At 42.0% G+C, this 53592-nt stretch carries 44 protein-coding genes; 26 read left to right on the top strand and 18 right to left on the bottom strand.

All coding sequences use genetic code 11. The annotated features are described in order from the left end of the window. Positions 1-344: 344 nt before the first annotated feature. A complete protein-coding gene (locus tag LCM11_RS12295) occupies positions 345-521 on the top strand; it encodes a hypothetical protein (RefSeq protein WP_224894579.1) in 177 nt (58 codons plus the stop codon). A 165-nt stretch (positions 522-686) separates the two neighbouring features. Continuing rightward, entirely contained in the window at positions 687-923 is a 237-nt protein-coding gene (locus LCM11_RS12290; RefSeq protein WP_224894578.1) for a hypothetical protein, read from the top strand. Between the two features lie 541 nt (positions 924-1464). On the opposite strand, the gene LCM11_RS12285 is transcribed toward LCM11_RS12290, so the two are convergent. After that, the gene (locus tag LCM11_RS12285; RefSeq protein ID WP_224894577.1) at positions 1465-2415 is read right to left on the bottom strand and encodes an ATP-dependent 6-phosphofructokinase; all 951 of its coding nucleotides are present in this window, start codon (positions 2413-2415) and stop codon (positions 1465-1467) included. A gap of 612 nt (positions 2416-3027) precedes the next feature. Here LCM11_RS12285 and LCM11_RS12280 point away from each other — a divergent pair. Together LCM11_RS12280 and ppdK are read left to right on the top strand one after the other, a co-directional pair. Then, positions 3028-3846, top strand: coding sequence for a pyruvate, water dikinase regulatory protein (locus LCM11_RS12280; protein ID WP_224894576.1), 819 nt, complete (start codon positions 3028-3030; stop codon positions 3844-3846). Next, positions 3846-6521 (top strand): pyruvate, phosphate dikinase, encoded by a 2676-nt coding sequence (gene ppdK, locus LCM11_RS12275; RefSeq protein ID WP_224894575.1) that lies wholly within the window; start codon positions 3846-3848, stop codon positions 6519-6521. Before LCM11_RS12280 ends, ppdK begins: the two co-directional genes overlap by 1 nt. 142 nt (positions 6522-6663) lie before the next feature. On the opposite strand, the gene LCM11_RS12270 is transcribed toward ppdK, so the two are convergent. Then, complete coding sequence (locus tag LCM11_RS12270; protein WP_224894574.1) at positions 6664-7476, bottom strand: 5'-methylthioadenosine/adenosylhomocysteine nucleosidase; 813 nt, start codon at positions 7474-7476, stop codon at positions 6664-6666. A 314-nt stretch (positions 7477-7790) separates the two neighbouring features. On the opposite strand from LCM11_RS12270, the gene LCM11_RS12265 reads away from it, so the two are divergent. Further along, a complete protein-coding gene (locus LCM11_RS12265) occupies positions 7791-8744 on the top strand; it encodes a calcium/sodium antiporter (protein ID WP_224894573.1) in 954 nt (317 codons plus the stop codon). 118 nt (positions 8745-8862) lie between these two features. On the opposite strand, the gene LCM11_RS12260 is transcribed toward LCM11_RS12265, so the two are convergent. The 4 genes from LCM11_RS12260 to LCM11_RS12245 form a co-directional block, all read right to left on the bottom strand. After that, complete coding sequence (locus LCM11_RS12260) at positions 8863-9531, bottom strand: TVP38/TMEM64 family protein (RefSeq protein WP_224894572.1); 669 nt, start codon at positions 9529-9531, stop codon at positions 8863-8865. 534 nt (positions 9532-10065) lie between these two features. Beyond that, positions 10066-11934 carry an alpha/beta hydrolase family protein gene (locus LCM11_RS12255; protein WP_224894571.1) on the bottom strand — a complete coding sequence of 623 codons (1869 nt, stop codon included), beginning with the start codon at positions 11932-11934 and terminating at the stop codon, positions 10066-10068. 382 nt (positions 11935-12316) lie between these two features. After that, positions 12317-12973: a haloacid dehalogenase type II gene (locus LCM11_RS12250; protein ID WP_224894570.1), complete on the bottom strand. Its 657-nt coding sequence runs from the start codon at positions 12971-12973 to the stop codon at positions 12317-12319. A gap of 139 nt (positions 12974-13112) precedes the next feature. Further along, positions 13113-13826, bottom strand: coding sequence for a ZIP family metal transporter (locus LCM11_RS12245; RefSeq protein WP_224894569.1), 714 nt, complete (start codon positions 13824-13826; stop codon positions 13113-13115). 221 nt (positions 13827-14047) lie between these two features. Between LCM11_RS12245 and LCM11_RS12240 the strand changes: the two genes are divergently transcribed. The 3 genes from LCM11_RS12240 (at position 14048) to LCM11_RS12230 (ending at position 17332) form a co-directional block, all read left to right on the top strand. After that, entirely contained in the window at positions 14048-14977 is a 930-nt protein-coding gene (locus tag LCM11_RS12240) for a cation diffusion facilitator family transporter (protein WP_224894568.1), read from the top strand. Between the two features lie 337 nt (positions 14978-15314). Next, on the top strand, positions 15315-16235 hold the full coding sequence (locus tag LCM11_RS12235; protein WP_224894567.1) for an ABC transporter ATP-binding protein: 921 nt from the start codon (positions 15315-15317) through the stop codon (positions 16233-16235). Further along, complete coding sequence (locus LCM11_RS12230; protein WP_224894566.1) at positions 16232-17332, top strand: ABC transporter permease; 1101 nt, start codon at positions 16232-16234, stop codon at positions 17330-17332. The genes LCM11_RS12235 and LCM11_RS12230 overlap by 4 nt, the downstream gene beginning before the upstream one ends. 195 nt (positions 17333-17527) lie before the next feature. Here the strand turns inward: LCM11_RS12230 and LCM11_RS12225 are convergent, their stop codons facing one another. Further along, positions 17528-18055, bottom strand: a complete 528-nt coding sequence (locus LCM11_RS12225; RefSeq protein WP_224894565.1) for a GNAT family N-acetyltransferase — start codon at positions 18053-18055, stop codon at positions 17528-17530. Between the two features lie 284 nt (positions 18056-18339). After that, positions 18340-19566, bottom strand: coding sequence for a DUF819 domain-containing protein (locus LCM11_RS12220; protein WP_224894564.1), 1227 nt, complete (start codon positions 19564-19566; stop codon positions 18340-18342). Between the two features lie 595 nt (positions 19567-20161). Between LCM11_RS12220 and LCM11_RS12215 the strand changes: the two genes are divergently transcribed. Continuing rightward, positions 20162-21268 carry a UDP-N-acetylmuramoyl-tripeptide--D-alanyl-D-alanine ligase gene (locus tag LCM11_RS12215; RefSeq protein ID WP_224894563.1) on the top strand — a complete coding sequence of 369 codons (1107 nt, stop codon included), beginning with the start codon at positions 20162-20164 and terminating at the stop codon, positions 21266-21268. Positions 21269-21316: 48 nt separating this feature from the next. Then, the gene (locus LCM11_RS12210; protein ID WP_224894562.1) at positions 21317-22054 is read left to right on the top strand and encodes a YheC/YheD family protein; all 738 of its coding nucleotides are present in this window, start codon (positions 21317-21319) and stop codon (positions 22052-22054) included. Positions 22055-22132: 78 nt separating this feature from the next. Here LCM11_RS12210 and LCM11_RS12205 read toward each other — a convergent pair whose 3' ends face one another. Beyond that, positions 22133-22486, bottom strand: a complete 354-nt coding sequence (locus LCM11_RS12205; RefSeq protein ID WP_224894561.1) for a hypothetical protein — start codon at positions 22484-22486, stop codon at positions 22133-22135. Positions 22487-22556: 70 nt separating this feature from the next. Next, entirely contained in the window at positions 22557-23900 is a 1344-nt protein-coding gene (locus tag LCM11_RS12200; protein WP_224894560.1) for a YheC/YheD family protein, read from the bottom strand. Positions 23901-24085: 185 nt separating this feature from the next. Here LCM11_RS12200 and LCM11_RS12195 point away from each other — a divergent pair, with 185 nt between their 5' ends. Genes LCM11_RS12195 through LCM11_RS12175 form a run of 5 tightly spaced genes read left to right on the top strand, consistent with a single transcriptional unit; the run spans position 24086 to position 29579 of the window. After that, positions 24086-25405: a YheC/YheD family protein gene (locus tag LCM11_RS12195; protein WP_224894559.1), complete on the top strand. Its 1320-nt coding sequence runs from the start codon at positions 24086-24088 to the stop codon at positions 25403-25405. Positions 25406-25462: 57 nt separating this feature from the next. After that, positions 25463-26686: an ATP-grasp domain-containing protein gene (locus LCM11_RS12190; protein ID WP_224894558.1), complete on the top strand. Its 1224-nt coding sequence runs from the start codon at positions 25463-25465 to the stop codon at positions 26684-26686. A 10-nt stretch (positions 26687-26696) separates the two neighbouring features. After that, a complete protein-coding gene (locus tag LCM11_RS12185) occupies positions 26697-27734 on the top strand; it encodes a YheC/YheD family protein (protein WP_224894557.1) in 1038 nt (345 codons plus the stop codon). 13 nt (positions 27735-27747) lie between these two features. Next, complete coding sequence (locus tag LCM11_RS12180) at positions 27748-28176, top strand: hypothetical protein (protein ID WP_224894556.1); 429 nt, start codon at positions 27748-27750, stop codon at positions 28174-28176. A gap of 26 nt (positions 28177-28202) precedes the next feature. Continuing rightward, on the top strand, positions 28203-29579 hold the full coding sequence (locus LCM11_RS12175; protein ID WP_224894555.1) for a Mur ligase family protein: 1377 nt from the start codon (positions 28203-28205) through the stop codon (positions 29577-29579). A gap of 76 nt (positions 29580-29655) precedes the next feature. Here the strand turns inward: LCM11_RS12175 and LCM11_RS12170 are convergent, their stop codons facing one another. Then, positions 29656-30981: a YheC/YheD family protein gene (locus LCM11_RS12170; RefSeq protein WP_224894554.1), complete on the bottom strand. Its 1326-nt coding sequence runs from the start codon at positions 30979-30981 to the stop codon at positions 29656-29658. A gap of 139 nt (positions 30982-31120) precedes the next feature. Here LCM11_RS12170 and LCM11_RS12165 point away from each other — a divergent pair, with 139 nt between their 5' ends. Beyond that, on the top strand, positions 31121-32221 hold the full coding sequence (locus LCM11_RS12165) for a YheC/YheD family protein (RefSeq protein WP_224894553.1): 1101 nt from the start codon (positions 31121-31123) through the stop codon (positions 32219-32221). Positions 32222-32264: 43 nt separating this feature from the next. Here the strand turns inward: LCM11_RS12165 and LCM11_RS12160 are convergent, their stop codons facing one another. Further along, entirely contained in the window at positions 32265-32654 is a 390-nt protein-coding gene (locus tag LCM11_RS12160) for a GNAT family N-acetyltransferase (protein WP_224894552.1), read from the bottom strand. 289 nt (positions 32655-32943) lie between these two features. After that, positions 32944-34074 (bottom strand): IS200/IS605 family element RNA-guided endonuclease TnpB, encoded by a 1131-nt coding sequence (gene tnpB / locus LCM11_RS12155; protein WP_224894551.1) that lies wholly within the window; start codon positions 34072-34074, stop codon positions 32944-32946. A 443-nt stretch (positions 34075-34517) separates the two neighbouring features. Between tnpB and LCM11_RS12150 the strand changes: the two genes are divergently transcribed. The 4 genes from LCM11_RS12150 (at position 34518) to LCM11_RS12135 (ending at position 38459) form a co-directional block, all read left to right on the top strand. Next, positions 34518-34916 (top strand): hypothetical protein, encoded by a 399-nt coding sequence (locus tag LCM11_RS12150; protein WP_224894550.1) that lies wholly within the window; start codon positions 34518-34520, stop codon positions 34914-34916. Between the two features lie 908 nt (positions 34917-35824). After that, positions 35825-36679, top strand: a complete 855-nt coding sequence (locus tag LCM11_RS12145; RefSeq protein WP_224894549.1) for a hypothetical protein — start codon at positions 35825-35827, stop codon at positions 36677-36679. A 54-nt stretch (positions 36680-36733) separates the two neighbouring features. Next, complete coding sequence (locus LCM11_RS12140; protein ID WP_224894548.1) at positions 36734-37855, top strand: toxic anion resistance protein; 1122 nt, start codon at positions 36734-36736, stop codon at positions 37853-37855. A gap of 151 nt (positions 37856-38006) precedes the next feature. Continuing rightward, positions 38007-38459: a hypothetical protein gene (locus LCM11_RS12135; protein WP_224894547.1), complete on the top strand. Its 453-nt coding sequence runs from the start codon at positions 38007-38009 to the stop codon at positions 38457-38459. 59 nt (positions 38460-38518) lie between these two features. Here the strand turns inward: LCM11_RS12135 and LCM11_RS12130 are convergent, their stop codons facing one another. After that, complete coding sequence (locus LCM11_RS12130) at positions 38519-40654, bottom strand: type IA DNA topoisomerase (protein ID WP_224894546.1); 2136 nt, start codon at positions 40652-40654, stop codon at positions 38519-38521. A 211-nt stretch (positions 40655-40865) separates the two neighbouring features. Then, positions 40866-42050, bottom strand: a complete 1185-nt coding sequence (locus LCM11_RS12125; RefSeq protein WP_224894545.1) for an alanyl-tRNA editing protein — start codon at positions 42048-42050, stop codon at positions 40866-40868. A 302-nt stretch (positions 42051-42352) separates the two neighbouring features. On the opposite strand from LCM11_RS12125, the gene LCM11_RS12120 reads away from it, so the two are divergent. After that, positions 42353-42583 (top strand): hypothetical protein, encoded by a 231-nt coding sequence (locus LCM11_RS12120; protein WP_224894544.1) that lies wholly within the window; start codon positions 42353-42355, stop codon positions 42581-42583. 163 nt (positions 42584-42746) lie between these two features. Here LCM11_RS12120 and LCM11_RS12115 read toward each other — a convergent pair whose 3' ends face one another. Continuing rightward, positions 42747-44333, bottom strand: a complete 1587-nt coding sequence (locus LCM11_RS12115) for an L-lactate permease (RefSeq protein ID WP_224894543.1) — start codon at positions 44331-44333, stop codon at positions 42747-42749. 503 nt (positions 44334-44836) lie between these two features. Here LCM11_RS12115 and mqo point away from each other — a divergent pair. Further along, positions 44837-46333, top strand: a complete 1497-nt coding sequence (gene mqo, locus LCM11_RS12110; protein ID WP_224894542.1) for a malate dehydrogenase (quinone) — start codon at positions 44837-44839, stop codon at positions 46331-46333. Between the two features lie 273 nt (positions 46334-46606). Here mqo and LCM11_RS12105 read toward each other — a convergent pair whose 3' ends face one another. After that, positions 46607-46864: a hypothetical protein gene (locus LCM11_RS12105; protein ID WP_224894541.1), complete on the bottom strand. Its 258-nt coding sequence runs from the start codon at positions 46862-46864 to the stop codon at positions 46607-46609. Positions 46865-47107: 243 nt separating this feature from the next. Between LCM11_RS12105 and LCM11_RS12100 the strand changes: the two genes are divergently transcribed. Then, positions 47108-48205: a GGDEF domain-containing protein gene (locus LCM11_RS12100; RefSeq protein WP_224894540.1), complete on the top strand. Its 1098-nt coding sequence runs from the start codon at positions 47108-47110 to the stop codon at positions 48203-48205. A gap of 161 nt (positions 48206-48366) precedes the next feature. Then, a complete protein-coding gene (locus LCM11_RS12095; RefSeq protein WP_224894539.1) occupies positions 48367-49782 on the top strand; it encodes a hypothetical protein in 1416 nt (471 codons plus the stop codon). 527 nt (positions 49783-50309) lie between these two features. Here LCM11_RS12095 and LCM11_RS20515 read toward each other — a convergent pair. After that, entirely contained in the window at positions 50310-51809 is a 1500-nt protein-coding gene (locus LCM11_RS20515) for a flagellin (protein ID WP_318246152.1), read from the bottom strand. A gap of 418 nt (positions 51810-52227) precedes the next feature. On the opposite strand from LCM11_RS20515, the gene LCM11_RS20510 reads away from it, so the two are divergent. Next, on the top strand, positions 52228-52383 hold the full coding sequence (locus LCM11_RS20510) for a helix-turn-helix domain-containing protein (protein ID WP_224894583.1): 156 nt from the start codon (positions 52228-52230) through the stop codon (positions 52381-52383). Between the two features lie 307 nt (positions 52384-52690). After that, complete coding sequence (locus tag LCM11_RS12075; protein ID WP_224894538.1) at positions 52691-53539, top strand: TIR domain-containing protein; 849 nt, start codon at positions 52691-52693, stop codon at positions 53537-53539. Positions 53540-53592 lie beyond the last annotated feature (53 nt).

Here is a 53592-nt window from a genome sequence, read left to right as displayed (position 1 = left end):
TCGGTAAGATCCCGGAAGGCGAAGCCTGAGGAAGCTTACCACATGCCCACGGAAAGCGGAATCGTCCCCCGCAGGACCTTCACTCTAACCTAATATCTCGAAATCGAGTCTTACAGTAACCGGCCCTATTGTGTAATAACACTTATTAAATACAACCATAAGCTATAACCGATCCAAAAGGTCTAATCTGCCCCCATGGTATTCATATGGTTACTATTCAGAAAATACTTTTGCGATAAGGATCGCTAAAGAGAAATAAACATGATAGTATAACTTATTTGGACTCTTCATGAACGTTGAACAAAGAGGTAAGCTAAATAATGTAATCTAAGGAGGAGATCTGATTGAACCTATTTTTCTTTATTACAGTAATAGTTGCGCTGACTTTCATTTTTCTATATTTTGTACTCCAAATTGATTTAAAAAAGAAGCAATTAGAGTTGGAAGAAAAGAAACTGGATTTGGAGAAAAGAAAGTTCGAACATGGCAAAGATGGACTGGAAGAAGAAAAGGATTTATAAGATGTTAGATAGGGGCATGGACAGAGCGTCAATTTAGCTCTGTCTTTCTATTTTCCGTCCTCATCACCACCTAGAGGTAGTAATTAATTCCAATCTCACAAAATCTAAGTATGATTCTATTTATTATGTTAAAGTAATTTAATATTAGACTCCAGGAGGGTTTTAATGGATTTAATGCTTTTCCTTAAAAGTAATCATTATCATTCTATCTCTTATACTAATGGCAGCGGGCAAATGACGACCCAGTCCATAACTGCGTTTAGTAATGCTCGGGAACTACTACAAATTCTTAATATAAAGCCTGAATTAATTCAATACTTCCCCTACGAGGCAGAACCTTATTTAGTCCTCACGGAAGAAAGTCATAGCATTCGGATCAAATTACTCGCAAGTTCCTCTTAGAATCAAATTACGTACACAGTTTGAACTTCAAACGCACCCTACAGTACTCAAGGACCTCTTTGGCTGCTGCGCTTACATAACATTTCTTCTCTTCTCGTAAAGATCCTTTCACAGTAAGGTTCCCCCTACTCATTTCTGCTTCGATGCGTAACTCAGTAGAGACTATCAGAATTTGAAATTATTATTCTACTATACTAAAATGAAGTTCCTGCTGTTGCCTCTCTTACCTTAGAGAGGAGGAAAAATTTGAAACAATATGAAGTGGGTACCTTGATAAAAAATTACTGCAAGAAATGCCATCATCACGAACAAACCATTATTAAGATCGCACCCAAGAACTTTTCAGAAAAAGTAGTCAATACCTTATGGACTCAATGCACAAGATGCGGAGAGCACCATACTCGTCTAACACAAATCAACGAGTGATACGTAAGAACATCGTGTTACACATAAAAAATGTGCCAGAGCTTAAGTTCTGGCACATTTTTTATCGTAAATAGAAAAGGTCATCTCTTATTATGAATATTTATGGACCCTGACTTCAGGATAGTTTTTTAAACAACTGGTACATACTTTCCTCCATATTAGCCCTGTTAGAAGGGACCTCATCTAAACCATAACTCACCAGTTCGTTCTGATAAATTCCAACCATTTTACTTGTTCGATTATTCAACAGCGATTCGATGGAAAACGCTCCCAGCTGGCTGGCTAAGATACGATCGATCCCTGTAGGGGCGCCCCCGCGCTGGGTATCACCTAAAACGATTAAACGAGACTCCACTCCCGCCTGCTCTTTTAATTGACGTTTGAAATCTTCCCCATTTATAATACCTTCCGCAATGACGATAATGCTGTATCTTTTTCCATCACCAGCCTTCAGTTGTTGAACAATATGATCGGCATCCTCTTTCCAGCCTGGAATTAATATTTTCTCAGCGCCGCCGGCCAGTCCAGCGTAATACGCTATATTTCCTGCACTCTCCCCCGCTACCTCCACAATGGAAGTTTTTTCATGGGACGATGCGGTGTCCCGAATGCGGTCTATGTAATGGATAATGTTGTTGAGCGCTGTATGAAAACCTATCGTGTAATCCACCCCTGGAATATTACTTTCAATGGTGGCAGGGATGACAACACAAGGTAAATCGTACTTATCGAAGGCCCGGGCGGTTCTTAAAGCCTCTCGGCCGCCAATGATAATCAGCGCTTCTATATTTTCATTTTTCAAATTCTTTATTCCTCTTTGCAGGCCTTCCTCCGTGTAGATTTCTTCACTTATAGAAGACTGAAGGATGGTTCCTCCCCGCTGCATGATCGACCCGACCGATGCTTCATCCATTTTCTCGAATAATTGATGAATCACACCATAAGAGCCATGCTTGATTCCTACCATTTCCACGCCATGATAGGTACCTGATCTCACAACTGCTCGGATGGCAGCATTCATCCCTGGAGCATCATCTCCACTTGTTAATACACCGATTTTCTTCATAAATGCTTCCCCTCCTTGTTTATTTGTCATTCCAGCTCTTTTTATAGGTGGTACACATTCAGTATGAGGGGTGTTCAGATCCCTGGAAGCTATAGCCTGACACAGCTTATCACTACTTTTTCCTGGAGTTATAAATACTCTATTCCCCAAAACGACACCAATATTATGAATAAGTGGATGAATTTATTGATAATGCTATTTAAACACATTTCCCTACTAATATGAAATGCAAATTAGAATGGTTTCAAGTACAGAAATACATTCGTTTTGACCACTCCCTCCCCCTCCATTCGTTAACCTTCAGCAGCTACGGGCCTCGTATGGAGTGAAATGGTTGCCACCCCGAAGCATGTGGTTCCTTTTTAAATCCTCTTTTATCCAAACGGCAAACAATTTTTTCATAGAAATAGATAGCTTTCTGTTGTAACCCATCACAAATAGTGATACTATACTATTCAGTTAAATAGTGTGTCACATTAACCCAAAATCAATAGAATAGTGTGTCACATTAAAAGGGCTATCCTCCATATCAAAGAAGACATACGGGAGACCTATACTTACACAGGCCGCCTCATCCGGCTGATTCTTTTACAAGAAGAAAGGAGATGGATAGTGACTACAAAAGAAACCGTCTATGTTGTGTCAGATTCAATCGGCGAAACCGCTGAATTAATGGTAAAGGCTGTCGCAAGCCAATTTTTTGGAAAAGAAGTCGATATTAAACACTTTTCCTATGTTGAGGGCAAACAGGATATAAATAATGTGATTACGAATGCGAAGTATAGTCCTTCCATCATCGCTTACACCATTGTCCTTCAGGATTTAAAAGATTACCTTGACCACAAAGCATCAGAAGAAGGAATTTTGGCTGTCGATTTAATGTATCCTCTGATGGATGCATTTGCTCAAACTTTCCATATGCAGCCCCATCAGAAGCCAGGGCAAATGAGAAAGCTGGATGAGAACTATTTCAAACGAGTGGAAGCCATTGAGTTTGCCGTGAAATATGATGACGGCCAGGAAGTACGCGGCTTGAAACAAGCAGACATCGTCCTCATTGGTGTATCCCGAACATCCAAAACCCCGCTTTCTATGTATCTAGCAAATAAACAATTCAAGGTCGCCAATGTACCTCTCATCCCAGAACTTCCACCTCCTCAGGAACTTTTTCAGATTCCAAGAAAAAAATGCGTTGGCCTGATCATCTCACCTGAAAAGTTAAATAACATCCGCCAGGAACGATTAAAAAGCCTTGGTTTAACCAACGCAGCAAACTATGCCTCGCTAGAACGAATTTTTGAAGAACTGGAGTGTGCGCAAAGTGTCATGAAAAAAATCGGCTGTCCGGTCATTGACGTATCTAACAAAGCCATTGAAGAGACAGCTGACGTCATTTTAGCCATGTTTAATAAAAGGGGGAGCTTAGCCTAATGAATAACCAATTTGTATTCCTGTTTGATCAATCGGAAAACGGTAAGAAGGAACTCCTGGGTGGAAAAGGCGCGAATTTAGCGGAAATGACCCGGATTGGTTTACCCGTTCCTTACGGCTTTACCATTACGACAGCAGCTTGTAACGCTTATTACGAGGCAGGACAGATCATTTCGCCAGAAGTCGAATCTCAGGTACTAGAAGCCCTTCACACCCTTGAAACTAAAACAGATAAACGATTGGGTGATCCAGCCAACCCGCTTCTCGTATCGGTTCGTTCAGGTGCCGTACACTCCATGCCAGGTATGATGGATACTGTTTTGAACCTGGGAATGAATGATGACACCGTAGAAGGAATGGCAGAGCTTACGAACAATCCGCGATTCGCTTATGACTCCTATCGCCGGTTTATTCAAATGTTCAGTAATGTGGTCCTGAAGGTCGATAACTTCTATTTCGAACAACGCTTGGAAGATATCCGTGAAGAAAAAGGCTACCAATCCGATACCGAACTAACTGCTGAAGATTGGAAACAGGTGATTGCATCATTCAAATCGATTGTGCTCAAAACTGCAAAACGCAGCTTTCCTGAGGATCCTAAAGAACAACTCTTCCTTACCATCAATGCCGTGTTTGATTCGTGGAATAATCAGCGCGCTGTTTTATACCGCCGGCTTCACGATATTCCCGGCCACCTTGGCACGGCGGTTAATATCCAGAGCATGGTATTTGGAAACATGGGAGATGATTCTGGTACAGGTGTCGCATTTACCCGTAACCCATCCACCGGTGAGGCCAAGCTTTACGGAGAATATTTGATCAATGCTCAGGGTGAAGATGTTGTGGCAGGGATCCGTACACCGCAGCCGATTGCCAGTCTTCAGGAGGAAATGCCAGGTGTTTATCAGCAATTGGTCGATACGTGTGATCTATTAGAAAACCATTACCAAGATATGCAGGATATAGAATTCACCGTTGAACGCGGGAATCTGTTTATCCTCCAGACGCGGACTGGGAAACGGACCGCCCAGGCAGCCATTCGAATCGCGGTTGAAATGGTTAAAGAAAAGATTATGGATCAACGAGAAGCGCTGCTGAGGGTGGATCCTGATCAACTTGGGCAGCTGCTCCACCACCGGATCGACCCTGACTATCAACGACAGCAGCTGGCTGCAGGTCTTCCCGCTTCCCCTGGAGCTGCAACAGGCCAGGTTGTTTTTGACGCGGATGAAGCGGAAGCGCTATCTAAGGATGGAAAGAAAGTGATTCTCATCCGACCTGAGACGACACCTGACGACATCCACGGCATTGTGGCTGCCCAGGCGACCGTTACGAGCCGCGGCGGAATGACGAGCCATGCCGCTGTTGTAGCGAGAGGGATGGGAAAAGCCTGTATATGCGGGTGCGACTCCATCAAGATTCATTTAGACTCCAGACAATTTATCGCAGGTTCTACGACGGTGAACCACGGGGATACGATCACGATTGATGGTTCAACAGGAGAAATCTTCCTCGGTGAAATTCCCATGATCGAACCCGAGCTTTCCGATGAATTCCAGATTCTGCTTCGCTGGGCGGATGAAGAAGCAAAAATGGGCGTCCGGGCAAACGCTGACAATCCAGTCGATGCGAAGAAAGCCCTGGAATTTGGAGCAGGAGGCATTGGACTTTGTCGCACCGAGCATATGTTTATGGATGCCTCACGCATCCCTACGGTACAACGTATGATTCTATCGGAAACAACCGCCGAACGTAAGGAAGCCCTCGACCAGCTCCTGCCTATGCAGCAGCAGGATTTTGAACAAATATTTGAAACAATGCAAGGACATCCGATTACCGTGCGCTTATTAGATCCACCTCTCCATGAGTTTTTGCCGGATAAAGAAGAATTGCTCGTTGAGGTGACAAAACTGCAACTGACCGACCCTCATTCATCAGTACTAGAGGAAAAACTAAACCTCTTACGAAAAGTACGGTTATTAGAAGAATCGAATCCAATGTTAGGACATCGGGGCTGCCGCCTGGGTATGATGCACCCTGAAATTTACGAAATGCAAGTCGAAGCCATTTTTAACGCGATGGCTAACGTAATGGACAAAGGAATAAACGTCACTTCCGAAATTATGATTCCTTTAGTCAGCCATGTGAATGAGCTTAAGAAAATGCGCCAGCTGGTGACGACAATTGGTGAGCAAATCCAAAGAGAAACAGGCAAGTCATTCGATTATCTGATTGGAACCATGATTGAAACACCGCGTGCAGCCTTAACAGCCGATCAAATTGCCGAGGAGGCAGACTTCTTCTCTTTTGGAACCAACGATTTAACACAGACCACGTTTGGATTCAGTCGCGACGATGCAGAAGGCAAGTTTCTGCAGCATTATGTAGATCGTGATGTGCTAAAAAGAAATCCATTTGTTTCATTAGATCAAGACGGTGTAGGAAAGCTAGTGGAGAGCGGTGTAACCCTGGGACGTAAAACAAAGCCTAACCTGAAAACAGGGATTTGCGGCGAGCATGGTGGTGAAAAAGAATCGATCCAGTTCTGTTTTAATTTGGGCTTGGATTATGTAAGCTGCTCCCCTTTCCGTGTTCCTTCTGCACGCCTGGCAGCCGCTCAGGCAACGATTCGCTATGAGCAAATGAATTCGATCAAAGAACCTCAGTACAATTAAGAAAATATCATTTGACTAAAAGAAACTCTCCACTACTTTACATAGTGGAGAGTTTTCATTTTTAGTGAAATATAAATAAACGTTTCCTTACATTCTCAAGACGAGCAGGAGCTTTTTAAAAAAAGGTAGACTTTTCCCTTTCCTACATCCCTTTTAACATCTCTTCAATTACATGACTGGAGTTCTTAGCCGCTTCTTCCACAAAGTTCTCCTGAATTCCAGCCGCTTCTTCTCCTGCATCATCGGAAGCTGAGCGAATGACCACGTATGGGATTTCATTTAAGTAGGCCACCTGTCCAACAGCGGCTCCTTCCATCTCCACGACATACGCATCAAATGTTTCATAAATCCATTCCGTTTTGTCTTTGCTTGCAATAAATTGGTCTCCTGTCGCAATCGGACCCTTGAATACATCTACATAGTCAGGAAGATCCTTTGTGCCTTTCTTAGCAAGCTGGATCAGTTCCTGATCCGCTTCGAAATACCTGGTGTCCATGTATGGAATCTGGCCCGGCTTGAAATCTTTAGCCGTTTCGTCCATGTCATGATGCACGGTCTTAGTAGAAATCACGATGTCTCCAAGACCTAGATCAGGATGGATTCCTCCCGCTACTCCTGAGTTAATCAATACATCCGCATCAAATTCACTAATAAGCATTTGGGCTGCAGAAGCCGCATTCACTTTCCCAATTCCAGACTTCACAAGTACAATCGGCTGACCGTTCAATGTTCCTTCGTAAAAGGTTAACTGACCTTTTTCCGTTGTTTCTTCCACTTCCATATCCGAATGAAGAATGTCGATTTCTACTTGCATGGGACCTATGATCCCGATCACCTTTTCTTCTTCCTCTTTATCAGCCGCTGCTGCGTCCTCGGGTTGTTCGCCGCACCCCGCCAGTAAGAAAACGAAAAGCAGACCTCCAATTAAATAGCTGATCTTTTGTGTTAAACTCATCTTTATTTCTCCTCTCCCTACATAAAAACACGAACATTATGTAATTTATTTTTATTAATGTACGTGTTTTATTCTACACAACTCAGCTCCCTTTGCCAACCTTTCTATTCAGATTTTTAAAAACGAATATTCAGGTGTCAAACCAGGATGGCATGTCAAAGTTCAAAAACTGGAAGGATAACCTATAATCCCAAAAGTGCAGAGACGCTACATTCTAGTGATAGCAGACCATCTATTAAACCTTTACTTTTCATCTCTATCTAAACAAGGTATGGTTAAATCATGAAAATTAAAAAGGAGTTGGAAGACCAATTATGGCTTACATTCTTTTACTTATCGGATTTGGTTTATTAATTAAAGGAGCAGATCTATTCGTTGATGGATCTTCCAACATCGCCAGGCTCCTCCGTGTGCCGCCTATCTTAATCGGGTTAACGATTGTGGCTTTTGGTACAAGCTCTCCTGAGGCAACCGTCAGTATTCTAGCCGCTTTACAGGGAAATGCTGAAGTTTCGCTGGGGAACGTGGTCGGAAGTAACATTTTCAACATCACATTAGTGGTAGGGATCGCAGCCTTCCTCTATCCCTTAATGGTCGAAAGTGAAACGACCAAAAAAGAGATCCCGTTTACTTTGCTTGCGAGCGGAGCGTTACTCGTCCTGATCAGTGATATAGAGTTACAGGGGTTAAGTGACAACTCGCTCACACGTAGTGACGGCATCATCTTTTTATTGTTTTTATCTATTTTTATGTACTATGTGATTGAAGTCGGTCTGAAAAGTCGAAAGGATTCACAAGAGGAACCCCTTCCCTCCAATATTAAGTGGGGAAAAAATATTGGGTTAACGTTAGCCGGATTAGCAGCCATTATTTTTGGCGGGGACATGGTCGTCGACAGCGGTACAGCCATCGCCTTAGATCTTGGAATGAGTAAAACGTTAGTGGGGTTGACCATCATTGCAATCGGCACATCGCTACCTGAACTGGTAACCTCCATCTCCGCTGCCTTAAAGAAAGAAAGCGGAATTGCGCTGGGTAATGTAGTAGGGAGTAATATTTTTAATATCTTATTTGTTCTTGGGGCTTCAGCTGTCGTCACGCCTTTACCTGTGAACGGAAAGATATTTACCGACGTGATGATCATGATTGCCTTGAGCTTGTTGTTGCTTTTATTCTCGAGGACTCATTATAAGATTGGAAAAAGAGAAGGGTTTATCCTTCTGACGATGTATATCGTTTATCTGGTATTTATTATTTTGAGAAATTGAGAATTCTATTTTCTATGGTTCAGAATAAATAAATAACAAAATAGGAAGCTCCATTTCCCGTTAAAATGGAGCTTCCTATCTTTTATGTTTCTCGTATGCAGGCGCATTTCTCATCCCTTCACTCTTCCTCTTTATTCTGCTCTAAATCAAGCCAATATTTTACTTTATCTCTAAAGAAGAATGATAGACTCAGGAGAATTACAAGTAAAAGGACAGCCGCCCCGATAATGAGTGGATCTCCTGCCATCAAGCTTGCCCCAAGCGTTCCATAAGCAAATACCCCGGGCAGAATTCCAATCCATGTAGCCGATAGATAGGTAGAGAAACGCACCTTCGTCATCCCTGACAGGTAGCTCAGCATACTAAAACCCATAAGAGGGAAAAGCCGTAGCAGTAGCACAAACCAGAACCCCTGTTTGTTCATTCGTTCTTCTGCTCTGGCAGACCAGGAATATTGATGTAGTTGAAATACAGCTTTCCCGAAAAAACGTCCGATCAAGTAACCCGTAGCTGCTGCCCCGCCCGCTCCGAGCCATATATATAAAGTCCCCGGCCAAACACCATAAGCTAAACCGGCACTCATCGACAGGATCGGCGCAGGAAACATCATAAAAGGGGCAGCCATATAAGCTGCTATAAAGATAAAAGGTGACCGCCAGCCAAAAGCCGTGATCATTTGCTGGATATCATTCGGAGTGATATGCCATCTGAAATGAATGAAATAAACCATCGTCAAGATTAAGATTCCAAATACTATTATTCTTGAAGTATAATTTACCCGGCTCATTAGCCTCCACCTTCTTCCCCTTCTGACTTCTATCTTCATTATATCGTTTTTTTCCTCGCTATTTGTAAGAAAAAAAACTCCCGGACATCGATGCGAATCAGACGGAAAATTTTTAAACCTTTCCTAATCTGTATTTACTTATCTCGCTGACCATTCAGTTTAATACTTCTATTTCTTACCCTAATAAATAATGTTCCCTGCCCATGACCAGTTTCCTTTATATAGTTAAATAGATGATATAATCTTTAAACAAATTTCAAGTAAAACCCAGTCATAAAGACTTGTAGAATAATTATATATATGTATTATTTTCAATCATATCCTGAGAATAATGGAGTTTGAACAGGTGAAGGAGATTAAGATGCAAACAATTTAAAGAGAAGCCCCTCAAAAATCCAGAGAACATTTGAGGGGCTTCTTAAATTTAGTTATTCTTTTTAAATCCAGTACATTTATGTTTTACATTCTTCAAGACCCTTGTCACAGAGCTTTTGGATGATATCAAATAATGCCGCTAGACAATATACACGATCATTAATATTGAGTTAACGTATTGGTTACTAACATTACTGTTACGATTATAGCGTAGATAATACCTCCCAGGTACGGGTTTCTTGTTACTCGATAGATCTTACGAGTAATAATAGCCGCCAGTGGAATAATTATAATAATAGGGAAAAGCCAAATCCCAATAATACTGGATAAATTAGTAAAGTAAACATCTCCTTCTATAAAGAAATGAACATATTGAATAACTACAATTACTAGAGGCCCTATCCCATTAAATAAAGCCATTAAAGCTGTATTTATCCATTCTCTTTTGCCATTAACTACGTAATTAAAACTATTGACCGCAATAGAATTGGCAACATAAAAAAGCAAGTAGAACGGAAGGTATTTTAAAGCTATTAATAGTTTATCGGGAGAGAACGCTTTAATAGCAATAACCCATATTCTGTAATCTGTAGTAAAGAAGTAATCAGCTATAAACACAAGGCCAAAAGCCGAGGATACCACTATTAAAGATAAGAGAATCGTTTTCCATAAGGTGTTCCACGACAGAATAACTCCAGACTTTTTCAGGTCCAGTCCATCTTTTTTTGAAAATAATTTGTAAGATATGAACAGAATAGCTAAAGTAACAACCCCCATTACTGCAGACCAAATCCCGATATAAAACACGGGTGCTTGTGGGAAGAACGCGGGTCGGTTTTCCATACTCCAGTTATATAGAGCCAAGTACGACCAGCCAGAAATAACAGCTGTAACTATCAGGCCTCCCCAGAACCACAGCTTACCAACACCTCTCGGGGCTTGCCCCGGTGCCGCCGGTTCAGAAGCTTTCAATGATTTAAACACATTAGTATTCAACATCACTTTGGTAAAGCTAACCACAAACATAAAAAATCCGATCAATCCTAATAGATTAAAAAATACTTTCCATTGCCAGATTTGATTTGAAGATTCAATAGACTCAGGAGCACCGATTGATTCATCAAAATAACCTAACAAGCTGGAAACGACATTTTTTGAAAAGTGGTTCCAAGGGTGGATTTGAGTGGGATTATATATAACCCGCATTGATTCTTGGTTGTTTATTTCCTTTTCATATACTTTATAGCTTTCACGTTCATCACTTATATTACTTGGATCCGCTCCAAAATGTAGAAAAGATTGTGCGTAATCTGTATGAATGTATTCTCTTGGCGGGGTTACATTTCCACCTTCTTGAATACTACGGAAGAAGAACTCATCATATTTCGCAGCTACAATACCTACATCACGACTTCCGTAAACATTCGTGAATGCTTGGTCGCCTGTTCTTTGTGACCAATGTAAAGGCTCTCCCGAGGCGTCTGTATACATGGCGTCATTTGCCACTAAAAGCACAGAAGAAATCAACCGTTCATCTTCTGGTTTTTTATTATCCGTTAACACAGACCAGTTTGCTGCTCTCGCTCCATTGGAGTGACCGGTCACTCCAATTTTTTCCTTGTCCACGTAAGGAAAATCTGCCATTAGTTCTACTGCATCATACATGCCTGTACCACGAACAGGCCATTCTTCAGGCTTAACGGGGTCTGAATTTCCGTGACCGTACATATCAATGGAAACAACAACATATCCTCTTCTTGATAACTCAATATTATTTAAGTCTTGCATTTCCCTGGTGTTATACCAACCATGACTAGTAACAATACCTGGTGCTGGATTTTCTTCTGAAACCCCCTTGGGTTTAAACAACAATGCGCTCATTAAATGTCCAGAAGGAGTCTCCCATTCCATATCTTTAATTTCGACATCAGTACCAGAAGTTTGAAATGAATAGGCTCCAATCATACTAACTAAGCATAAAACTAAAGATATCACTAAGTACTTTGTAGATTTTTTAACTTTCCTCACTTTCCCAGCTCCCTTTTATTGTAAATAAAAACACGTTTAATAAGCACTCCCTTCTAAAAAAAGGGTGGCATAATTAAACGTGTTGTCTCCTAATCTCCTACGTTTTACTATTAACTTGTTGGAAATGAATGTAACATTATTTGAAAGCGCTGTCAAAATATACAAGATATTGACTAAATATGATCGGGTCGACTAAAGAAACGACTAGCCCCATCATGGGCAAATCGAAAAAGACAGGTTCGTTAGGAAAGTACGCTTCCCGACATCGGTGCGGCTCAGACGTAAGCGTTCTTAAAACTTTCCTAATCTCACCGCTTCCGGGCATAAGGTATAAAATATCCCATATAAAAAAGGACCCCGCCACGGGTCCTTTTTCCTTTCTTTACTTCCACTCGCGAATTCCGCTTAAATCATGATATACACTGTCAGGCTGGATATCCAGCTCTTCTGCTGCAAGCTCTTTTCGATTAATCCAGGCGGTATTAAATCCAAAGCTTTTCGCACCTATAATATCCCATGGATTAGAAGACATGAATAGCACTTCTTCTCTTTTTACATCCAGTCTCTCTAAAGCATGGTTATAAGCTGCCGGCGTAGGTTTATACTGCTTAATTTCATCCGCGCTGATCACTTCACCAATATACTCATTGATCGAGGATTGCTCAACGAGGGGATCAATCATATTAACCGAACCATTCGAGAAGACCACAAGTTTTTTATCAGAAAGCTCTTTCAATACACTTTCCACCTCTTCAAAAAGCTCCAGTTTTAAATAAGCGTTCATCAGACGCTCTTCATTTTCTTCCGATAGCTCAACACCATTCTCTTTACAGGCATAATTCAAGGCATCTTTCGTAACCTCATCAAATGGCTTATAGCGTTCCACCAGTTGTCTTAAAAAGAAATACTCCAGCTGTTTTTTTCTCCATGACTGGCTGATATCGTCACCTTTATCCGGAAAAATTTCATTACATTCTTTTCCCACAGAATGAACATCAAATAATGTGCCATAAGCATCAAACACCAATGCTTTAATCATCCAAAAAACCTCCTAAACTATTCTTCTAAGAGGTTTCCCTTCAGCGGAATTTGAAAACTTAAAACCAGGAAAAAGGGATTCATTCAATGCCAGACAAGACAAGCTAAGCTGACGTTCCCAAAAAACCATGACAAGAAACTTATTGGAGAACAAATAAAAAGTAGACACTTCCAAATCCTACAGCCCCTGATAAAATACAAATTGAAAGAGAAGACTCTTTAAGAGCATGCACAAATATTTCGCACACCGCTATCATCACCATGATCGCTATCGTTATATTCAAAATAAAGGCTAACACATAGGGAATAGTTATATGGAATACTCCCCCAATCAAGGAGCCCAAAGCAATTGGGAAAACAATGACTCCCGTAAACAACATCAAAGCTCCAATACCATATCCCGCCAGAAATAAAGGGGTAAAAATAATGATTCCTTCCGGGATGTTATGAACTATCAACGTTACCAGCATAACCGTCCACAATTCTTGGTCCATATCGGTCCCTAAAACAACCCCCATCGGGAAATTATGTACAAACATCCCCGCTGTTAGTAAAATAACCGTTCTCATAAAGAGGTCCTGTTTCGGGCTTCTGGTAATGATCGTTATATGATCAATCAAATGATGAATATACCAAAATAGCAAAACACCTGCTGTCACTCCTAATATAAAAATCAGCCCACCTCCAAGTTGGAGACTATCGGGTATCATTTCCAAAGCAGCCATCCCTAAGATAAGACCAGTTGAATAAGCGAAAACAAAACTAACCTTACATCCTTTCAGAAACCACGCAAACAATCCCCCCAGGCCAATACCCGTCCCACAAGCTACTGCGCTTATCAACCAAATGGGCAACACATTTCACCTCACACAACCATTATTGGCTATCCAAAAAGCTCCTATATAGATGACATATGATTGACGTGAAAGCTTCATGCTTGTAACATGTATATATGAATATGTGCGCATGTATTTGTTTTAACGTTCTTATTTCAGCAATTTTTCATAGTCGTTGGGATAAGTATGGTTAAAATGTGAACAATGGTTTTAAGACAATTATTAAAGGAGGTTAAACAATGGGGCACGACCACTCACATGGAGCAAATAAAAAAGCGTTATTGATCAGTTTTATCATTACTACCGTTTATATGATCATAGAGGCAATAGGCGGTTTCTTAACGAATAGCTTAGCCTTATTATCTGATGCAGGACATATGTTAAGTGACTCTGTATCTCTTGGCGTCGGCGTATTAGCCTTCGTTATGGGAGAAAAAGTAGCCAATTACAGTAAAACTTATGGATATAAACGATTTGAAATTCTAGCCGCCTTATTTAATGGCGTTACCCTGGTGCTGATTGCTTTATACATTTTCTATGAAGCGTATAAACGTTTTATCGAACCACCTGAAGTAGCATCTGTCGGGATGTTAACGATCGGTATCATCGGATTGATCGTTAATATCGTGGTAGCGTGGATGCTAATGCGGGGAGATACCGAACACAACTTAAATTTAAGAGCCGCATTTCTGCACGTGCTCGGTGATTTGTTAGGTTCAGTTGGAGCCATCATAGCCGCCCTTCTTATCATGTTCTTTAATTGGGGATGGGCCGATCCATTAGCAAGTGTGATTGTAGCGGTATTAGTTCTCATTAGCGGCTGGCGGGTAGCCAAAGATTCGGTACATGTTCTTATGGAAGGTACACCTAAAAATATTAACTTCCAGGAAATTGCCGAAACTATTCAAAGTACGGATGAGATTGAAGACATCCACGACCTGCATGTCTGGAGCATTACCAGTGGTCAGAATGCACTCTCCTGCCATGCCGTCGTTACACAAAATCTTACCATTCAAGAATGTCAAAACGTATTAAAGCGAGTCGAAGAGCAGCTCCGTGAAAAAGGAATTGGACACATGACGATACAAATTGAATCAAGTGAACATCCACATGAAGATTCCATTATCTGTTCTGATCTTAAAGAGGATCATCACGACCACTCTCATTAACGCCTGCCCCTCGGAATATGGTTCCGAGGGATTTTGGCTATTAGATGGTCAATATTCGAAGTCATGTTCGTTTCGAAGGCTGAGACTATGAATCTATTTCTTTTAAATCAAAAAGGAGGTCCGATTATGGAGCCATTTTTTGTATCTGTACTCATTATGGCCATGAGTGTCGCAGGAGCATTTATAGCTTTTATCGTCATTCTCCTGAATCGGAATAAAAGAAAGTAAAGGCTTAAGTCTCTCGGGAGTCAATGAAACTCTTGAGAGACTTTTTTGGCGGCAGATCATGGCCCTCTTATCCATTCGTGGTATATTGAAAGTGAATGGAGTTGAAATGATGACAAACACAATGATCCATGTTGAAAGATTAGTCAAAAAATACGGGAATATGACCGCCGTGAATGGCGTTGAATTCCATGTGAGTGCCGGCGAAGTGTTTGGTCTTCTCGGACCTAATGGAGCTGGAAAAACAACCACAATTGAAATGCTGGTCGGGCTCCGTAAACCCGACGACGGAACAGCTATCCTGTCCGGTTTCGATATTCGTAAGCAAATCAATAAAGTGAAAGAGGTTATCGGGATCCAGCTGCAATCCACTTCGCTTTTCGAATTGTTAACGGTTCAGGAAATTATGCAAATGTATGCAAGCTTCTACCCTACTCACGTCTCTATCCCTGAATTAATTGATGAGATGCTCTTAACGGAGAAGAAAAAGGATCGAATTAAAGGATTATCAGGAGGACAAAAACAGCGCCTTGCTATTGCTTTAGCCATTATTCATGACCCTGCCATTATCTTTCTTGATGAACCCACCACTGGATTGGACCCTCAAGCGAGGAGAACACTTTGGGATATCATTGAAAGTCTGAAGGTAAAAGGAAAAACCATTGTTCTTTCCACCCATTACATGGATGAGGCCCATGTATTGTGTGACCGCATTGGTATTATGGATCAGGGGAATTTAATCGCCTTAGATACGCCATCAAGATTAGTAAAAGATCTGCATTCGGACAGCGCCATCGAATTTACGCTTCCGGCTGATGAGGACGATACTTTCATTCATCAATTACCACGTATCACTCAAGTTACACGCAGGCAGGAATGGTATGTCGTTTACACCGATGATCTTCAAGTAACATTGATTGGTTTAATTCAACATACCCAGGAAAAAAACATCCAACTTCAGGATTTACAAACGAGAACAGCCACACTCGAGGACGTCTTTATACATATGACCGGAAGGAGTCTAAGAGAATGAAAGCTTATTGGCAGTTAACCTTAGCACAATTAAGGATTTTCGCACGCAATCGCCAGGTGCTTTTCTTCACGCTCCTCTTTCCCATTATTCTGATGCTGGCTCTTGGCTCTTTTCTTGGAAATAGTGGCGGCACGAGTATCTCTATGGCCGTGATCGATCATGATGAATCCTCCGCATCCAAAGAGTTGCTTTCCAATTTCGAAAAAAATGATGCCATCCAGTTGGACCAAAGCAGCAATGTGGACGAAGCATTAGATGAACTCAAAACAGATGATTATCAAGTCGTTATGGAAATACCTGAAGGATACGGCAGCCATTTACAGACCCATGCTGAAAAGAGCAAGGCACTGGACCTTCCCGTTTATTACAACGAAACCAATGCCTCCGCTTCCCAGCTCGGGTTAACCGTCGTCACTTCTGCCGTAGACCAGGTGAGTAAAAATATTGAAGACTACTCGCCGGTCGTAGCGGTCCAGCCTAAAGGAGTACGGGCGCTTGATATAGGCTACATTGATTTTCTCGTTCCCGGCATCGTCGCGATGATGATTATGAATAACAATATGAACGGAGTAGCCGGACAAATATCCGCATGGAGAGAGCGTGGAATTTTGCGGCGCATGCAGGGAACGCGTCTGAAAGCTTCCACGTTTATCGCCGCACAAATCACGGCCCGGGTGCTGTTGAATGGCTTACAGGCCATACTTGTGCTGGTGGTAGCGAGTTTACTTTTTAACGTTCAAGTGAATGGCTCGTGGCTTGCCCTGCTCACGTTCGTCGTATTAGGAACACTCGCATTTATGGCTATAGGCTTTATTATCGCAGGGCTTGCTAAAAACCCGGAAAGTGCAGGCCCAATTGCAGCCTTTGCTTCGTTCCCGATGCTATTCCTGGGCGGCGTATTTTTCTCCATCAACTCGATGCCGGAATATCTTCAGCCATTCGTCCATGTCCTTCCGATTTCTCATTTAAGTACTGCTCTTCGCGAAACGATGAATGTAGGTACACCTTTTCTTGGCTTATGGCCCCACTGGCTTACTTTAGTAGCCTGGTTAGCTGTCGCTTTTACGATCGCCAGCCGAACGTTTAAGTGGGAATAAGAGAGAGCAAGCTGTCCAAATATAAGAAAAAAATTGAATATCCAAATACCAAAAAGGTCAATCCCGCTTGGAGATTGACCTTTTTTATTACCAATACTTTTACAGAAAAAACTTAAGAAACGTTATAGGATTTGAAGATGCCCGTGGTTTCATCATTCTGCAAAATCATTTAATTACTTTTGAATAATGGTTTTCTCATAACTTTATCTCGAGCTGCCAATCCCTTGGTTCCCTCTCATAGATCTCCCGGTTAATCTCTTCAGCTAGGCTGCACCCTCTTTTCATATAGAAATCTTGAGTTTCTATGGAGGGATGAGCGCCAATGTAAAGCTTTTCTGCTCCCAATTCTTTTGCGACTTTTCTTACCTTTTGAAAAAGCTCTTTTCCGATCCCTCTCCCCCGGTGTTTTTGATCGATGTGGAAATAAGATAACTCTCGATAAACAGCACTTTCTCCAAATTCTACGGATTCAATTACTGCAAAACCGATAATCTCTTTACTATCCTCGACAAGGTGAACGGAACCACCGTTTGCAGAAACATTAGAAAAATGTCTTACAATCTCTCTTTTTTGGCAGATAGACCAGTTATCTTCAAAATGATCAGGTTTTTCAAATAACCCTTCATTGCAATTGACTAAGACTCGATCGGTTTTTTGGTACCTTTCAAAAGAATCAAGCATGGCAGGATTAATATCTTGAACTTTCAGTTGGTAGATCTTCACACACACAGCCCCCTAAACCTTTACCAAAACATCTGGTCTAATATTTTCAGACTCCCCCGAAAAGAAGACCTTTCTTACATTCATCCTTGAACACTCTCTACAATACGATCCACTCGGTTCGTCCAAAAATACCGCCAAATTTTAGGATTCCAACTGCTTATGAAGCTCTCCAGAAAGTAATTCTACCCAACTGGCTCAAATCGTTGAATCGCTGAACCCTGTCTCCACTCTCGAAGATATGAGCTAACCTAGAATACCTTAACGATTCCGGGACTTCCCCTGAATTACATTAAACTCTGAAACCAGAACCCAAGTCCTGTGCCAATGTAGTTTCCAATTATATACCCGAGTGTACCCACAAGAAGAATGGGCACAATCAGTTTATTCCAGCCTTTTGCAATTGCCATGGCAGCAGCTGTTGTAGGGCCGCCCATATTGGCGTTACTTGCAAGAAGTGTTTCTTCTAAATTGAATTTAAACAGTTTACCCAAGACCAGTGAGACTAGCACATTCATGAGCACAATAATTAACACAAATACCAATAATAAAGGGGATGTTGTGACGACTATTGCGATAGAAGCTGGTACCCCGATGACTACAAAGAATAAGTAGATCAGGAACGTCCCAATCTCCTGTGTTCCTTTGATGCTTTCAAATTGTCTCGGGAACAATGAAACGGCCAGCACGGTAAGGGTCGTAAGCATCAGATAACGATCGCCAATGATACCACCCAACACCTGGAAAAGGATGTTTACATCCTCACCCTCAGGAAGGATTCCGGCAAAATAATCTGCCAGATTAAAGGACACTGTAACAAGGACGAATGCACTCGCCACACTGATCGCTATATCTTTTAATGAGATTTCTTCTCCTTTCCAGAAAGAAGCAGCCTGCGTTTCATTCTCATCTCCCGTAAAACCCGATTCTACCTCATCAATGTGAGGTGTTTTAAATCTGTCACGGAAAAATGAAAATGATGGGATAGCAATCAATACAAAGAAGAAAGTCGCCATCATCATATTGTCGGCCACCACTGTAGCCGAAACAAGGTCACTTGGGGTCTGGAATTTTGCGGCCATGGCAGCAAAGTTAACGCCGCCTCCCGTGTATGATCCAGCCATCATTCCACCGATTTTATCCAGATGAGGAATCACATCTTTTAATAGCATAAACGAGAGAATGGTACCGGAGATCGTACCGATGGAGCTTAACAGAAAGATAATCAGCATACGTCCGCTTTCCTGCCAAATCTTCTTAATATTCGCCTGAAACAATAGTAACGGAATGGCCAGAGGTACTACATAATTCCATACAGCGTCATACACACTGGACTCAAGCGGGATAACATTTAGATTGGCTAACACCATGGCCCCAATTAATGCAATGATGGCTCCGGAAACTTTCGATGCCCATTTGTACTTTTGTTCTAGATAAATACTGATGGCAGCCCACCCTGTCAGAAACGACCAGAGCGCCCACGTATTGTCTGGCGATATTAACGTGTTATCCATTTTATTCACCTCTCTGTTATTTTTAAATTCTTGGAGCTCTTCCTTACTCCTCTGCCAGGCTTATCCTCATTTCCGAACAGATCTCCCAAAATGATAGCCAGCCTTTTACATAGAGGTTGTGATCGGCCGCATTTTTTAATATCTTTGGCAAATCTCTAACGTGGCAAATCGACTTTTTTCATTTTATTGAAAATTATGTATATTTTTTCATGATACTATAGTTTGGTAACGCCTTCAATAACATAACCACGGATGTGATAAGGTGCGTCCAAAGTTCAAACAATTGTTAACAACTATTAATGTTGTAAAATGCATTTTACAAGCAATAGAGATAATGGATCAGCTCCCTAGTCGTAGTGCAGCTCCTTAGTTAGGTGTTCAAGAATAACGCTCTATCCATGGTGCTCAGACGAAGCTCCCCAGTCACCCTTAAAGTCCAAACATTTTCTAGTGACCTACATATATTGTTAATTACAACGCACACTTGTGCATCCTGTGAGCTCTTTAATACAACATCCTCACGCATCGATCACCTTAGCCAGTCATCTACAAACTACTAGAGTTCATAGACTAAAAAGGAGGTAATGGCTAAGCTATGTATCCAAGTAAACGCCCAATCATTGCTATTACTGGAAGCGCAGGCAAGACAACAACAAAAGAAATGATTGCCAGTATATTAAATATTCGTTTCAACATTGTCAAAAGTATTAGAAATCGTAACCTTTCCCATACAGAACATTATGCGAAATCGATCAAACCTCATCATCAAGCTGTGGTATTAGAGTATGGCCTACTTAAACCCGGTGACATTAAAAAACATTGTACTATTCTTCAGCCTAATATCAGTGTAGTAACCAATATTGGATCTGCTCATGTAGGGAATTTCAACAGTAGTATCGAACAATTGGCGAAAGAAAAGTCAGAAATCATTGCAGGCCTGGAGCCCCACGGAACTTTGTATATCAATGCTGATGATACCAATTCCGAATTGCTGACAATTGAACCGTTCAGCGGGTCCATTAAAACGATTGGCATCAAGAACAAAGCGGATTACAAGGCTACACGCATTCGTTTCCATAAAAATGGGATGACATTTAAAGTCAGACTGAATAACAAGAGGCGCAGGTTTACCATTCCCGTTTACGGCATCCACCACATTTACAATGCTCTTTTTTCAATTGCGGTCACAGATTCACTTGGCTTTACTCCGGAAGAAATGCAAAAAGGATTCAATCATTCTTCCCAGTTTCTCAAAAACAATAGAAGATTAAGTTTGTACACTCTTACGGATCATGTCCAAGTATTAGATGATACCTGGAGTGCAAATCCCCAGGCAACAAAAGCGGCAATCGACGTATTATCAGAAATAGGAGAAGGAGCCAATATTGCTGTACTGGGAAGCATGTTGGAACTGGGAGAGCATTCGGTGGACCAGCACTTGGACGTTGGGAAACACTTAGCAAGGAAGAACGTGGATAAACTCTTCACTTTTGGTAAGGATGCCAGGCACATCGGGATGGGTGCCATAGACGCTGGTTTTCCAGAGGAACATGTCTTCCATTTTGATAAAATCAACGATATGAATCTTTCCTTACTCGGCGTCATTCAACCAGATACTACAGTGCTTGTTAAAGGATCTCATTCCATTAGAATGAATCGAACGGTTAAATTCCTCCTTTCTTCTTTTAGTAAAGCGGAATAGAGTTAACCATGTTCCTTAATTTAAGTAAGCGGGAGAAGTGAAAATAAAATGCGCAGATCCAGAAGCAAATGGAAGAAATATAAACTGATGAGGAAAGAGAAGAACCTCTCTGCACACTTACCCGAAACACATCTGCTTAATGAAGAATCTTTTAATACTATGATCGACAAATACGGAACCGTAATGATCAAACCTTCGAGAGGCTATCAAGGAAAAGGGGTCATCCAGGTATCTTGTATAGAATGGGAAGTGTATGAGTTTCACAGCTTATACAAAAAGTATTTAGTAGAAGGAAAGGATCATGCGTTCGAACATATAAGAGACCAGTATTGTTCTAACAAACCTTATATCGTTCAGCAAAGAATCCCTTTAGCACAAATCAATGGCTGCCCTTACGACATCCGTGTGATGACCCAGCGCCTGAAAAACAGTGATACGTGGGTCGTAACAGGAACATTGGCTAAGGTCGCCGCCGAAAACTTTGTCATTACCAATTATCCACAAAAAATAATTCCCTTAGAAGAAGCCCTCGAACGTTCCATGGATAGCAGGGAGACAGAAATAACCCGGTCAGAGATTGAACGGATTTGTATAGCCATAGCTGAACAGATCGGCCCCTATTATGAAAATTCCCGTACTTTCGGTTTTGACATTGGCTTAGATCAGGAAGGCAAAGTCTGGATTATTGAAGCGAATTTAAAGCCCGGTATTTCCATGTTTAAAAATCTTAAAGACTTGTCCATGTACGAAAAAATCAAAAAGTATAAAAGAAGACGACTTCACTAAATAAACCCTTGCACAAAGGGAACAGCATAACGGCTGTTTCTATGAGCAAGGGTTTTTGCTTATACTACCCGGTTCCTCTTAACAAAACGGACAAGCTAGATGGTTGAATGTCTTAAAACGCACCAATTGTTCATCAATTTGCATTCCACCTGAATCATAAGCAATTTGGAATTCTCTTAACACTTCTCTGGAAGTTAAAGGGTAATTAACACCAGGATGCTCGGCATTTAGAAGAGCGGCTACAGACTCTCTTACGAGTCCATGTATTCCTTCTAACCTTCTGTCAAAATTTATAGCTGTATTGAAATTCAATGTTGCACCGATAGCATCTCTATCAAATTCTTCACTATACATAGAACTTGGGAAATACCCTATCCATAGGCCATAGTTATTACGCCAAAAATCAACACTGCAACCTTGTAATGCTCCCATAAATTCTCACCTCCTTCATTATGAGGTAATAGTAGTTTATGGAAATAAATAATAACGGACACGGCACGATTCAAGGTTGAGCATGAGTTGAAAAACCCGAAAGGTATTTAGCATACTCTAAGGGGGATTTATAAATCTGCTCTTTTAATGATGTATTATTCAGTTTTTGTAAACTTGTATGACCGTAATTGCCGTTCACTTCCAAAAAATAAACCTTCCCATGAGAGTCTAAAATGAAATCAAGCGCTAGATCTCCGAAATGTCCTAAATGTTGATCCAAACTCTCTCCAGCTTGAATACAGGCCTTCTCTATTTTTTGTGCCGCACTTTTGATTTGATCATCATCGTATCCGTAGAACTCTCGTAACGCTACCTGTCCGGGCAGAATTTTCTCTGTATATCGAAGGTTTGTAATTACACTATCCCGTTTTGCACGTCTTCCTATATATTCACGCAGCTTCCAAAATCCCTTTGCATCTTTTTGGAGATAACCCCTGAAATCCACCTGTTTTCCATCTGATTCAAAAGGAACTCCTTGCTGAATAATATAGCGGTTCTTTTTCACTCGTGATGAAAAGAATTGCTCTGCCTCTTCCTCTGTATGAAGTTTTTCTTTATTTTGCTTTCCTTTAACAACGTTCGTCACTTCAATGGAATCTTCTTCTTTTCTAACTTGAATAATGCCATACCCTCTTGCCCCAAATCTCCTCTTGAGATAAAGAACTTGATACGTATCTAAGAGTTTCAAGAGTTGGCCTGCGTCACGGTATTTTTCTGTGTAAGGAACGAGGGAGGATGTTTCTGAACGTTTAGAGAGAGCTGAATAAAACTCCCACTTTCCTGTACCTTTGCTGTTGAAAAACCTTCCTTCTGTTATCTGCTCTAATAAGCGATACTTATCCCCTCCTCCTGCAACAGGGCGGTTAAAGACCGCTGTCGGAAAAGGAAAAATTCCTTCCACCCACTTCCCGTTTCCACTGTGCGGGTGAAACGCGTAACCTCTTACAAACTTAGCGTGTGGTTGAACTTCAGATAATGGAAAGACAATGACCAGTCCTTTAATGTTCCGGTAGTCTGTGACCCAGCGAAGCAGAATTTTCAGAGAGTAATTCGTAATCTTATTAAATGAAGAACCTCTAATAATTCCAAGGACAGGACCCACAAAAAGTTCTCTACCCTTCATATACCAATCAAAATCAAGATCATCCGGGACGGTGTATGGTTGCATTAAATTAGCAGACACCTCCATAACATCCTCTTCTAAAAATCTTGAATAGCGTACTTGGACTTCCTTTTTCAAAGATCCAAAGTTAAAAAAGATCTTCTCTCCTTCTATTATGTGGAGCAGTTTTTTGAAGGAAGGGTTTAAGACAACCGCACAATCTTCCTCCGTCTCAATTTTTCTGATATACAATGCTGCACCTTCTTCATATAAAAAATGGATTACTCATTCTCTTCATGAATGATCTATGTGTTCCTGTATGTATTTATATATGTACTTAAGGAATTAATGTCCATAGACCTGCCCATTAGTCACACGAAAGACTTAGGTTTGAATAACATATTGCTGTACTTATTATTCGTAAGGGGAGGCGTCGTATGATCAGCACAATGCGACTGAAAACAAACGAAATGAATAACATTTTGGAAATTCCCTCCTCCCTCCTTCTGAAGACAGGGATAACGTCCGGTGAGAAAACGATCCTGCGTTTTGGATCAAAGTCATGCCCAGTAACCGTTCTGCCATCCAGGAGGAGTGAAGGAACCCTTTCAAAAAACTGTGTAGATGAACTGCATTTCCCTGCACAAATGCAGATTAATTTAAAAGTGGGCGACGATGAACTCGTTATAGGCCCTTATGTAGGAATACTTGCCTCATTAAAAGAAAAAAACCTTCCAGCAAGATTAAAAAGTTGGCTGAACATCTTACAATATACTTCTCATAACGATGGCATCATCCTTGTTTTTTCAGCCGAAGGAATTAATCGCGAACAATTATGTATAAATGGTCATATCTATGATTCAGAAGAAAAGAAATGGAAAAGTGGAGTTTTCCCTTATCCAGATTCGATTTACAAACGAATGGGGCTAAATAGGAACTTGCTCAACCATCTCAAAGATCAGACCGGAAACAAGATCTTTAATGAAACGAGTCTTTCTAAATGGAAGGTGTATCAATACCTCTCCATGGAGGAAAGTCTAAAGCCTTATCTCCCTTCTACAAATATTTATAAATCCCCGCAGGATGTAATCGAACTTACTGATACTTTTCAATCTGTATTTCTGAAACCGACCCTCGGTTCTTATGGAAAAAACACGTACCAAATCAGTCCGAAGGATCCATCATTGTACATCATCAAACATAGGGAAAAAGGGGAAAACCACGAAGACATTCTTCATGCTAGTGAACTGAAGGAGTATTTGACCCACCATCTAGGCAGGAAAAAATATATCGTTCAGCAAGGGTTGAACATCACATTTCGAGATGACAAAGTCATTGATTATCGATTGTATTTGTCTAAAGATGCCTCCGGAGAGTGGCGGTGTACAGGGTGGATCGCCAAGGCAGGCGTTCCGAACAGTATCGTTAGTAATCACAGCAATGGTGGCTCAGTGGAGAACGCGGAGAAGATGCTTCAAGAATGCTTAGGTGGCGACGCGGAACGAGCCGAGGCAGCAAAACAGCGAGCTTATTCCATTGCTTGTAAGGCAGCCGCCTGCCTTGAGAAAAACTCTGGCAGACAATTTGGATATTTCGGGGTGGATCTGGCTATCGACGCCCATGGTCAATTATGGATCATTGAGATGAACCACCGTTATGTAGATGACAAACTTCCCCTTTCTATAGGGGATCGGGCCCTTTATGAAAAAATCCAGACTTCCTATTTATCTTGTCTAAGATTTTTATCCGGCTTTTAGTTAGTTGGACGGATAAGGAATTTATACAATTAAAAGAAAGGAGGGCATACGTTTGCAATGCAAACCATTGTATTCCTTGGTACTAATAAATCTGGCTCCAGTCGAGAAGCCATCGAAGCAGCCATGAAAATGGGCTATTTTACCGTTTTACTGACAGATAATTTAAAAAGACTTAAACAAAGAGAAGAATATCCTGATGTCCATCTCATGATATATGTTCAGGATTTAACAGATAAACAACTCATTAACAGACAAATCGCGCTGATTCAGAAACAAGGAAAAGAAGTTAGAGCAGTCGTAAGTTTTGTGGATCCATTAGTCAGTACAGCTGCCCAGGTTTCCATGGACTTAGGACTCTCTTCTTTGTCTGTAGAAGCCCTCTACAACATGGAAGATAAAACGAGATTCCGAAAAGTGTTAAAAGGAAATCCTTACAACCCTTTCTACTCCATTACGTCTTTGGAAATGGATTCGAATGAAATATTCAACCGCTATATAAAACGCTCCCCAACCATTGTAAAGTCACCCATTTCAAATGGATCGAAAGATGTGCTGCTAGTCAAAACGCTTCAAGAGTTTGAGAAAGCACATCGTTATATGAAAAAACGTTTTCCAAATACCCCAATCCTCCTTGAAGAATATTTAGATGGTCCCCAGTATTTGATTGAAGTCGTGGTCCACCAGGGAAACGTTCATATTGTCGCAATTATAGAACAGGAGATCTCCAAAGTGCATCGCTTTATAATCATGGGGTATCATCTACCGGCAGCCCTGCCAGCACCTGTCTGCAGGGAGCTCAGGCTTGCGGTTCAAAGCATTGCGGATGATTTAGGATTCATAAACGGAACCTGCCATTTAGAAATGAGGCTCGTCAATGGAAAATGGAAGCTCATTGAAATTAACCCGAGGATCTCAGGTGGAGCTGTCAACCGATTGATCCTCGAAGCGACAGGGATCAGTTTGGTAAAGGAAACGTTAAAACTGAACCTTGGCCAGGAGCCAGACCTTACACCAAAGAAAAACGCTTCCTCTTTCGTTCAATTCATTACGGTCCGCTCTCCGGGAAAATTGGTGAAAGTAACCGGCAAGCTCAGGGCAAAAAGTATGAGCGGCGTAAATAAAGTGTACGTCAAACCGAAAAAAGGAACCATTCTTACCCCACCTTTATCCATGGGTCATCGCTATGCTTATGTATTAACCAGCTCAGAAGATCCATTAGAAGCGAAGAAAATTGCAAAAGAAGCAGCAAAAGAAATCAGGTTTTATTTAGAACCATTATAGGGTGTTGCTCATGACTTTGATTGGTATGCTCCATTACCGAAAAAAACCTCACCATGTTAAGAAAGCCTATGCCTGCGCAGCTGAGGCCAAAATGCAGAACATAGGATTCGTTTATTTCTCTTACGGCGCGGTAGACTTCAGCAGCAAGAAAATCAACGGCTGGTTTTTTGAAGATGGTGATTGGGTCCTAAAAGAGACCCGCTTCCCGGACACGATTATCAATATCAGTGCTCCTAAAACAAAGCAGCAGTCCATCATCAGGAAAGGTTTGAAAAAGAACATTCCGTTTGTCAGTCATTCCATCGGAAGTAAGATGAGAGTTTTCAAGAAAATTGCCCAAGGGCGTCAATTCGCCAAACACTTAATCCCCACCGCAAGTCTAGAAACCCCTGACGTTGCCATATCCTTTATAGAAGAATATCAGCAAACTGTCATTAAACCACATTCCGGCAGTAAAGGACTATCCGTCCATTTTGTATCCCTTACAAAAGAAAATAACATCCAATGCATAACTGGGGCTGAAGACCATATTTATTCAATGGAGGAATTTAAACAGTATCTCTCCACCCTGATTTCTGAAAGGAAATATTTAATCCAGCCATTTATCGAATGTAAGACAAAAGCGGGGTTGACGTATGATTTTCGCTTACATGTCCAGAAAAACGAGCATAGAAAGTGGGCGATCACTTTAATTTACCCCCGGATTAGTGGAGGGAAGAAGCTGACAAGTAACGTTAGCAGCGGCGGATATCGCGGAGAGCTAATCCCTTTTTTGAAAGATGAATTTGACGATAAATACTTTGACGTTAAGCAGTTGTTGGAGTATTTTGCCATCACTTTTGCTGAGCATTTTGAAGGTCTTTATCAAAATAAATCTTTTGATGAATTAGGAATTGATGTGGCGATTGACCAGGAGTGGCGCATTTGGATTTACGAGGTAAACTGGCGGCCTGGAAGCAAAAACCGGGAGTTTTCCGTTGCAAAGCAGATCGTTCCTTACGCAAAAACCCTTGCCGAAAAAGCCAGAGAAGAAAAGGAACGTCACTAAAGGAGGAAGCCTTTTGAATACCAATCCTACTATTTTCAATGGTTTAAAATTATTAAAGCACCAGCAAGATCTCCTATGCGGCGACCCCTCCGATGTGTTCAGTGATTTACTAGTGAAATTGGCCAGAGTAGATACCCTTCCTTTTGTCCTTTACAAAGAGGGAGACCCCTCCCCTTTCCAGAAAAGATTGGACGCAAAAGGAGAGTCTATGCAAACATTCTGCTTTCGAATAGAAAATCTAAATGAGCAAGCAAACACCGCCCTTGTATCTTTCCTGCATCCATTCGACATTTATGGTGAAACAGCTGCAGGTTTAGATGACCTTTATCTTTTGAAACGGACCGCCATACTATCCTCTTTACCTTTAAATGACTTCGCTGCTGTCAAGTGTCTGGATATTGAGTTCATGAAACGGGAAATTATTATCGAACCGAAATGGTGAACCTTTGTTCACAAAAGGAGGATCCAGTGAAAAAACTACGACTTGAAGAGATCCTGCCTCCTATCGAGGGGGTCATCGTAAAGGAAGGACTTTCCTCATCTATTGATAGAGTGGTCACGCGCAGGAAATTACTGAAAGCGCAGACGCTATTTTTCTGTCTAGATCGGAATTTGAAAGATAAGAGCATCGAGGAACCCTTCCCTCCTTGTGTTATTGTCACCGATCGGGTCAGACATGTGAGGAATTCAACTGGAGACGCGACGATCGTAGAAGTTAAAAATGTTAAGGAAGCTTACAAGAAATTCTTAACTTTTTACAGAAACTTATTTTCCTTCCCTATTGTAGCCATTACAGGCACATATGGAAAAACAACGACGAAAGAAATGATCAAGCACATCCTGTTGGAAGATTACGAGGTTAAAGCGACAAAAGGAAACTACAATCTTTTTCGTTCGAATTCGAGTGTGTTGACCAGTTTCGGAGAGGAAACAGATTTCGGCTTATTTGAGTTCGGAATCGGGAAGCCAGGCAATTTAGAAAAATGCTGCCACTGCTTTGGCCCTTTTTCCGCTATCATAACTGGAATCGGAGCAGACCATATTGAACGATACGGGAATCAGCAGAGATATATGGAAGAAAAAGCGAAGATTCTTCAAGGTGTCGGAGATCATCAAGTGGCGATCTTGAATTCAGACTGTATGAATAGCCGTCAAATTGGTCGTACCTTCAATAAAAAAATTCTATGGTTTGGCGTGAAAGAAGAAGCTGATTATAAAGCAGACCATGTCAAATATTCAAAAGACGGCATGGAGTTTATGCTCACCCATGGCCCGCATGTCTACTCTGTTTATGTGCCGGGTTATGGAAGCCATAATGTTTCCAATGCTCTTGCCGCTATCGCGGCTTCTCATGCTCACGGAGTCAACTTGGAAGATGCTGTGAACCGCCTGAGAACGTTCAGACCACTTAGAAGACACCTGCAAATGATTAAAGGAATTAATGGTTCAACGCTGATTGATGACTCCTGGAATACGAATTCCGGTTCAATAGAAGCTGCGCTTACAGTACTCAACCAAATCTCAACTGGCAAAAAAACGATTGCCGTACTGGGAAGGATCAGCGAACTCGGAGAAGAAGAAGAAAGTGAACATCAAAAAATTGGCCGAATCGTCTATCAACACCACCCCGATCAATTGATCACCATTGGATCTACTGCATCCATTATAGCAAAAGAAGCATTGGAACAAGGCATGAACCCTAATAACATCAGATCCTTTAATGAACCGGAATCGGCTTTATCCTTTCTACATGAGATAGCCGATCCCGAAACCATCATCTTAGTGAAAGCTTCGATGCGGGACTCGTTTAGAAGCTTTGTTAAAAACCTTAAACCAGAAGAATAACAAAAAGAACGACCTTTCCTCCTGAGAAAGGTCGTTCTTTTTACTTTTTACATCTCTGCGCATTCCGTTACCTTGATTAGATGAATCCCGCTAACTTCTTCGCATACATCATATTGGCATAGCGGATCACATTTACTAGATTCTTATCCCCTGAAAAGGAAGCCACAAAATCATTCGGGTTTCGATGGTTAATTTCGATCAGCCACACGTTTCCATCCACATCGATCCCGATATCAATCCCAAGCTTTCCGAAAAGGAATCCGCAATTCTCTATGGACGAAGCAGCTAATAGAGCCACCTGTTCCATTTTCCTTTTGTATTCCTGGATTTTTGGTTTCTCGGTGAACATGCGAGCGAGAGTAACATCTGCATGTTCGACTTTCCCTCCCCGGTGGCGATTACTGACAATCTGGCCTTTGACTCCGTTTCTGCCCATCACACCATAATTCTTCCAACTTCCAGTTTGGTCTTTCACCATGATGACTCTAAAATCAATAATAGATCCATTAAATCTAAGATTAAGAGGTTGTTGCAATATAAACTTTTCTCCACCGAAATGCGTTTCAAGAAAATCTTTTGCCTCAAACAAACTAGCAAATGTATAGTCCTCTTTCGAATCTAGTTGAATATACTGAATCGTCACCCCACTCTTTTCCTGCTGAACTTTCGCTACTCTCTTCCCTTGCATCCCTTTTATTGGTTTGATATAAACCGCTCCGAACTTTTCGATCATCTGCTGAGCATCCACTAGATTTCGGAAAATTTTTGTCTGAGGCAGAAATGGTTTTAATTCTGCGGAATTTTTAAACCATGTGTACATCTCCCACTTATCAAAAGTGGAAGAGTTAAAGATCCGCTTTCCAATTACTGACTCGAAATGCCTGTGTAAGTCTTTCTTGAGCGATGATCTCTTAAAAATGGCCATCGGATAAGGGTAAATCCCTTTTACCCATTTTTTATTCACGGGGTTATACAGGTACCCAAAGATCATTTTTTTATCGCGGTCGATTCCATCATTGGTAAAAGCAAGAATGGCACCGCCGATCGCTTCGTATTTTTTTACATACCTGCTGAGTCTCAATCCTTTTTCGAATAATTTCTTTAACGATCTGCCTGCTACAATACCTATAAGGGGACCGACATGAATGCTCCCTTGCTTATGAATGATTTCATAGACAGGCTCTACCGGAAGCATCAACGCGCGCAGGACATCTCCCGACATGAGGATTTCATCGTCATTCACTTGATCGGATATTCTGATTTCCGCTTCACAACTCTGAAGACCGAAATTCCAAGTCATCAGGTTCTTTCCAACTATTCCCCATCGTTCGCTGTTCGACGGGTGTATAACCACCACGGCACCCGTTTCTCCTTCCTTTCTTATCCGGTACATCATCTTCATTCTCACCTCTTCTTACATACTCCAATCCAATACACATTCACATACTATGACTATCGCTTTTTTGTGCGCCTGGTTTTTAACACATCGGGCTCCTATGAAATATATATAAAAGACGATTGAAAAGCGGGAGATGATCCATGTGGAAAAGGAATATATTGGTGTAATTTTGCCAAATGGCATATACCAGTTACTTTCAGAAGGAAAAAGTCAAATCAATGTCCGGGCCTATCAGGAAGCTGGGGAGCACTACCATTTCACACCAGTATTCATGAGACTGAAAGGATTGCAGCCCGGTGTTGATTATGTAGAGGGGTTTATTAAAAAAGGGGAGACCTTTGAACTTGAGACGGTTGAGCTTCCTAAAGTCATTTACACAAGGAGCTTTCTATCAAAGAAACAAAAACGTTTCTTAGAAGATAAGAAGGTACAGTTCTACAACAAAAAAGGGATCGGACATGATAAGTACAAAATGCATCAAATTATTAGTGAAAACCCTGACTTAATTCCATTCCTTCCTGAAACCGAGAAAGCATCTCTTACAGCATTAGAAAAAATGATGAATCAGTATGATCGACTCATTCTTAAGCCTGCAAAAGGAAGCTTGGGCGGAGGGATCATGAAATTATCGAGAAGTGGACCCGAATGTTGGCATCATTGGCATTTGAAGTACCCTGTCGCAAGGCGGGAATGGTCTGAACTTACCTTTACGACCTTCAAGGATGGAATACCTGAGGTTATACGAGAAGCATTTGAGAAGAAACCATACATCATTCAGCGGCAGATCGAGCTCGCAACTTATCAAGAGAGACCTTTTGACCTTCGAATCGTTGCCCAGCGTAATCACACAGGGAACTGGGTCGTGGCAGGGATGTTGTGTAAAGTTTCTCCATCCAAGGACCAGTTTGTTACGAACATCAGTCAGGGAGGAAGCTCTCTTGATTTTGACAAAGTGTTAAAAGCGCATCCTTACCTTCCCTGCAAGAAAACCAAAGCAAACTTAGCCAATCTAACTTTAAAATTAGCCCAGCACCTTGAACATTACACCGACCATATCGCGGATATTGCTTTTGATTTCGCCTTGGATACATCAGGTCACCCTTATTTTATTGAAAGCAACTTTCGAGGACGTTATGGAAATGTAAAGTATAAAGGGAAAAGATATGAAGAATGGAAAGCGAAGCATTTCAACCCTATAGGTTATGGGAGATACTTGTATAACAAAATAAAAGATGAATCTTAAAAATAATAGTTCCCTCATCCCATTAGAGATGAGGGAACTATTACTAGAGTTTAGTTGCTGATGCTTCTACGTACGTGTACTTCCTCAGGCTGCCCTTTCTCACAAACCCGTACTTTGAATAAACAGGAAGACTGTTTTTATTGCAGTAAGCGTAAACTTTGTCAGGATCGAGCTCAGCAATTCTTTTCAGTCTATTTTCGAATAATTGGCGGTAAATACCCATTTTACGATATGATTTCAGAACTAGATCACTCTTACACTTAACTCCGTATCTTGTACGACGATAGGCACATGCACCCACCAGTTCCTTGCCATATTTGGCACCTATCCAGACGGTTCTTTTGAAATTTCTTAATTTAAGTCCTTCTTCCGTATAAGCTGGTTTTAGCATTAACACTTCAGAAAAAGACACTTCCTCTATGACAATGTCCAAATGATTCACCTCATCGAAGGTCATTCCTTTCTACTCTATTCATAAACACTTGTATGTGCGTGGACCAACGCACATCACAGGTGTCTCTATGCTATAAAATTTACCATGTCTATCAAAATACTTTTCGATAGGGGTTTAACGCTCATATTTTTTTTATTACTGTAAGAACTGTAATTCGGATATATCATATAATAATGGCGTACAGCTTGAACTACCCCCACTTACTCGCTGACGCTCCTTGAAGTTGGGGGATTCCTAAGAGCACGAACCTAACGGTTCGTTCAAATGATTAGGCTAGCCCCGTCGCACCGACGGTTGGAAGGATTCTTTGAATCTCCTTCAATATATTGAAGCTCGCATTTAGGTCGCGGTCGTGGTGGCAACCGCAATCTGGGCAATCCCACGTTCGAACAGCGAGATTCTTTACCTCCCTGTTTTGGTATCCGCACTTAGAACACAGCTGTGAACTCGCAAAAACTTTCGATACGGTTACCAACTGCTTCCCGTACCACTTTGCTTTGTATTCGAGCATAGAGGTGAACATCGACCAGCTCGCATCACTAATCGATTTGGATAGTTTTCGGTTTTTGAGCAAATTGGAAATGTGGAGATTTTCTACCCCGATCACATCGTGGTTTTTGATGATTTCGGTAGAAATCTTATGCAGATAATCTTTGCGGGAGTTCGCTATCTTCTCGTGAAGTCTGGCTACTTTAATCCGTTGCTTATGCCAATTCGAAGATCCCTTTTCCCTTCGGGAAAGGATACGTTGAGCTTTGGCTAGTTTCTTTTCGGTCTTACGTAGGTATCGTGGGTTTTCATAGATGGTGCCATTCGATAGAACAGCGAAGTCTTTCAATCCGAGATCAATGCCAACATAAGCGTTGGATTTAGGAAGTTCCTGCATATCTGTTTGAACAAGAATCGATACAGAATATTTTCCGGTCGGATGGCGGCGAACCGTCGCACTCAAAATGCGACCTTTCACTTCACGACTCTTGGCAAATCTCACAAGCCCCAGCTTAGGCAGCTTGATTTTGCGATCCTGGATGGCAATATTTCCGTTGGTGCATTTTGTGGTGTAGGACTGGACTTTGTTCTTCTTTGATTTGAACCGCGGAGGTTGGTTTTGCTTTTTGAAAAACCGTTTATAAGCGTCAGAAAGATGTTTGATCGACGTTTGGATGGCGGTGCTATCCACTTCCTTTAACCAAAGGAATTCTCTTTTAAGGTTAGGTAATTGTTTGGAACAAGTAGCGTAACTCAAACCTTTTCCGGTCTCCTTGTAGGCACGGCTCCATTCGGAGAGGAAATGATTGAAGACAAAACGAGCGCAACCGATTGTCTTAGCGATGAGCGATTCTTGGGTTTTATTTGGATAGATACGAAAGTTATACGCTTTATGCTTCAACCTTTCCACCTCCTAATCAGGAACATATGTTCTTACTTTAGGATATCACGGAAGGGAGAATATTCAAAGGCATTTGCCTTACGGCAACGGCATTCATCTCCCCCTTACCACCGGTCTTCGACACGGCGGTTGAAGAGGGAGTCTTCTGCCGATGAATGATAAATCTAACTCCTTATTGATCTCTGTACAAAGAAAAAGCCGGAGTCTAAGCCAGACTCTGGCTCACTTTTTTTACTAATCATTGCTTTCTTTCGTAAACTACATCAAAAAGATTCAAAACTTCCTTTTGACAAAGAATGGCTGCCCTTGAATAGCTTCACTATTTTGACAATATTCTATCATGTCGGAACTTGAAGATGTGCGCACCTTCTAGGTAAACGACGACACCCTTTTAATAAGTCGATAATATCCTATTAGCGTACCATTATAAATTCATGAAGGGAGCGATAATCATGGGAGTAGGATGCTTATGCGAAGTAAACGTAACTCAGTGTCCAAGTACAATAGTAGCGGGAGTCCCTTTTCAAGTGGTTTTCCAGGTTAATGTAATGGGCTTGTGCGACAATTGCCGAGTACGATGCCTCAGTGTCGTACCTGGAAATATAGAATCCACATGCACCTTAAGTGCTCCAGGAATCATACCCAATCCAGATGGAACATTGAATGTGGAACAGGGTGAAACAACCGTTACAGCAACGGTTGTAGCTGATGCTTGTCCAAACGCAGGAAATATCATTGTCGATTTAGCCGTGCGATGTCAAAACGAATCAGGAGTAGAAACATGTGAGGATTCCGCAGTATGTGTGATCAGAAATTGTGAAAACCAGCCAACATGTCCCCCGCCCCAATAAGTAATCACCTTAAGTTTTCTAATTCAGCGGAAGTGCAGCGTATCCGTATTCAATTCAAACAGGTGAATAATGCCAAAAAGCCCTTCATTAACTAAGGAGTGGCTTTTATTTTTGATAAAAAAATTTTCCGAGGGGCAGGCAATGGTGGAGCAACGTTAGTTGGGCTACGGAACGTGGAGACATTCCCTCACCCTCACGAATGGATTAGTTCAGTCTATAAAATTAACTTTGTCTACTGCCCACTACTAGTTTCTTATTCGTTGCCTTACATGCTTTTTCGTTGGCCATACAGATGCCCTCTAAGCTATAAACCTTGCCGTCTCAAACCTTATATTTTCCCTGCACAAGACAAGGTGCAAGCGCCCCTCCCTTTTTGAGCCCCACGGAAAGCGTAGCCTGAGGAAGCTCAGCGCAGAAAAAGGTCGACTAGGAACGCCACGTCATGTGGCAACGTCGCAGGACCTTTCTTCGTGCAGGGCCGGAAAGCGACTCGTTCCCTGCAGGACCTAACTTTATTACTAGATATCTCAAAACTGAGCCTTAAAGTAAGGGGAGCCTAATCTTAAAATCAACACGGTAGTTTAACTAGGCCATTAATGTAAGAACTTCAATTCGGATCCATCATATAATGATTGTGTACAGTATAAATCTTTCTCCTTATAGGTTCCTGTACAAAGCCACACAGCCGGAGTCTAAGCCAAGGGCTCTGGCCTATTATTTTTAGTAACTCAGAGAATTTCTTCCCGACTTCTCTCCGCCACCCTTTGAAAGAAGAAGATTTCATCTTTTCTAGGAGTGGTGAATACATAGGCATTTCTTAATATCAACCCCCGTTTTGTGGTATTCTTAAAGTATAATGGAAATATTTTGTCGAGGATAAGGAAGGACTCAAAAGGGGCTGACGAAGCATGGACAACTTCTACTCTTCTACGCTTGAGAATTTAGAAAAAACATTCATGCCGTATCTATCGGAATACCAGCGCTATATCGATTTTCACACCATGAGAGAAATGAAGCAGGTCAGCAAAGGGAAATTCCCTGTTTATTTCGATCTGGATATTAAAGAACTGGTAGAGATGGACAAAAGATATATATTGGATATGTTCTGGAATGGTGTCTTTTTTACCGTGATCATTCCCAAGAAATCCAATATGTTCAGAGGAACCATCGAGGTGTACGGTAAACCGCCGACCATGCTGCTCGGGCGGTTTGAAGTGGAAGAAGAAAAAGCGATATTCCCTACGTTTTATAAAGAAGAATTCACAAGAAGAAAAGGCCTTGGAGACACGCTGCGTGACTTCTCCCAGGTTTTGTACACGTATTTAGAATCCTACGTGGAGAAAAGAAAACCATTCGAAGAGGAAACAACTGCGGAACATCCCGGAGAAACGATCCTCGAAGGATGGGAGTTCCCATTTCTCGAGCAGCACCCTGATCTTCAAAAGGAATGGGCCTCCCTCAAGAAACGGACCGTAAAACAATTTAAACGAATGGAAGAGCTCGAAATTGAAGAGCAATATGCCCTGGAAACGATGATGGACAAGGACGTTCCCGACTTTATCGAGTCGTTTCAACGATTGTCGGATGAGAATAAGGAAAACCGGAAAGATGAACTGCTTGATACGATGTACGATTTGCGTAAGTTCATTGAAACGCTGGAAGAAAAAGAAGAAGCAGGTTATGCACAGAATTTTGCCAGAAGCAAGGGAATCATTGCGTCCAAGTACAATAAGGAAGACGAAAATTTCTTCTCGCGCAAGTAAAGAGATGCTATGTTATATCCGGAAACCAACAAAAGGCAGATAGGTGGTATGAATATGAGTGAAAAATCTTTCCAACGAGATAAAGAAGCTGAAATGAACCATCAGGACCTGAGAGAAGCGATGACGCTTATTGAAAAAGAAGATATCGACCGCCTGAATGACGAGGCGGAAGCGTACGCGGAAAGATTCCATTCTTCCAGAGACGACTCCCTTTCCGATGTGATGAGAGAGCTCGGGGATCTTGGTGAAAAGGAACAGCGTGTCGCAGGAGAAACGATGGAAACGCTGAAGCGCCCGGTAAACGACCTGATGACGAAAGGCAATAATGACATCCCCCAATCATTGAATGAACTGGAGGCAATCGTATCTGATCTTGATCCGAAGCGCACCGAAGGCAACGGCGTGCAGCGATTCTTCTATAAACTAAGCAAAAAACAGCCCATTGACCGCTACATGCAGAAATACGAATCAGTCGACTCGAAAATCGATACGGTAGTGCGCAGCCTGCTTTCCGGGAAAGACCGCCTGGAAGAAGACAGCGTCGAACTGCAGCTGATCAAAGAAAACGCGCAGAAGCGTATTTACGACCTGGACAAGCAGATTTATCTCGGGAAGAAGCTGTTTGAGCTTTTGAAAGAAAAAGAAGCGACGGGTGAATACGACCTGGCACTGCTTACCGAAGGAAAAGAAAAGATCATTACCCGTACAAGAAATATGACGCAGATGAAAAGTGTCTTGCATCAGAGCATTTCTTCCGTAGATATTATTAAGAAAAACAACGAAAAGCTGAAGGAATCGATTCGCAATGCCGTTACGCTGACGAAAAATATTATTACCGTCTCCGCTTCGATTCAGCTGGCTTTGAATAATCAGCGTAAAGTAATCGATACCGTGAACGGCGTGAATAAAGCGACGGAGAATATGCTGCTTTCCAACTCCAGAAACCTGAAAGAAAACGCAGAAGAAACGACCCAGATGATGGAAAATCCAGCGATCAGCATGGAAGCTCTTCAAGAGTCTTTCGATAACGTGTTCGAAGCCCTGAAAACGACCGAGCAGTCGTCCGAGCGGATTATCGCTTCGAGTGAACAGTTTATTGAAGAGATGGATGCGCTAAACGAAAACGTCCGGCAAAAACTATCCCAGTCTGGCAGACAAAAAGCGCTTCGTGACTGAAGCGCTTTTTTTGTATAGAGCGATTTATGCGATACGTGAAGATGTGAAAGGCTATTCCTGCACCCTTTCGAGTCGATTCAGCCGGAAAAGGGAAACCTGAAAAAATACATAAAACTCATCCAGATCCAAATACTACCACGAGGTGGTAAAAATGACGTTTATTATTATGGCAGGGTTTGTCCTGCCCTGGATCACTGGGATTTTTTTATATCGGAAAGCTCCTAAAATTTTTTATACGACCGCACCGATTACGGCTTTAATTGCCGTTGTATTCAATCAGGCCGGCATTCATATGGGGTTATGGAAAGTCCACCCCATGCCCAAAGTCATACTGTTAGACTCTATTTTTCTGGACTTAGGTATCTTCACGATCGCCGGAGCCTGGTTCACGTATTACTATGTCTATAGGAACATAAAACCGATCTGGGTTTATAGTTTATCCATAGGCGGGATGGCCGGTTTAGAAGGATTAGCTCTTCTAAACGGCATCTTATCCTACGATGACCATTGGAATTTCTTCTATACCATCCTGATGTATGTAGGAGGCTTTTTAGTCATTGGAGGGATTTCAAACGTCTTAAGGAGACTTCACGTTTTCCCTTAAACCCTTCTGACACTTACCGTTTAGGGTGAAAAGGATATCCTCTTCACCCAACAGGTATCTCAACTCTTCTTCGCAAAATCAAATTTAATCTTATAGTCTTCATCCAGCGTTAAAGCCGTACTGAACGGTTTCTTCCCTTTAAATCCTTTCAGCACCCGCGTTTTCTTCTTCTCACACAGCGTTTTAATCATATTTGCGGAAAGTGACTTTCCGGCCAGCCGCTTCGGAAAGCTCACTTTACAGCCGTTTTTATAATTCGAACAGGCATAAAACTTATACCGGTCGATAATTTCGCCGTTCGTACAGGCCGGACATTTCGCTACCGCTGTATTCCACTGTTTTTTCTCCCCGGTACTGCGCACGTTTACCTGTTGAATCGATTCAGGCGTTTCCTGAATAAGCTTCTCAATGAACTGGCTTGTCTGCTTAATAAACATCTGCTTCGAACCATCGCCATTGCCGATTTTCTTCAAATACGACTCCCACTTCGCCGTCATGGCAGGACTCGATAACAGCGTTCCTTCAATCGCTTCACACAGCATAATCCCTTTATCGGTAATCGCGACATTGTTTTTCTTCACTTCAATATAGTTCTGCGTTTTAATCGTTTCAATAATGCTTGAACGCGTGGCTTCAGTTCCGAGGCCTTCCACTTCTTTCAGAATTTCTACGTCTTCCTCATCATCGACGAGCTTTCCGCACGTTTTCATCATGTTGATGAGCTGTCCTTCGGTATAAGGTTTCGGCGGCTGGGTCATGCTTTCTTTAATGTGAAGACGGGCACCTACATCTTCACCCTGCTGGACCTCCGGCAGAAGGGGATCTTTGTCCTGTTTGGCTTTGGACGGCTTTGGAAACAGCTCTTTCCAGCCCTGCTTTACTTCTCTTTTACCGGTTGATTTAAAAGGCAGGTCATGGACGTGGGTCATAATCGTCGTCTCTTCATACACGTAATCACTGTGGAACATGGCCAAAGTTGTGGCGAGTACTTCATGGTAAATATTGTGCTCATCCCGGCTCAGTCCGCTTAATTTCTTTGCGGTAGGCACCGTTTTCGTCGGGATAATCGCGTAGTGCTCCTGAACTTTGCTGTTGTTCACATACCTTTTGTTCGGCTTTAATGAGGCCGGTGTAAACGATACGTTCATCGCACCCTGATAGGCATCGAGCTTGTTCACTAAATAATTGAACTCACTATTCGTGATATAGTTACAGTCCGTTCGCGGATAAGAGACCAGCCCTTTTTCATAAAGCTTCTGCATCGTCTTTAACGTGTGGGATGGCGTGTATTTCCAGCGTCGGTTCGCGACACTCTGCAGGGTGGACAGGGAATGCAGCTTAGGTGACTTCTGGTACTTCGTCTTCTTGTCGACACTTTGAATCGTTCCCTGAAGATTCTCATTTTCTTTCAGACCATGCTTGTCCATCAGGGCCTGCACCTTGGCTTTATCCTTTTCTTTAATTTTCGCTAATCCTTTGTACGAGCCTTTCTCCGCCTGAAACTGTCCCTCGATTTGATAAAAGGGTTCAGATACGAAGTTTTCGATTTCCTTATGGCGCTGGTAAATTAAATAAACGGTCGGCGACTGCACACGGCCAATGGACAGGTGCTGATTAAAGCCTTTTTTCTGCAGCAGCAGTGTAAACAGGCGGCTCGCGTTAATGCCTACCATCCAGTCGCTGATCTGCCGAGCTTTTGCTTCGTCAAACATCCGCAGATCTTTATCATTATTCTGCAGATTCTGAAACCCTTTCCGGACTTCATCCTTCTCAAGGGAATTGATCCATAACCGCTGAATTGGTTTTCCTTTGACGCCGGTCAAGCGAAGGATGCTGTAAAAAATATTGGAGCCTTCACGGTCCACATCGGCTGCATTGACGATGACATCCGCCTGCTGGAATAATTTCTTCACGGCCTGGAACTGCTCCCATTTTCCTTTCGAGACTTTTTCATAAAAACGCTCCGGCACGATCGGCAGCTGATCGAGCTTCCACTTTTTCCATTCCGGCTTATAGTCATGAGGTTCTTTGAGCTCCACCAGATGACCCACACCCCAGGTAATCGTCGCTCCGCTTGGGAAGGTGGCATCGGGTTTTAATCGAATATAGGTTTTGGATTTTTCCTGAGTAGTGAAAGCCGCAGCATAGGCTTTGGCCTGCGACGGCTTTTCAGCTAAAATGACCACGTTCGTCATGGTCTCCTCTCCTTTCTGTAAACCACGAGAGGCATAAACGCTTCCTGGCTTTGTTTCGATTCATTCAACACGGCGACGCTCCTGCTAAGGAACGTATGTTCTAAAGTGATTATACTACAAAACGATTCCACAGGGAAAATGTTTCCGTTATTCACATAAAAAAACCTCTTCTACCACACCGACATTCAGGTGGGAGAAGAAGTTTTTCCAATTAGATTAATTCTTTTACTCGATTCGAGAAATCCGTTCCGTCCATCAGCTTTTTGCCGCCACCCTGGACAAAATGCGGTTTTCCGCCTCCTTTTCCGTCAATCAGAGGCATCGCCTGTTTAGCGATATCGTTCATATTGCGATCAATCGCATCCCCGTGTGCAAGGACAAATTGCAGCTGATCTTCCTGTTCACTTACAAGGATAAGATACGTGTCGGAAGCTTCTTCAATCATCGTTTTTCCAAGTGACTGAAGGGACTGAATCGGCCGGTCTTTAAAGACGCGCTGGATTACCGGCTCTCCCTTCGTTTCTGAAATAATGTGACGCGCTTCATATTGAAGAAGTTGTTCCTCAAGCTCCGTGATCCGCTTATCCTTCTCTTTGCCTGCCTGAATGATCTCGCCCACTTCCTCGACAAGCCTCTCCTCAGGCCTTGGAACCAGCTGTTTCATATCGGTCAGAATCCGGTGTTTCTGATCAAGCTTCTCAAGCACCCGGGATCCGCAGACAAACTCGAGACGTACCTGCTTCTTGCTTTTCGTCCAGCCTAGAAATTTCACCGCCATCACTTCACCCGTGGAGGCGGGATGCGTACCGCCGCAACCGTTGTAATCGACGTATGGAATGATAACGAGGCGTACATCCCCCTCAACAGCCAGAGATTTCCTCAGCGGGTATTCATTCGCTTCACCAACCGTCATCCACCTGGACTCTATTGGAAGGTTCTGGCGTATAATGTCATTCACCTTCTCCTCGGCTTTTTGTAAAAGTTCCTCCGAAAGATGATTCGTATCTAAATCAATCGTCACCGTATCGCTTCCTAAGTGAAAACTTGTCGTCGGAATGCCGTATTGATCATCAAACACAGCTGAAATGATATGCTGTCCGCTATGCTGCTGCATATGATCGATACGACGCCTGGAATCGACACTTCCGTGCACGTGTTCTTCATTTTCCGGGAATTCTTCCTTTATGTAATGTCGCACTTCACCCTCTACTTCTTCCACATCGATTACTTCGGTAGAATTCAATGTTCCCGTATCATACGGCTGTCCACCGCCGGTCGGGTAAAAAGCAGTGGCTTCCAGTACCACGTATGGCCCGCGTTCGTCCTGCTCTATTTCGGTTACCGTAGAATCGAATTCCAGCTGATAAGGATCTTCGTAATAAAGTTTTCTAGTCATCGTTTATTCCCCCCTGGGTTGATCGTAGTTGCAATGCCCCTAGTTCCATATTCTCACAAAAGACAATTTTGCAGCCTGTCATTAGTCTTAGATTTTACCATAATGCATTGCTTCTTTACAGGAAACGAACCTTACTTATTGTTATCCAGTTCATCGTACTTCCAAGGCGTTATTCGTTTCAAAGTAAACAAGATGTCATAAGGCTTGTACACTTTTCAACATTTATGAAGATAGAATCTCACTTCGTTTGAAACTATGATAGATCCTAATCGTAAATTTAGAGATAGGAAAGGATGGTCGTTATGAAGAAGTATATCGTTTTTATAGCAAGTTTTATTTTACTTTACGTAGCTTATCAAATAACATCTGGGGTTATCTTAACTATGAACTATATTCCGGATTTTTCTACTACAGGAAGTTTTACGGCTCAAAATTTCAGCTTTAGAGATCGAAGTTATCATTTGTTGGTCCTACTATTGATCGCAAGCATAGCCTATGGTTTCTCTCAACTACTAAAAACAAAAAAATCTTAGACCGATATAAGGTATACGTTCCTTATGAGCACAACTTTGGACAGAAACTTGTGTAAAACGCTTTTTTATAAGAAGTTACTTAAGTAGAACACACTTAAAAAAGAACAGATGCTCCTTACAAGAGCACCTGTTCTTTTAGGCTGATCTCCCGTTTTACGTCTATCTACAGGATCCCCATTAAAATAAAGCCGCCTATTCCGACAAGAACGCCGTAAAGTAAAGCAGGTCCCAGGGTTTTTCGGATGACGTTTCCTTCTTCCCCTTCCATACCTGCGACAGCACTGGCTGCGACCACATTATGAACACAGATCATGTTCCCAGCTCCACCACCTACGAGCTGAGCGGCAAGCACCACCTTAATGTTCGCGTCTGTAGCTTCCGCTATATTGTACTGAATCGGTGAGAAGGTAAGGGTTGAAACCGTGGCACTTCCTGTTATAAAGGAGCCCAGTTCCCCGAGAAAAGGTGCGGCGAAAATCCACATGGGCCCGAAAGTAGCCGCCATACCCTCGGCAATATAACTTGGCATGCTCATTAAATCATTCATATTCATCCCGGAGTTACTAAATACATGCACCATAGCAAGCGTCGCCGACAATGTGACCGCGGTGATTTTCATTGTGGAAAACGATTGTTTCGCTGCCCGTCCAAAATGATTAAACGATTTTCGCTGCACAAGCAAGGCTAATAGCGCTGCGACAATCAGCACAGTTCCAGGCGAGTATAAAACGGCCCAGCTCGATGCAATCCCTTCCACGCCTAAAATATTCGACCACGATAAATCAATAGCCGTCTGCGTAAATTCTTTAAACCACGGAACAATACGTGTAAGCAACAGCAAGGCCACGACGATAATGTACGGAAACCATGCCCGGATTAGTCCCATCTCGGATTTTTCTTCGTTATCCTGGAAATCTTCCTGTTTAGCATCCGTCCATATAGTGGATGGAAGCAGCCATCCTTTTCTCGCTGTTACAGCGGCAACAACCAGACCGGTCAACGATCCGAGAATTGCTACAAATTCCGGTCCAAATAAAGTCGCATACACAAGAGCTGAAACATTATACGTGATCCCTATGAGCAGCGTCCACGGGATCATTACAAGGGCATCTTTAATTCCCTTCCCTTTACCGAAAAACAAAGTCAGCACAAGGACTAAGATAAATGGAATAAATGTGCCTGCGAATAAATCAATAAGCGTGACCGTTACACCCACTTCCTTGAAAAAAGCGGTACCCGCATCAGGCAAGGTGCTCAGTCCGACCAGTACCGGCGTTCCCACAGCGCCGAAAGCTACCGCCGTACTATCCGCAATAAGAGCGGTTGCCACTGCCGCAAGCGGCCTGAAGCCCAGCGCAAGCATTAACGGCGCCGTCACCATCGCCGGTGCACCGAATCCTGCCGCCCCCTCAATTAACGACCCGAATAAAAAGGCGACAAAAATTAGCTGAACCCTCATGTCCTGGGAAATACTCTGAAATCCCTGATTAATGCGGGTCACCGCTCCGGTGTTACGAAGGGTGTTCAATAATACGAGCGCTCCAAATAAAATCAATAATATCGTCAGGGTTTTATGTACCCCCTGCAGGATCGAAGAAGCAATTACCTGGCCTTCCATTCCCCACACGGTCATCGCTAAAATAATGACCACTACAGCACTGATGGACATCCCTTTAATCGCTGGCATTCGCAATAACACCAGCAGCAGAAAGGGAACAATCACAGCACTTAGTGCCACCAACATCAACATTTGATCTCCTCCTCTTTCCTTACTTGTTTTTCTTATTCCTCAAAAAACTTTGATTGGCAATAGTTAATACGGTCATCTGATGACCATACCATTTATGGTAAACGCTTACACAAACAATTTCAATAAATTTTAACATCGATTTCACAATTTTCTCAGAACGGTGACCTTTCCTTCGACATCGACCTTACACGAGCTAATCTGCTTCATATCTTCATAGAATGAGTGAATCAGCTTTTTATTGAAAGCGATTTCTGCTCGTGCTAGAATGAAAGAAATGAAGTCATCTGATGACCTTATCTATGTAGGTGACGTAGCTATTCAGGCTGCTTGTAGCAAGGTACATAGTGATACACACGATGCTAGAATAAGTAGACAATCCACCTCTCGCATCCAGCTATAATCGCAAGGTACCGTATCTCCTATGATCATCGGGGACCGTATAACGAATGAACGATCACTCCCGATACAGCTGCGGCCTGTTTACCAATAAGAGGAGGAATACTATGAATCATAACCACACAACGAGCGATGTGATCCTGATCGGTGCTGGCGTCGTGAGCGCGACACTGGCCACATTACTGCACAAATTACAGCCGGAGTGGCGCATCACTCTGTTCGAAAAATTAGATTCCGCTGGACAGGAAAGTTCCAATGAATGGAACAATGCCGGAACCGGCCACGCCGCTCTCTGCGAGCTGAACTATACCCCCGAGCAGCCAGACGGCTCCTTGGACATCAGCAAGGCCGTGAAAATCAATGAACAATTTCAGATTTCCAGACAGCTCTGGGCCCACCTGGTTGAACAGGGTGATCTTCAGAATCCTGAAGAGTTCATCCGCCCCTTGCCTCACATAAGTTTTGTTTACGGAAAAGATCATGTCGAATTTTTAACGAAGCGGGTGGAAGCCCTGAAAGATCACCCTCAATTTCAGGGGATGGAGTTTTCCATAGATCCCGAACAAATCAAGCAATGGATTCCTTTAATGATGGAAGGCCGTTCTTCTGAAGAGCCAATCGCGGCAACGAAATTCGACCATGGCACAGATGTTAATTTTGGAGAATTGACCCGCCAGATGCTGAAACATTTAGAGCAGCAAGACAATATCGACATCCGTTACAATCATTCCGTCGATGATATTCAACAAAGAGAAGACGGAGCGTGGGAAGTGAAGGTCCGAAACCTTCAAGAAGAAACCATCGAAGAGCATTCAGCGTCCTTTGCTTTTATTGGTGCCGGGGGCGGCGCCCTGCCATTGCTGCAAAAAACAGGCATTCCGGAAAGTAAGCACATTGGAGGATTCCCGATCAGCGGCGAATTTCTCGTCTGTGACAACCCGGAAGTTGTGAAGCAGCACCATTCCAAAGTCTATGGAAAAGAACCCGCAGGCACACCGCCGATGACGGTCCCGCATCTGGACCGCCGCCATATTGAAGGAAAAGATACGCTGTTATACGGACCGTTCGCCGGATTTACACCGAAGTTCCTGAAAACCGGCTCGATGATGGATCTGCTAGGTTCAGTAAAACCGACAAATGTGCTTACGATGCTTGCAGCCGGCGCAAAAAATACTTCTCTTATCAAATATTTGGCTATGCAGCTGAAGATGTCCAAAAAGGACCGGATGGAAGAGCTGCGGAATTTTGTGCCGAATGCGTCCAATGAAGACTGGGATCTTCTCGTAGCCGGTCAGCGTGTCCAATTAATTGAGGATACCGACGAAGGCGGCCGCGGTGCTCTCCAGTTCGGTACCAAACTGATTCACGCAGAAGACCGTACGATGGCAGCTCTTCTTGGCGAATCACCAGGAGCGTCCGTTTCCGTTTCGATTATGCTCGAGGTCTTACACAAGTGCTTCCCAGAATATCGTGATTCCTGGGATCCGAAGCTTAAGGAAATCATTCCTTCCTACGGCGAGTCGCTGGAGGATAATCCTGAACTGCTCCACCGGGTTCATGATTCTACCTCACGCACTCTACATTTAATGGAGCCTGTACAATAATAAAAGTAACTCTTTATAACAACAGAAGAACGACACAAGGAAGCATTGATGCGCCAATATGGCTCACGATGCTTCCTTTTTATTTTGAGGATTTTGGGTTCATTATGGAGCAGCCATGCTAACTAATCCGTCATGGTTATCGCAGCAAACCCCTGGCGAATAAGGAAAGATGGTTTCAAACTGAAGAGGTGAGGAGGTAATGCAGGCATACGATGCTTAAAAACATCCCGTGTGATAGAATGTGGGGTCTGATTCAAACCGCATCGCTCTTTTTTATCTACGAGGAACTTTTACAAGTGAGAGGATTCCATAGTGTTCTTTCATTTTAAAGGGGCCTGTATAAATATTGGAACTTTTTTTATCATGAAGATCTACTTTGACCGATTGGATAAAGTCTTCCTGGAAGCTTTTAATGAAACTCCTGGTCACTCTCCCTTCCAACTCAAATACAAGGGTGGAGTCAATTCTTTTAGCGTATATACCAGAAATTTTCAGCGGCCTGGTATCAAAATGTAAACAATGAAATTTCAAGCAAATTCCTCCTGTGTTCATTATAATCGTCACAGGAATATCTTAGCATTGAGGGATGATATTCACAATATTAGGTATGTATATCCATCATTAATTTGACTTTCCGAGCACCTAAATAGAAAAAAAGTACATTATCCTATTTAACCCTTGTACAAAATGGGTATATAATACCTATACAAACATTCGACATAGGCTATAACTCACACACAGAAATAAATCTTTATTCACAGGGGAGAACCTATTATGATCCTGAAAGAACTGATTTCCAATTTAGCCATCCTTGTGGCCCTCTTATTTGTATATACTCAGTTAACCAACTCTTCCCCACTGAGACGAACTTCATCAAGACGCCAGAAAATCACGGCCGGCATCCTATCAGGGATATTGAGTAACGTTCTGATGCTGTACAGCATGCCTATGGACACCGTCATCATCGATTTACGACATATTCCAGTGATCTTAATGTCCTATTACGGCGGCAGCATTCCCGCTCTGATCGCTATGATGCTGATTATTATAGGCCGATTTTTATTCGGATTTACCACCCAGGCGGTACTGGCCATCATTTTTATTGGCGGGACGACATTTTTGACTCTTCTCATTACGAGACTCAAATTGTCAAAAATGAAGAAGGTTTTCCTGGCACTAACCATCTCCAATCTTATTTTTACGATCATGTTAACGTTTCTTTCGCTTCGTATGGATACCCTAATTTCCCTGGTTCTTTCCTATTGGAGCATATCGTATCTAGCCGGCTTTCTATCTTTCTATGTCGTGGAGTATGTACGCAAAAATCAGAAGATCTTAAACAAGTACAAATCCGAGTCCATGACCGACGGGTTAACAGGTCTATACAATGTCCGCAAATTTGATCAGATCTTTAATCAAGTCTGCAAAGACGCGCAGCACAGAGATGAGAAAATGACGTTACTCTATATTGATATCGATCACTTTAAGACCGTGAACGATCGTTACGGTCACGTCGAAGGCGATCAGGTTCTGGTGGAATTAAGTCATATTTTAACCAGCACCGTCCGCTCCTTCGATCACGTCAGCCGGAACGGAGGCGAAGAATTCACTGTGATTCTCCTCGACTGCTCTGCACAGCGCGCCGAAGAAATCAGTGAACGGATCCGGAAAAGGGTTCAAAATCACGCCTTCCAATTGGCTACGGGCGAGACTATTTCCATTACGGTGTCCATTGGTATTGCCTGTTATGACGACACCACGAACACACCGAAATTACTTATAGAAGAAGCCGATCACGCGCTATACGAAGCGAAACAATCCGGGAGAAATCAAGTGTGTCTAGCCCAGAAGTTCGCGCGTGAGCCTGTATAAAGCTGTTCGGAAGTCTATTCATAGACGCTCCGGCCAGCTTTCTCTTTTATGTAAAAAGGCAACCACTTCCGCGCGTTGCAGTAAAGCACAATCTCAGCTAATCGCCGTCGCCTGTGATAAGATATGATACGTACATATTGAACCACGATTGGAGCATTCCTATGGTACAACTAGCCAAAAAAGGTTATACCTTATTTATAACTTTATATGTCCTAATGCATTTTGTAGTCTCTTTCACCGGTGGAGAAACACTGTCCCCGGTGCTTTCTATATTTGGTCTGACCGCCTTCCTGCTCGGCTATTTTTTCCTGCCGATGAAACAGGCAGCGATATCGCTGTTGCTGCTCGTCATCGCCTTGATCATTCACCTGACAGCCGGGACTTCCTTGATCGAAGCGACTGTATCCGGCTTTACCGTGATGAGCGGATTGATCGCTCTCTTACTCATCGTTCCAACGATCAGCTGGGTCCTAGAAGAAAAACCATACATTGAAGCGGTCATTAACTTCGCGCAGAACCTGCTCAATACGAGCCGCAAGTTCTATTTCGGCATGATGGTCATTACACAGATCATCTCTTACTTCCTATTATTCGGATCAATCCCGATGGTGTACGGCATGATCGACGATTTTTTGGAAAATCAAAAAGGAGAAGTATGGGAGAACTATAAAGGAACCGCCCTGCTGCGCGGATTTTCCCTGACCACCATGTGGGTCGTCAGCATTCCAAGCTTTATCTTTGCCGTGCAGGCGCTTGGGGCATCACTCGGTTTATCCATCCTGCAAGGATTTATCATTGCCTTTGCCGGCACCCTGTTGTCCGTCCTCTTCTCCCACTTCCAAGAACGACATTATGGCGTCGATCTTACGGCAGGAATCCAGGAGGAACTTGGTCGAATTGAAGAGCAAAAGAAAGAAGATCCAAACGGAAATCGCGATGCGCTCGAGTTTGGTCTTTTATTCGTTACCTTATTCGGCTCGATCTTTCTATTAAATGCGGTCTGGCCTGTTGATCTATTGCTGATTATCCCGATCGTTATCGTCGCCTGGGTCCTTCTCTACTTTATCGTCCGCAGAAGAAGCAGCGCAATTGTAGAGAATGGAAAAACATATGTCGGCAAAAGCATTCCCAACAAAGCGCAGCAATTTTCCATTCTGTTGGCTGCCGGCTTTCTCATTAATGCCGTCAATCAGTCGGGTTACGGCGAGTATATTATCGATGGCTTGTTTTATATCACAGACGCGGTACCGTTCTTAAACTTCCTATGGGTGCTGCCGTTTGTCGTCATCGTTCTCGGATTTATCGGACTCGGTCCGTTGACGGTTATTGTACTTGTTTCGGGGATACTGCAGGGTGTGGAGCTGCCTTATCCACCCGAGATTGTCGTGCTCGGGATTACTTCCGGCAGTGTGATTTCGATTATGTTATCCCCATTGATTTTACCTTCGATTATTTTGAGTTCGGTGAACAAGCTTAGTATTATTAAGAATGGTTTGCTGTTTAACTTTAAGTATGCGATTGCGTTTTATGTGATGGTGCAGATTTATCTGCAGTTGTTTGTGGTGTTTTTTATGTAATTAAAAAAGAGAGGCTTAGCCAACGTGCTTGTTGGTGAGTCTCTCTGCTTCTCTTAAGAAGGTGTTTCTTATTTTGGCTTTATACTCACTATCTTTTTGGTACTTGACCTCTGACCCGTTTTGGGCTGTGCTCATTTTATCTACCGTAGAGGTATTAGGATTGGTCCTACTTTGACCAAGGCTTATCATTTACCCAATGAGGAAAATATCACTTTTTTTGTTTTGTTTATGGTTCGGAATTTATTATCGATTGTTGCTTTGGAGAGGTTGAAGGTGACGACGGTTTTGTTTCCGGCTGTGGGGGCTGGGGCTTGTATGATTCTTATTGTTACTGTGGTTTATCGTAGGAGATTAATAGAAGAATCACCTAGGCAGGTTGTATAAATAGTTGATGTATCCTCTCTAAATTCCATTCCTTTCAAAGGAACAATAAACCATTATGCGACAAATGATTTCAATAGTTTCGAACAAGCTATAAACTGAAAAACCCACTCGTTAACAAGTGGGTTTTTAGACTATTATAAAATTTAACGTAGAAGTTGAAGTACTCCTTGCGGCATTTGGTTTGCCTTAGCAAGCATTGCTTGAGAAGCCTGTGAAAGGATGGAAGACTTCGTTTGGTTCATCATTTCTTTGGCCATATCTACATCACGAATACGAGATTCTGCAGCTGTAAGATTTTCAGAAGATGTGCCTAGATTATTAATTGTATGTTCTAAACGGTTTTGGTATGCACCTAATTTGGATCGTTCTGCAGATACAGAGCTAATAGCATCATCCAGGACAGTAAGAGCATCATCTGCAGCCGTTTGTGTGGATACGTCTATACCACCTGAACTTGCAATTGTAATAGTATCTCCTGCACCTAAAGTATCAGATCCAGAGGCAATATTAAATAGTTCATTACCATTTAAATTACTAAAAGTATCTCCATCCCCAGTAGCCACTAAATCACCATCAGAATTAACCAATCCTTGCCCAGAACTAACCAGGGCGTGGGTATTATCGACTACTGTATAATCTCCTGAGGCTAGTTTATTCTCATTAGTAAATGATAACTGTCCTTCTGTGGCTGAAAAAGCTAATGTATCTGATGCATCTGATCCATTATCAGTCAAACTCGAAGTCACTGTACCACTAGTTACAGTAGTATTAGTTCCAAAGTTAATTTCCAGATCACTAGAGCCATCATTTAATACGCCAGTAGTGCTGTTTAAATCTTCTTCTGCTGTAGCTGTTTCTAAAACAGAATATTTATTTCCATCAGCACTAACTGCTACTACATTACCACTTGAATCAGTTAACCCATATTGTGCATCAAAGGATGAGGCAGCATCTGTCATAGTTACTTTATTTTCTAGTTTAGTAACATTAAAGGTTGCACTTGGATCATTTGCCCCTGATGCATCACCTAAAGCGCCAAACGCCTCTGCTGCATCTGTATTTGTAGCTGCTCCATCTGCATTTATGGAACTAATACTACTAGCTGAAGATACAGTCATCTTTACGCCTTCTGCACCTTCTACACCTAATGAATTAGCGCCCATGTTGTTAATAGCTATACCAATGTTTTGACCTTCATTTGCACCTATATGGAATGTCCCTTTAAAAGAACCATCTAATAAATTTTGTGTGTTAAACTCAGTGTTATCAGAGATTCTAGTAATTTCTTCAGATAATTGGTCTACTTCTTTTTGAATCTCAGCACGATCTTCTGTTGTATTTGTATCGTTAGCAGATTGGGTAGCTAATTCACGCATGCGTTGTAAGATATCATGAGTTTCATTTAAAGCTCCTTCGGCAGTTTGTATTAAAGAAGTGGCATCTTGTGCATTACGTTGTGATTGTTCTAAACCACGAATTTGACCTCTCATTTTTTCAGAAATTGCAAGCCCTGCTGCATCATCAGAAGCATTGTTGATACGAAGACCAGAAGACAACTTCTCCATAGAATTTTGTTGTGCGTTGTTTGCTTGACCTAGTTGGCGGTGCGTATTTAGCGCCGCGATGTTGTGATTAATTCTCATTTAAAAAACCTCCATGTAATTTGTTTTCTATATAGCCACATCCATTTGGCTATATAATTCTATAATCACTCTAATTTATAGAGTCATCATCATTGATACTTTCACTAGATATATCGGATTAACCGGTTCTATTGTTTAGTTAAATAGATGGAAAATATAATTTTTCTCAAATTACGTTGATTCTTATTAGCTATATCATAGGGGCTCATGTACCCATTAACATAAATACAAGATAAATTAAGGACATATCACTTAATATAACCTTAAATTTGATTTTATTATGCATCAGTTATTACAATTAAACGCGATGACTTTTTATAGCAACTATTTTATTGCTACATTTTGTATAGTATTATAAGAATATAAAGATGAAATAATTAGTAGTTTTGACTACGATTGTAGGGAATTTAATAACTAAATTAAGAAAGAAAAGAAATTTCACTCAGAAGGTTTAGCAGAAAGAGCGGGTATTTCTAAAGCTTCCTTATCCCACTTTGAAAAAGATAGAAGCGAGCCAGATTACGAAACTCTTCGAAAATGGCAGATTTCTTTGAAGTATCAACTGATTATTTAGTTGGTAGATCAGAAGCTGTTAAAAGACTGGCAATGAAGAGTAGGATTCAATAGAAGAAATAAACCGACTCCTTGATAAATACGAAATTGACTAAATGTCCTTCTTCGATATCGAAAAGTGGAAGTCAATGAGTCCTGAGCAGATCCGGGAATTGAAGAGCTACTTTCAGTATTTGGTACAAAAATCTAAAGAGTTGGACAACAAATAAACATCTCTGTAGAGGTGCTCTATTTATATGAATTAATGATTATATTGACGATTTTATCGGTGTTACTACAATAATTTATTACTTTTCGGGGGATTCTATATGAGTTTATATCATGTACGTATTTCAGTTAAAGGACAAAGAAATGGCGAAGATAAATATAATATTAACGAAGATGAATTATACGAAAGGTTTATTAAACCCTACAAACATGGTGACCCCATAATTGTTAACGGAAGAACAATATCTGGAGATAGAGTAGAACGATTTCAAGTAAGTAAAACAGATAGTAAAGAAGAATTCGAGAAAAAAATTCAGGAGCTAAGAGCTAGAGACCAAGCCTCAAGGGTATTAAGGGTAAATGCCCCTTCTTATGAATGGCGTGCCGCAGAACACGTCCAAGATATTACAGATGAAGTAATTGATTTCGTCCCAGGTTCTATAAGTAGAGAACATGAGCATACAGGAGTTCCCGAAGATAAGCATGGAGGTGAAGTTAAAAACAAAGCTTTTATAGTTCATGGGCATGATGAACAACTTAAAAATGAGCTGGAAATATTCCTACATAGATCCAATATAAAACCTGTAGTACTTCATAGGGAGGCTGATCAAGGGCTAACGATTCTTGAAAAATTTGAACAACACTCTGAGGTTGATTTTGCTTTCGTACTGCTTACTCCTGATGATGTTGGGATGCATGCTAATGAACTTCAAAAATCAGATCATGAGCGTAAGTATAACTACCGCGCCAGACAAAACGTGATTTTTGAACTAGTATACTTTATTGGAAGATTAGGAAGACAAAAAGTTTGCGCGCTGTACAAATCAGACGTACAACTCCCCTCGGATATAAATGGGCTAATCTACAAAAAAGTCGAACACTCAGTTGAGGACATTGGATATCCTATATTACGAGAAATGAAACAAGCAGGCTTAAATCCTTCTCTGTAAATAAGGTGCAAAAAAATGTTGGAAATCTAGAAAACCATAGCAAAATAAGGAAT

Source organism: Halobacillus halophilus (assembly GCF_020171985.1).
Taxonomy (GTDB): Bacteria; Bacillota; Bacilli; order Bacillales; family Halobacillaceae; genus Halobacillus; species Halobacillus halophilus_A.
The sequence above is the reverse complement of the archived record's forward strand: the minus strand, read 5'-3'. Positions and strand labels throughout refer to the sequence as shown.

What these genes read in the sequence shown, in the direction of transcription:
- LCM11_RS12290 (WP_224894578.1), top strand. Translation starts at nt 687, where the DNA reads ATGGATTTAATGCTTTTCCTTAAAAGTAATCATTATCATTCTATCTCT.
- LCM11_RS12285 (WP_224894577.1), bottom strand. Translation starts at nt 2,415, where the DNA reads ATGAAGAAAATCGGTGTATTAACAAGTGGAGATGATGCTCCAGGGATG.
- ppdK (WP_224894575.1), top strand. Translation starts at nt 3,846, where the DNA reads ATGAATAACCAATTTGTATTCCTGTTTGATCAATCGGAAAACGGTAAG.
- LCM11_RS12270 (WP_224894574.1), bottom strand. Translation starts at nt 7,476, where the DNA reads ATGAGTTTAACACAAAAGATCAGCTATTTAATTGGAGGTCTGCTTTTC.
- LCM11_RS12265 (WP_224894573.1), top strand. Translation starts at nt 7,791, where the DNA reads ATGGCTTACATTCTTTTACTTATCGGATTTGGTTTATTAATTAAAGGA.
- LCM11_RS12260 (WP_224894572.1), bottom strand. Translation starts at nt 9,531, where the DNA reads ATGAGCCGGGTAAATTATACTTCAAGAATAATAGTATTTGGAATCTTA.
- LCM11_RS12250 (WP_224894570.1), bottom strand. Translation starts at nt 12,973, where the DNA reads ATGATTAAAGCATTGGTGTTTGATGCTTATGGCACATTATTTGATGTT.
- LCM11_RS12240 (WP_224894568.1), top strand. Translation starts at nt 14,048, where the DNA reads ATGGGGCACGACCACTCACATGGAGCAAATAAAAAAGCGTTATTGATC.
- LCM11_RS12235 (WP_224894567.1), top strand. Translation starts at nt 15,315, where the DNA reads ATGACAAACACAATGATCCATGTTGAAAGATTAGTCAAAAAATACGGG.
- LCM11_RS12230 (WP_224894566.1), top strand. Translation starts at nt 16,232, where the DNA reads ATGAAAGCTTATTGGCAGTTAACCTTAGCACAATTAAGGATTTTCGCA.
- LCM11_RS12220 (WP_224894564.1), bottom strand. Translation starts at nt 19,566, where the DNA reads ATGGATAACACGTTAATATCGCCAGACAATACGTGGGCGCTCTGGTCG.
- LCM11_RS12215 (WP_224894563.1), top strand. Translation starts at nt 20,162, where the DNA reads ATGTATCCAAGTAAACGCCCAATCATTGCTATTACTGGAAGCGCAGGC.
- LCM11_RS12210 (WP_224894562.1), top strand. Translation starts at nt 21,317, where the DNA reads ATGCGCAGATCCAGAAGCAAATGGAAGAAATATAAACTGATGAGGAAA.
- LCM11_RS12205 (WP_224894561.1), bottom strand. Translation starts at nt 22,486, where the DNA reads ATGGGAGCATTACAAGGTTGCAGTGTTGATTTTTGGCGTAATAACTAT.
- LCM11_RS12195 (WP_224894559.1), top strand. Translation starts at nt 24,086, where the DNA reads ATGATCAGCACAATGCGACTGAAAACAAACGAAATGAATAACATTTTG.
- LCM11_RS12190 (WP_224894558.1), top strand. Translation starts at nt 25,463, where the DNA reads ATGCAAACCATTGTATTCCTTGGTACTAATAAATCTGGCTCCAGTCGA.
- LCM11_RS12185 (WP_224894557.1), top strand. Translation starts at nt 26,697, where the DNA reads ATGACTTTGATTGGTATGCTCCATTACCGAAAAAAACCTCACCATGTT.
- LCM11_RS12170 (WP_224894554.1), bottom strand. Translation starts at nt 30,981, where the DNA reads ATGAAGATGATGTACCGGATAAGAAAGGAAGGAGAAACGGGTGCCGTG.
- LCM11_RS12150 (WP_224894550.1), top strand. Translation starts at nt 34,518, where the DNA reads ATGGGAGTAGGATGCTTATGCGAAGTAAACGTAACTCAGTGTCCAAGT.
- LCM11_RS12145 (WP_224894549.1), top strand. Translation starts at nt 35,825, where the DNA reads ATGGACAACTTCTACTCTTCTACGCTTGAGAATTTAGAAAAAACATTC.
- LCM11_RS12140 (WP_224894548.1), top strand. Translation starts at nt 36,734, where the DNA reads ATGAGTGAAAAATCTTTCCAACGAGATAAAGAAGCTGAAATGAACCAT.
- LCM11_RS12135 (WP_224894547.1), top strand. Translation starts at nt 38,007, where the DNA reads ATGACGTTTATTATTATGGCAGGGTTTGTCCTGCCCTGGATCACTGGG.
- LCM11_RS12130 (WP_224894546.1), bottom strand. Translation starts at nt 40,654, where the DNA reads ATGACGAACGTGGTCATTTTAGCTGAAAAGCCGTCGCAGGCCAAAGCC.
- LCM11_RS12125 (WP_224894545.1), bottom strand. Translation starts at nt 42,050, where the DNA reads ATGACTAGAAAACTTTATTACGAAGATCCTTATCAGCTGGAATTCGAT.
- LCM11_RS12120 (WP_224894544.1), top strand. Translation starts at nt 42,353, where the DNA reads ATGAAGAAGTATATCGTTTTTATAGCAAGTTTTATTTTACTTTACGTA.
- LCM11_RS12115 (WP_224894543.1), bottom strand. Translation starts at nt 44,333, where the DNA reads ATGTTGATGTTGGTGGCACTAAGTGCTGTGATTGTTCCCTTTCTGCTG.
- mqo (WP_224894542.1), top strand. Translation starts at nt 44,837, where the DNA reads ATGAATCATAACCACACAACGAGCGATGTGATCCTGATCGGTGCTGGC.
- LCM11_RS12100 (WP_224894540.1), top strand. Translation starts at nt 47,108, where the DNA reads ATGATCCTGAAAGAACTGATTTCCAATTTAGCCATCCTTGTGGCCCTC.
- LCM11_RS12095 (WP_224894539.1), top strand. Translation starts at nt 48,367, where the DNA reads ATGGTACAACTAGCCAAAAAAGGTTATACCTTATTTATAACTTTATAT.
- LCM11_RS20515 (WP_318246152.1), bottom strand. Translation starts at nt 51,809, where the DNA reads ATGAGAATTAATCACAACATCGCGGCGCTAAATACGCACCGCCAACTA.
- LCM11_RS12075 (WP_224894538.1), top strand. Translation starts at nt 52,691, where the DNA reads ATGAGTTTATATCATGTACGTATTTCAGTTAAAGGACAAAGAAATGGC.